The following is a 54,122-nucleotide window of genomic DNA, read 5'->3' as shown; positions in this document are numbered from 1 at the left end:
TTGATGACGCTGCCGATCAGCTCGTCGCGCTCGGAGAGGTGCGTCGTGAAGGAGGCGACGTTGGCGAGCATCGACTCGTAGGCACCGGACTGCCCCTCCGTCAGGCCGATGATGTTGGAGGTCAGCTCGTTGACCTCCTCCGGGTCGAGCGCCTGCATGAGCGGGTCGAACCCGGCGAACAGGTCGTCGAGCTCGAGGGCCGGCTGGGTGCGGTCCTCGGGGATCGTCGCGTTCACCGGGAGCGCCGGCGCGCCGGGCTCCTTGCCGGGGGTGAGGTCGAGGTAGCGGTCGCCGGTGAGGTTGGCGTACCTGACCCGGGCCTGCGTCGACTGGGTGACGGCGAGGTCCTTCGGCACCGTGAACGTGACCAGCACACCGCCCTGCGGGCGGAGGTCGATCGACTTCACGGAGCCGATGGCCACGCCGGAGCCGCGGACGTCGACGTTGTTCTTGAGCCCCGAGGCGTCGCTCAGGACGGCCTTGTAGGTCTTGCTGCTCTCGATCCGGATCTGGGAGAACGTGATCCCGACGAGGGCCACGAGGGTGCCGGTCACGACCACGAAGATCACGACGAGGCTCAAGGTGGAGGTCTTGAAACGCATCAGCTCGTCCCCTCGCTCGAGTCGACCTCTTCGTTGGCGAAGAAGTTCAGCAGCTCGTTGAGACCGGAGTTCCCGAGGAACGAGCGGACCGTGTCCTGGTAGAGCGTGATCGGGTCCTTGCTGATGCCCACCGGGTCGGTGGAGTCGGTGTAGACGTCCTTGGTCCCGTCGTCGAACTGGATGTGCGGCGGGTGGATGAACGTCCGCGTGGCCTGCTGGTAGCACTTGGGGCCGACGCCCGTCACGAGCTTGGGCAGGTTGGACTGGTTGTACGGCTTCATGCCCGGCAGGAAGCCGGCGTCCGCGTCGGCCGCCGGACGCTTGCGACCCAGCGCCTCGCCCAGGATGTTGACGTGGTCGATGAGTCCGTCGAGCGTGCACGGCAGCGCCGGCGAGTACTCCTTCAGGAGCCGCGAGGGTCGCAGCAGGTTCTGGACGGTCGCGTCGAGGGGTTGGTCGAACGACTCGATCAGGCCGCCGACGCTGTCGGCCGCCGGGACGATGTCCTTGAGCAGGTCGTCGAAGTCCTTCTGGGTGTCGGTCACGAGGTCCGTCGTGGTGTTGAGCTGGTCTACGGTGTCGATGGCCTGCGGCAGGACGTCGTTGACGTTGCGTCCCACGTCCTCGGTGAGCTGGAGGTCGTCGCCGAGCTGGTCGAGGTGGGGGTTGAGCGCCTCGAGGTAGTTGTCGGTGTCGGTGACGAGGGAGCCGAGCTTCTCGCCGTTGCCGTCGAGCGCCGTGGCCATGGCGGTGAGCGTCGTGTTGAGCTTCTCCGGGTGCAGCGCGTCGAGGATCGTCATGGCGTGCTCGAAGACGTCGTTGGCCTCGATCGTCGTGTCGGTGGAGCGCACGATCGCGCCGGCCTGGATGACGTCGGTGACCTTGCCGCGGGGCACGTCCAGCTGCACGAACTTGGCACCGAAGACGGTGGTGGCGCGGATGGTCGCCTTGACGCCGGCAGGGATGCTGCCGACCTTGTCCTTGTCGATGGCGACGTCGATGGCCACTCCGTCGCTCTGGACCTCCACGCCGCGGACCTCGCCCACCGGCACGCCGAACGCGCGGACGGACGAGCCCTTGTCGAGCTGGAGCCCGGCCCGGTCCGAGACCACGGTGACGTGGGTGACCGAGACGAAGGCCTTCTGGTACATGCCGATGAGGAGCGCCACGATGAGCGCGATCACGAGCAGGCCGGCGACTCCCTTGACCTGGGTGCCCAGGCGCGATGTCTTCTCTTCCATGCCACTCATCCCGAGATGTTGAGGGTGTCGGTGGAGCCGTAGAGCGCGAAGCTCAACAGCATGTCGGTGAACAGGACCGTCACGAGCGAGAGCCGGACGGCGCTGCCCACGGCGCGGCCCACCCCGGCGGGGCCGCCCTTGGCGTTGAAGCCGTAGTAGCAGGAGATCGACATGATCACGACGGACATGAACAGCACCTTGATGAAGGAGATGATGATGTCCGACGGGATGAGGAAGGTGTCGAAGTAGTGGCCGTATGCGCCGGGCGACTGGCCGAAGCCGAGCGTCACGATCGCTCGCGTCGTGGCGTACGACGCCAGGAGGGCCACCGAGTACAGCGGGATGATGGCCACGAAGCCGGCGATGATGCGCGTGCTCACGAGGTAGGGAACCGTGCGGATCGACATGACCTCGAGGGCGTCGATCTCCTCGCTCACGCGCATCGCGCCGAGCTGGGCCGTGAAGCCCGCCCCGACGGTGGCGGTGAGCGCGATGCCCGCGATGGCCGGGGCCGCCAGACGGGTGTTGATGTAGGCGGAGATGAAGCCGGTGAGGGCCTCGACGCCGATGTTGCCCAGCTGGGAGTAGCCCTGGAGGCCGAGCTCGATGCCGGCGAAGCCGGTGAGGAAGGCCACCACCATGACGGTGCCGCCGATGACGGCCAGCGCGCCGGTGCCGAAGCCGACCGCGGCGATGAGCCGGATCACCTCCCGCTTGTACCGGGTGATGGCCGTCGGGATGCCGGCGAAGGCCTGGACGTAGAAGGCCATCTGCTCGCCCACGGCGAACGTGAACCGGCCGGGGACGCGGGGGATCGACTTGATCGCCGCGATCTGCCGCGCCCGCGCCTCGGCCGCGATCTCGCGGCGTGACTCCTGGAGGGTCGTCATCGCTCAGCCTCCGAGCTGAAGGTAGATGGTGGTGATCGCCGAGTTGATGACGAGCAGGATCATGAGCGTGAAGACGACGGTCTGGTTGACCGCCTCCCCCACGCCCTTGGGTCCGCCCTTCGCGTTGATGCCCAGGTAGCAGGCCACCAGCGCGGCGGCGACGCCGAAGGTGAGGGTCTTGATGAGCGAGGTGATGAACTCGGGCGCGCCCGTGACGAGGGTCAGGTTGGCCACGAAGAGGCCCGGGCTCGCGCCTCCGATGACCACCGAGAACAGGTAGGTGCCCACCAGGCCCACCACGGAGACGACGCCGTAGAGGCCGAGGGCCACGGTGGTGAAGGCCAGGATGCGCGGAGCCACGAGGCGGTGCATGAGGTCCAGCCCCAGCGTCTCCATGGCGTCGAGCTCCTCGCGGATCTTGCGCGAGCCGAGGTCGGCGCACACGGCCGTGGCACCGGCGCCGGCCACCACCAGCACGCTGCAGAAGGGGCCGAGCTCCTGGATCACCGCGAACCCGGCACCGGCGCCCGCGAGGTCGGTGGCGCCGATCTCCTGGAGGAGCTGGTTGATGAAGAACTGCACGACCACCGTGAACGGGATGGTCACGAAGATCGCCGGGAGGATCGAGACGCTCGCGATGAAGACGGTCTGCTCGAGGTACTCCTGCAGCGGGAACGGACGGCGGAACATGGCGCGGAACGAGTCGCCGGCGAGCGACACGAAGCTCCCGACGCGGTTGAGCGCAGGCGTCATAGTGAGCGCCATGGGTTCCCTCCCTTTTTAAGGCTTGCGATCTCATTAACGACGGACAGTGCTTCAGGTGACGCCGATCACAAGAAAAACTTGTGACCGACGCGATCAGCGCACGGGCCTCAGCCCGAACGTGCCGGAGATGATGTCGCGCTGGATCTCGTTGGTGCCGGCATAGATGGTCGGGGCGATGCTGAGCCGGAGGTGTCGCTCCATGTCGAACTCGGTGGAGTAGCCGTAGCCGCCCATCATCTGGACGCCCTCGAGCGCCACCTTCTTGGCCGTCTCGGTGACCTTGACCTTCGCCATCGAGGTCATGCGGACGCGCTCCTCGGGGCTGCCCAGCTCCTGCTCGACCATGTGGACGGTCGCGTAGGTGAGGGCCCGCGCCGACTCGATCTCGATCGCGAGGTCGGCGATGCGGTGGCGCAGGGCCTGGAACGAGCCGATGGGCGAGCCGAACTGCTCGCGCTGCGTCACGTACTCCAGGAGGTCGTCGAAGGTCCGCTGCGCCATGCCGAGGCCCTGGGCGGCGCACACGAGACGCTCGCCGTTGAGGCCGGCCATGACCTGCTTCCAGCCGGCACCCTCCTCCCCCACGATCGCGGACTCCGGCAGGAGGACGTCGGTGAGGAAGAGGTCGTTGACCTCGCTCCCGCCGAGGGTGGAGATGGGACGGATCTCCAGGCCCGGCGCGTCGGCCGGGAGCTCGAACATCGTGAGTCCGGCGTGCGGCTTGTCGCCGCGACCTGTCCGGGCGAGGACGAGGATCGTCGTCGCGAACTGGGCGTCGGAGCACCACGTCTTCTGGCCGTTGAGGCGGAACCCTTCCTCGACCTTCTCGGCCCGGCAGGAGATGGCCGCAGCGTCGGAGCCGGCGCCGGGCTCGGAGATGCTGATGGACATCACGGTCCCCGAGCAGATGGCTCCGAGTGCCGAGCGCTTCTGGTCCTCGGTGGCGAAGCGCTTGTAGATGCCGGCCACGGTGTGGCTCGAGCCCGCTCCGTGCACCGGGACGAGACCGCGCCAGAGCTCCTCGAACAGGATGACCTGCTCGGTCAGTCCGCCGCCGCTCCCGCCGTACTCCTCGGGGATCGAGACACCGAGGTAGCCCGAGGAGGCGAGCTTCTGGAAGAGCCCGTCGTGGTGCTGCTCGGTCCCGTGGTCGGTCAGGGCGTCACGCTGCTCGCGGGTCCCGCACTCCTTGCGCGAGAAGTCCCGAACCGCGACGGCGAAGTCGCGCTGCTCCCCCGTGAAACCCGTTACCGACATCGTCCGCCCTTCCATCTGGACGGCCACAGAGATCCGAACGATCGCTCTGTAACCAGACGACAGATTCGTTACGGTGTCGTGACCATCCTTTTATGAGGTCCTGCGTCTCAATACTAGGTAGGAGTGTGATCTACGTCAACATCCTGGCCGCACTGATCGAGCCCGCCGCTGCAACCGCAGCCATCAGAACGATTCGGACAGCGCCCTTCGCAGGCGAGACGACCGTCTCCTGCGGTGCGGGGGCACCCCGATCCAGGTTTGGAACTCCTTGGTCAGGACCTTTCGCGCGATGTGAACGATCGTTTATCATGAGCCGACATCATCGCCCGTGAAGGAGCCAGCGCATGAGCGCCCAGCACGCCACTGCCGCCCCCCGGGCGGATCGCCCCGTGTTCACCGAGGCCCAGGCCGAGCTGCGGCACCGCGTCCGCACGTTCCTCGAGGAGGAGGTCGTCCCGGCCTATCCCGACTGGCGCGAGGCCGGCCGTCCGTCGCGTGAGTTCTGGGTCAGGGCGGGCGAGCTCGGGATGCTGGGCGTCGGCGTCCCGGCGGAGCTCGGCGGCCGCGAGGGCTCGGACTTCCGGGACAGCGTCGTGGTGACCGAGGAGATCCAGCGACTCGGGCTGGCGGTGGGAGGCCTGCGCGTGCAGACCGACATCTGCATGCCGTACCTGCTGCACCACGCGTCGCCCGAGCAGCGCGAGGCGTGGGTCCCCCGCATGACCCGCGGCGAGGTCGTGGCCGCCCTCGCCATGTCGGAGCCCGGGGCCGGCTCCGACATCAAGTCCATGTCGACACGCGCCGTGCGCGACGGCGACCACTACGTCGTGAACGGAGCCAAGACCTTCATCTCCAACGGCGCAGAGGCCGACCTGCTGATCCTGGCCGTCAAGACCGACCCCGACGCGGGCCGCGAGGGCCTGAGCCTCCTGCTCGTGGACACCACCACGCCCGGCTTCACCCGCGGACGCAAGCTCGACAAGCTCGGGCTCGCGGCCCAGGACCTCGCCGAGCTGGCGTTCACCGACATGCGGGTGCCGGTCGAGAACCTCGTGGGCGAGGAGGGCTCGGGCTTCTCCTACCTCACGTCCAACCTCGCGCAGGAACGCCTCTCCATCGCGGTGAACTCGCAGGCCGCCGCCGCGGCGGCGCTCGCCTGGACGGTCGAGGACCTGGCCGGCACGAGGCCGAGCCAGTCGGTCAAGTTCGCGGTCGCGGCGTGCGCCACCCGCGTGGCTGCCGGGCAGGCGCTGGTCGACGAAGCGCTCGGACGGCTCGTGGCTGACGAGCTCACGGGCGCGCACTCGGCGCTCGTGAAGCTGTACTGCACCGAGCTCCAGAGCGAGGTGGTCTCCCGCCTTCTCGAGCTGGCGCCGCCCTCGGCGTACCGGGCCTCGTCACGCGTCGGGCAGGCCCACCTCGACGGTCGGGTGAGCCGCATCTACGGCGGGTCGAGCGAGATCATGAAGGTCATCGTCGCCCAGGACCTGGGGCTGTGAGTCGGCCGTGACGCGGGACGAGCAGATCCTGGCCGCCGCCGAGGCACTCTTCTTCGAGCGCAGCTTCGACGGCGTGGGCGTCGACGAGATCGGACGCGCCGCCGGGATCAGCGGGTCCGCCATCTACGGCTACTTCGACAGCAAGGCCGAGATCCTCTCCAGCCTGTTCGACAAGATCCTCGACACGCTGCTGCGGCGCATGGGCGAGGTGGACGACGACCCGCGCCGCGAGCTGGAGCGGATCGTGCGCTCCTTCGTGGAGCTCACCGTCGAGAGCGAGGCGCTCGCGGCCATCTGGGTGCGGGAGCAGAGGTCTCTCACCGCCGACGACCGACGGCGGCACGAGCGCCGGCTGCGCCACGTGAGCGAGCGCTGGTCCACGTGCCTCGACCGCTGCTACCCCGGCCACACCGCCGACGAGCTCACCACCGTGGCCCGCGGGCTCCAGCTCATGCTGATGTCGGAGTCGCTGCGACCCTCGACGGGACGGCACGCGAAGGACCCCGAGGAGCTGCTCGTGGCCATGGCGCTCGCGAGCCTCCAGGCGCTGGAAGGACGCTCCTCCGCTCAGACGCCCCTGGCGAACGGCACGAGCGCGGCCTCGAAGGCGTCCGCCGCCTCCAGCATCGGGTAGTGCCCGCAGCCCTCGATCTCCACGAGGGTGCTGTCGACGAGCCGCTCACTGAGCCAACGGGCGCCCTTGGCCGAGTGCACGGGGTCGGCGGAGCCGATCACCTGGAGGACCGGCTGACCCACGCGGAGCAGGTCGTCCATGAGGTCGGTCTCGAGCATCGAGCGGTAGCAGGCCACCGCGGCCCACGACGGCATCTGCAACGAGACGGCGACGAGCCACTCGAGGACCGCGGGGTCGGGCTGGGCCGCGAAGCCCGAGGCGATCGTCTGCACTCGCGAGGCGACGCGCTGCTCGCTCTCCGCCTGCACGAGCGCATCGATCGTGGCCTCGGGAGAACGGCCGAAGGGGAAGGCCTCGCTCCTGCTGGCTCGGAGCCCGTTCGACCCCACGAGCACGAGTCGTGCGACGCGGTCCGGATCGGTGGCTGCGAGACGGAACGCGACCTGGCCACCGAAGGAGTGACCCACCAGGGTCACGTCGCGCAGGTCGAGCGCCTCGAGGACCCGGCGGAGGTCCTCGGCCAGGTCCTCCACGGCGTAGCCGGAGAGGGGCCGGTCGGAGAGCCCGTGGCCGCGCTGGTCGACGCACACCACCCGCAGCCCCGCCTCGACCAGCACCCGGACCTGTCGGTCCCACAGCTGGTGGTCGAGGCCGAACCCCGACACGAGGACCGCCACGGGGCCCTCACCCAGGTCCTGCACGTGCAGTCTCGTTCCGTCGACGTCGACGTGCACCACGGCGGGCTCCTCAGGTCGTCCAGCAGGGGTCATTGATTTTTGATTCCCTTTGTCCCAATAATAGGCAGAGGCGCGCGCCTGCCGCCAGCCCCCGTGCACGACCCAGCCCGAGGACCCGCCGTGACCGAACCCGCCCTGTCCGTGACCCACGAGGCCGGCGTCGCCGAGATCCTGCTGACGCGGCCTGAGGTGCTCAACCGTTTCGACCCACAGCTGCACGTCGAGCTCACGGAGACGCTCCACTCGCTCGCCGCGGACGACTCCGTGCGCTGCATCGTCCTGGGATCGACCGGCAAGGCGTTCTCCGCCGGTGGGGACTTCGCCCTCATGGAGGCCGCCCATGCGGATGCGGCCGTGCGCGAGGAGATCGTCGGCGACGCCCAGCGCCTGCTCGACGCCTTCGTCGACCTGCCGCAGCCCGTCGTCGTCGCGGTGCAGGGGGTCGCCGTCGGGCTGGGTGCGACGGTGGCACTGCTGTGCGACGTGCTCGTGGCTTCTCGCCGGGCCTCGCTCTCCGACACCCACGTGCACGTGGGACTCGTCGCGGGCGACGGCGGCTGCCTGGTCTGGCCGCAGGCCATGGGGCTCGCCCGCGCGCGGCGCCACCTGCTGACGGGCGACCCCCTCGACGCCGAAACGGCCTTCACGATCGGCGTGGTCACCGACCTCGTCGAGACGCCGGAGGAGACCCTGCCGGCTGCGCGCGCCGTGGCCCGTCGGATCGCCGGTCTCGCACCGCTCGGCGTGCAGGGCACCAAGCGCGCCCTCAACGCCGGGGTCCGCGCCAGGGCGGACGAGGTGGTCCCGCTGGGTCTCTCCCTCGAGGCCGAGACCCTCGCCAGCGACGACCTCCTGGAGGGCATCGCCGCCTTCCGCGAGCGTCGCGACCCGCAGTTCGCCGGGCGATGAGCGCCGCCGAGCAGCGCTCTGACGGGCCGCTCGCCTCGCACCCGCTGTGTGCAGGGTGCTCCCCCGCCGCCGGCGCGCCCGACACCGTCTACACGGTCTCGGGCCCGGCGTCGGTGCGCGGCCGCGTGCGGCTCCACGACCGCCACCAGGGCTGGGCCCGCATCGCGCACGGCGGTGTCGTCGCGCTCACGCTCGACGAGGCCGTCGGCACCCTCCTCACCTCGATGGGGCTGCGCGCCGTCACGGCACAGCTCGACGTCTCCTACCTGAGCCCGTGCCCGGTCGGCATGTGGCTCGACGTGGAGGCACGCGTGCTGGAGCACGAGGGGCGGCGGCGCGAAATCGAGGTGGTGCTGCGCCGGCACGACGCCGAGCGGCCCATCGCCACTGCCCGCGCCACCGCGCTGGAGGTCGCCGACGACCACCCCGCCTTCACGGTCCCCGCCGGCTGAGCCTCGGCCTCGACGAGCGTCAGAGACCGAGCGTCGAGGCCATGGCCTCGCGGGCGTCGGAGAACGACGCCGCCACCCGCTGCAGGGCCCGCGCGTCGGCGAAGGCGTGCGCGATGGGGTACTCGCGCATGTAGCCGTAGCCGCCGTGGAGCTGCATGCCCTCGTCGGCCGCCACGAGGCAGGTCTCCACGGCCGCGGTCCGTGCCAGCGCCGCCTGCCCCGACGTGAGCGAGCCGTCGACGGCGGCGGTGAGGGCGGCGTCCACCGCCAGCTGGGCCAGCTCGAGCCGGACGCCCACCGCGGCCAGGGCGTGTCGGGTGTTCTCCAGCTCGGCGAGGGGGCGGCCGAAGACCTTGCGCTCGTGGACGTACGCCACGGTCAGGTCGAGGGAGGCCCGGGCGGAGGCCACGGCGACGACGCCGACCCAGAGGTCGAGGTCACGACGAAGGATCGCGGCGAGGCCGTCCCCCGGGAGCGCCGAGGGCACGGCCGCGACCACGAGGTCGGCCTGACCGGACTCGCGGGCCCCGAGGGCGTCCTCCACGGGCGAGCGCTTCACGGTGACGTCGGCACCCGAGACGACGGCGACACCGTCCTCGCCCGCGCCGACGAGGAAGAGGTCGGCTGCGGAGCCGGAGACCACACCGGCCAGCTCGACGTCGGCGTCGTCCGGCTCGACCGCACGACCCAGGCCGGCCACGGAGGCGACGACCTCGCCGTCGGCGAGCGACGAGACCCAGCCGTCGCGCTGACCGTCGTCGGCGTGGGCCAGGACGAACGGCAGGCAGACCCCGCTGTGGACGGCGATCGAGAGCGCGAGCCCGAGCGCCCCCGCTGCCGCGACCTCCTCGACCAGCACCGCGGTGAACCGAGGGTCCTCGATGCCTCCGCCGCCCAGGTCCTCGGGAGCGACGATCGCGAGGAAGCCCTGCTCGGCGAAGGAGCGCAGAACCTCGTGCGGCAGGACGCCGGCCTCTCGCCACTGCTCGAGGTGAGGCACGACCTCCGCGGCCACGAGCTGCCGCACGCTGCCGCGAAAGTCCTGGTGGTCCTTGTCGAACACCGCCCGCTCGACCACGGTCAGCCCCGCTGGTCGAACCGACGACCGAGGTACTCCGACGCGATCCTCGTGCGCTGGATGGCCGGGGTGCCGCCGGCGATGGCCCATCCGACGGCGTCGCGGTGCAGGCGCTCGATCTCGTACTCGGCGGCGTAGCCGTACCCGCCGTGGAGCTGGATGGCGATGTCGGTGACGCGCTTGACCATCTCGTTGACGTAGCACTTGGCCACGGACGCCTCGAGGGTGTCGGGTGCGCCCGTGCCCGCGTTCGCGGCGGCCCGCCACACGAGCAGGCGTCCCGCCTCCACCTGGACGACCATGTCGGCCAGGCCGGCCTGGACCATCTGGAACTCCACGATGTCCTTGCCGAACTGCTGACGCTCCTGGACGTACTTGGCCGTGCGGTCGAGCGCCGTCTGGGCGATCGCGAGGCACGCCGTGCTGTTGCCGAGGCGCTCCACGGAGAAGGCCGTGAAGAGCTTGTTGAAGCCGCCCTCGGGGATGATGATGTTCTCGACCGGGACGCGGACGTCCTCGAACGTCATGTCCGCCGAGCCCACGCCGCGGTGACCCATGAGCTCCTCCTGCGGCCCGAACGTCAGGCCGGGCGTGTCCTTATCGACCAGGACGGCACCCATGCCGCGGCCGCCGAGGACGTCGCTGAAGCGCACGTACACCAGGTACTGCTCGGCGTGGCCGGCACCGGAGCACCAGCGCTTGCTGCCGTTGATGACGACCTCGTCACCGTCGATCCGCGCCTTGGTCTTGGCGTCGGTCGCGGCCGAGCCCGCGTCGGCCTCGGAGATGCAGATGGCGATCGTGACCTCGCCCGCGGCGACCGGGGGCAGGAAGCGCTGCTTCTGCTCCTCCGTGCCGAACAGGTGGATCACGCGGGCCGGTCCGGCCGACGCCTCGAAGATGGGCCACGCCGACAGCGGGTTGGCCTTGGCGAACTCCTCCTGCACGAGCAGGGCGTCGAGGAGCGGGCGACCGCCTCCGCCGTACTCCTCGGGCAGCGGCAGCGCGAGCAGGCCCTGCTTGGCGAGGTACTTGCGGTCCTCCACCGGCATGGGGGTGCGCTCGGCGTCCCACTGGCGGGCCAGCGGGGCGTACTTGTCCTGGGCGATCTGACGGGCCAGGGCGCGCAGCTCCTGCTGCTCGTCGGTGAGCTCGAACATGGTGGTCTTCTTCCTGGTCGGCTGGACGGGGTCCAGGGTCAGCTGTTGGTCCAGACGGGTGGGCGCTTCTCCACGAAGGCGCGGGCTCCCTCGGCGGCGTCGTCCGAGGCGCGGACGGGGCCCGTGAAGGCTTCCTGCCGCTCGAACGCCTCGTCCAGGGGCCAGTCGGCGGAGTCGATGACGATGCGCTTGGCCGCCTTGAGGGCCAGGGGTGCGTTGGCAGCGATGCTGCGAGCGAGCGCCACGGCCGTGGCCAGTGCCTCGCCGTCCGGTGCGACGCGGTTGACGAGCCCGAGCTCGAGGCCGCGCCGGGCGCTCACGGACTCGCCGGTGAGCACGAGCTCCATCGCGACGGCACGGGGGATGCGGGCCGGGAGGCGCAGCACTCCGCCGGCCGCAGCCACGAGTCCGCGCTTGACCTCGGGCAGACCCAGCTGGGCGCTCTCGCCGGCGACGATGAGGTCGCACGCGAGGGCGATCTCGAGGCCGCCGCCGAGGGCCTTGCCCTCGATGGCGGCGATCATGGGCTTCGCGGCCGGCTTCTCCACGATGCCGAAGCCCCCCCGCACGGCGTGGCGCGGACGCTCGCGGGTCGCGGCGAAGGCCTTGAGGTCCATCCCGGCACAGAACGTCGGACCGTTGCCGGCCAGCACGACCACCGAGACGTCGTCGCGCTCGTCGACCTCGTCGAGGCGGGCCGCCACGAGGTCGGCGGTCGGCTTGTCGATGGCGTTGCGCACGTGGGGTCGGTTCAGCGTCACCACGGCGACGCCGTCCTTCACCTCGAGCAGGACCGCCTCGGACGGCTCGGTCATCGCGGCGCCATCCGGATGGCCCCGTCGAGGCGGATCGTCTCGCCGTTGAGCATCGCGTTCTCGATGATCGCTCCGGCGAGGTGGGCGTACTCCGACGCCTGGCCGAGGCGGCTGGGGTGCGGGACGGTCCTGGCGAGGGAGTCGCGGACGTCCTGGGAGAGACGGGCGAGGATCGGGGTGTCGAACGTGCCGGGCGCGATCGTCATGACGCGGATGGCCTTGCTCGCGAGGTCGCGCGCGGCCACGATCGTCATGCCGTGGATCCCGGCCTTGGCCGAGGCGTACGGCATCTGGCCGATCTGGCCCTCGAACGCAGCGACCGAGGCGGTCAGGATGACGACACCACGGTCGCCGTCGACGGGCTCGTTCTTGGCCATCTCTGTGGCCGCGAGCCGCAGGACGTTGAACGAGCCGAACAGGTTGATCGAGACGACCTCCTTGTAGAGGTCGTAGTCGCCGGCGGTCCCGTCGCGGTTCACGAGGCGCACCGCGCCACCGCGACCTGCGCAGTGCACGACCGCCCGGAGCGGCCCGTGCGACGCCGCCAGGGCGATGGCCTCGGCCACCGGCTCCTCCTCGCGCACGTCGGCGCGGACGAAGGACACCCGGTCGCCCAGCTGCTCGGCCACCTCACCGCCGTTCTCGGCGTAGTCGGCGATGACGACGTGGGCCGCGCCCTCGGCGAGCAGGTGCTCGACGGTCGCGAGGCCGAGGCCGGACGCGCCGCCCGTGACGACGGCGGAGATGCCAGAGATGTTCATGCGTGGTGCTCCTGTGCTGGTGGGGGTGCGAAGCGGTCCTGGAAGGAGGTCAGAGCCGCTCGATGATCGTGGCGTTGGCCATGCCGCCGGCCTCGCACATGGTCTGGAGGCCGTACCGACCGCCGGTGGCCTCGAGGGCGTTGAGCATGGTGGTCATGAGCCGGACGCCCGAGGCGCCCAGCGGGTGGCCCAGGGCGATGGCTCCGCCGCGCGGGTTCAGGCGCTTGGGGTCGGCGTCGAAGTGCTTGGCCCAGGCCAGCGGCACCGACGCGAACGCCTCGTTGACCTCGTAGTGGTCGATCTCGTCGATCGTGAGGCCGGAGCGGGCGAGCACCTTCTCGGTGGCCGGGATCGGACCCGTCAGCATCGTGAGCGGGTCGTCGCCGGCGAGGCCGAAGGCGTGGAAGCGGGCGCGGGGCGTCAGCCCCAGCTCGGCGGCCTTCTCCTCGCTCATGATGAGCATCGCGGCGGCGCCGTCGGTGAGCTGCGAGGAGTTGCCGGGCGTGATGTTCCAGGTCGCGATCTCGGGGAACCGGGCCACGTACTCGTCGGTCTGGAAGACGGCACGGAGCTTCGCCAGGCCGTCCTGCGTGGTGCCGGCGCGCGGGGTCTCGTCGAGGGAGACCACGTCACCCTCCGGCGTCGTGATGGGGACGATCTCGCCGGAGAAGTCGGTGGCGAGCGCGTTGTCGTGGGAGGCGGCCGAGAAGGCGTCGAGGGCGTCGCGGTCGAACCCGAAGCGCGTCGCGATCAGCTCGGCGGAGACGCCCTGCGGGATGAGGCCGGGGGCGTAGCGCTCGGCCACGGACGGGCCGTACGGGTCCTGCCCGATGCGCGAGGTCAGCATGGGGATGCGGCTCATCGACTCGACGCCCGAGGCGATGGCGATGTCGTACGCACCGGCGATGACGCCCTGCGCGGCGAAGTCGGCGGCCTGCTGGCTCGAGCCGCACGCGCGGTTCATGGCCACCGACGGGACGGACTCGGGCAGGCCGGCGGCGAGCCAGGCCCAGCGGCCCACCGGACCGGCCTGCTCACCGACCTGGCTCACGCAGCCGGTGAGGACGTCGTCGACCGTGGCCGGGTCGAGGTCGTTGCGCTCGACGAGCTGGCGCAGGGTCTGTCCGAGCAGCTCGACCGGGTGGACGCCCGAGAGCGCGCCGCCGGGGCGGCCGTCCTTGGGCGCCTTGCCCTTCGCCATGGGGGAACGGACGGCGTCGACGATGACGGCGGTGCGGGTCATGACTTCTCCTCGGGGTCGTGCGGGGCGGGTGCGGGCTGGGTCGCGACGAGTGCGGCGGTGTCCCAGTAGTAGGCGCGGATGGTGCGGACCTTGTCGCCGTCGAAGCACCAGCGCTCCAGCGCGCCGGAGGGGACGGGCGGTCCGCCGGAGGGCGAGACATAGGTGAAGACGAGCTCGGCCACGACGCCGGAGTCGTCGGCCGTCACGCTGCGGACCCGCAGCGCGGTGGGTCCGACGGGAGACTCCGCGGCGGCCATCCCCGCGAAGATCTTGCGGAGGATCCGGGCGCCCTCCACCCGGCCGCCGTAGGGCAGCGAGACGGGCCACTCGATCGACGCGTCGGCGACGAAGTGGTCATCGACGATCGCGGTGAGGGCGTCGGCGTCACGCCCGCTGACGGCAGCGTAGAAACGCTCCACCACTGCAGCGTGAGCCGCTGCCGAGGACTGTTCGGAGCCCATGTCCACTCCCAGCACACCAGGCGGTTCTTTTTGAACCGCAGTGTCTCACAACTTACTGCGTGCCTTCCGCGGCGTCAACGCGGTTCGTCGCGAAGCAGTGCCGGGAGCAGGAAGTACTCCATCTTGGCGGCCAGCTCGGCCTGCTCGGAGGCCACGCGATACCGCACGGACGCGGCCACCAGCTGGACCCACTCGGCGATGGCCCGGGTCCCCAGGCCGTCGCGCAGGACGCCCTGCTCCCGGGCCTCCTCGAGCAGCGGCTCGAGGATGTCGACCACGACGTCGGTGAGGGCCGACGGTCCCGACATGAAGAGGAAGGCGCGCTGCTCGGGCATCGCCTGGGCGAGGTTCTCGGCCTCGGGGTCGGAGGCGGCGAGCTGCACCATCGTCATGAGGACCTGCATGACCTGTCCGCGCAGCGGGAGCGAGCGGTCGACGGGGGTGGCCTTCACGACCTCGCCCAGCTCCCGCACCCGGGCAGCCATGGCGAGCTCGACGATCTCGTTGCGGCTCGAGACCCAGTCGTAGACGGTCTGCCGTACGACGCCGGCACCCTCGGCGATGTCGCTCATCCTCGTGCTGCGCACGCCGCGCTCGAGGAACAGTCGGCGCGCGGACTCCAGGATCCGCTCCGGCGTGGCGGTGTCGCCCTCGCGCTCGGTCACGGACTCCATGGATCGCACCCTAGGCAGCACGACAGACTGCGTCAATTGTCGTGCTGCGTGTCGGGGCGCTCCATGACGGCCACCATCGTGGCCCGGGCTGACGCACAGCGCCGACCCTGCGCGTCCTCGAGGGCCGCCTCCAGGAACTGGAGCCTGCTGCCGCCCGGGAGCGACGAGGCCCGCACGGTGACCTCGCCGTGCAGCGGCCGGTGGAACTCCAGCTGCAGGTTCGCCGTCGCCGGGACGAACCGCGCCGACGCCCTCATGGCCAGCACGCCGAAGGCCTGGTCGGCCATGGCGGCGAGGATGCCGCCGTTCACCGCGCCGTTGGGGTTCAGCGGGAACGGGCCGGGCCCTCCACGCAGGAGCGCACCCCGCTCGGTCAGCTCGAGGCACGTGAGCTCGAGCGCAGCGACCGAGCGCCACGCGGTGGCCCAGGCCACCCACTCGCCGCCAGGGGCGTCGGGCAGGGGCCAGAGGGACTCGGAGGGCACGGTCACGGGATTCTCCTGCGTCATGAGTGATCGTTCGCGATCTCGGCCAGCCAGCACCGGATTGACTGTTGCCAAGGGGATGCCTCGTGGTGCAGTCTTGAGAACGATCGTTTACATTGAGGTCGAGGACCACTATCCTCGACCGCATCCGACGGAGCAAGACCCTGGCCCGGCCAGGCCCGCTCCAGGCCATCATCAGGAGGACCCGATGAGCTACAACCTGCCGACCGAGAACTCGCTGCGCGGGCCCTTCCAGCCCATGCGGTTCGAGGCCACCGTGGACGAGTGCATCGTCACCCACGGCGAGATCCCCAAGGACCTGGCCGGCGGCTTCTACCGCACCGGTCCCACCTGGAAGCGCCCCACGAAGCAGGGACCCAACGCCCTCCTCAGCATGGACGGCATGGTCCAGGGCCTCACGTTCGAGGACGGCGAGGCGTACTTCAAGAACCGCTGGATCCAGACGCCCAAGTACGTCCTCGAGGCCAAGCACAAGCAGGGCATGTTCGAGTGGACCGACAACGGTTTCGGCGACTGGCGCGACACCGCCTACGGCGAGGTCATCCGCGACGCCGGCAACCGTGGCGTCTCGCGCGGCGTGGCCAACATCAACATCTTCCCGTTCGGCGACGAGATGCTCGCCTCGAGCGAGCAGGGCGGCCCGCCCATCGCGATCGACCCCATGACGCTGGAGACCAAGGGCATCGTCCCGTGGTCGCCGCGGCTCAGCAGCGGCCTCCACACGCCCGCCGCCTACGGTGACGCCACGTTCTCGGCGCACCCGAAGTGGGACCACGACACCGGCATGCTCTACGGCTGGGCCTACAGCGACGAGGCCCCCTACGTGACGATGCACTACGTCTCGCCCGACGGCGAGGTGGAGTCGCGCGAGCTGTGGGACGCCCCCTACAACACGGTGGCGCACGACGTCTGGCTCACGCCCGAGTGGGTCGTCATGCCGTTCCAGCCGTTCCTGGTGGACAAGAAGCGCATCGAGAAGAACCTCAACGTGTGGGAGTGGAACGAGGAGCTCCCCATCGTCATCGCGCTCATCCCCCGCCACGACCTGCAGGGCGAGATCCGCTGGATCAAGACCGACCTGCCGCCGCAGTACGTCATGCACACGATGTCGGCCAACGTCGTCGACAACGTCCTGCAGCTCGACGGCCCCATCTTCAACCGGCCCCCGTTCCCGTTCGAGCAGGACTTCGCCGAGGGCGACGACATCGCGCTCTTCTTCTCCATCGCGAAGAGCTTCCTCGGCCGCTGGAACATCGACCTCGCCACGGGCAAGGCCACGTCGGAGCAGCTGTCGGACCGTCCGTCCGAGCTGCCCAAGGTCGACGAGCGCTACTACGGCAAGGGCTACGAGTTCGGCTACCAGGTCGGCGGCATCATGAAGGGCTCGGGCATGAAGATGAACAGCCTCGTGGTCACCAACATGAAGACCATGGCCGAGCAGGTCCACGTGATCCGCACCGACGAGCCGGCCGCCGTGCTGGAGGCGACGTTCGCGCCACGCTCCCCCGACGCGCCCGAGGGCGACGGCTACATCATCGTGCCGGTCTCCTGGTGGGCCCAGAAGCGCGGCGAGTACCAGATCTTCGACACGCACGACATCACGCAGGGCCCCATCTGCAACATCGAGCTGCCCTTCCAGATGGGCTGGACGCCCCACGGTCACTGGAAGGACTTCCGGTGACCGGATGACCCGCACGGGCGCTCCGGACCACCGAGACGCGCGATGCTCCTGCGACGGAAGGTGCCCGTGAAGCACACCGTGAGAACCGGGATCGCGGTGGCGGCGATGATCACGGGCGCGGCTGTCGTGCTGGGCTCAGTGGCAGGACTCATCGCCATCGTGCCCGAGACGGGGCGCGACCTCGGGGCCAGTCAGTCCCAGGTGCAGCTCGTCATCGACGTCACCGCGGTCGCCCTGGGGGCGCTCGTCCTGCCGTTCGGTGCGATGCTCGACCGGTACGGCCGCCGCCGCGGAGCGCTGTGGGGCTTCTCGGGCCTCGCGCTCGCGCTGCTGGCCAGCTCGGTCGCGGACACCGTCCCGGAGATGTTGCTGGCCCGCACGGCCACCGGGATCTTTGCCGCGATCGGCTTCCCCGCGACGCTGGCGACCCTCACCTCGATCGTGAGCGAGGACAAGCGCCCCCGGGCCGTGGCCGCGTGGTCGGCGGCCACCATGGCCGGCGGCACCGCGGCGCTCCTGATCGCCGGGGCGGCCGCCGAGGTGGGCCACTGGAGGGCGTTCTTCGTCGTGATGGCCGGCCTGTCCGTGCTCGTCGCGCTCGGGACGCTCATCGCGGTGCCGGAGACTCGTGATCCGGAGGGATCGCACGTCGACGTGGTCGGGTCGCTCCTGTCCATCGTCGGGATCGGTGCGGTCATCGTGGCGATCATCGAGATGCCGGTCCATGGCATCACGTCCGCCAGGGTCGCTGGGACCCTCACCGTCGGCGTGCTCTTCATGACGCTGTTCGTGACGTGGTGCCTCCGGGCGTCCCAGCCGCTGATCGACCTCCGGCTCCTGAGGAACCGCAGGTTCTCCGCCGCCGTGTTCTCGGTCCTGCTGCTCTACCTGTGCGCGTACGGATGGTTCTTCCTCTCCTTCCAGTACGGCTCGTACGTCTTGGGCTACGGCCCTCTCGCTGCCGCAGGCCTCCTCCTCACCAACGCCGTCGCGACCGTCCCGGCGAGCTTCTTCGGACCAGCGGCAGTGCGCCGGTGGGGATTCCGAGCAGCCATGACCGCCGCGCTGCTCGCCGCAGCGGCGGGACTGGCGATCATGGCTGCCACGGGCAGTGCCCGCGACCCCGTCCTCCTGGCGATCGGGTTCTGCGCCTTCGGCCTCGGCCTCGGCCTGGGCATGACGCCGGCCACCGAGGAGATCATCAGCTCGCTGCCGGGCTCGCGCCAAGGTGCAGCGTCGGCCATCAACGACGTCGTCAGGGAGCTGGGCGCCGCCTCGGGCATCGCGGTGTTCGGTGCCATCTTCAACGCGTACTACCGCTCCAGCATCGACGGGGCGGGACTCGCACCCACGGTCGTCGGTCCCGTGCGCGACAGCCCCGCGATCGGCACAGCCGTAGCAGCAGATCGGCCCGGTGTCCTGGCGGCCATCGAGACGGCTGTGGTCTCCGGGTGGAACGCGACCTTCGTCGTCGGCACCGCGGTCCTTCTCGTCGCGGCCGTCTGGGTCTGTGCGCGATCAGGCTCTGCGGCGGCGAGCCCGTCCGCGACGGCGCCTACCTCCTGGGAAGACACCCCCGGGCCGAGGCGCTCCACCGCCATGTAGGTGGTCCTTCGTGATCACCAGCGTCGTCAAGGCGTTGGGAGCCGGCACCGAGACCGGGCAGCACACCGTGCTCGTCGTCCGCCTGGGCCCGGCCTCGAACAGGTCGACCGACTCTGCCTGGAGCCGGTCAGCGCCGGCGGGCTGCCGACAGTCCCAGCAGCGCGGCAGCTGCTGCCGTCAGGAGACCGATCGCGGCCACCCTCGGCGAGAGCGCGCCTCGGCGGGTCTCGTCGGTGACCGTGACGAGGTCGAGCACGTCGACGGCCAGGTTGACCCCGGTCCACAGCGGGCGGGCCGTGGGCCGAGCGAGGAGCAGGCCGAGCCCGAGTCCGAGGTTGCGCGAGGCCATGAGCCGGGTGAGCACCGCGCCCGAGGGATGGGCTCGGAAGTCGAGCCCGTAGAGACGTCCGGCGGCGCGAGGTGCCGTCACGGCCACGGTCCCGAGGGCGAGCCGGTGCACGACCAGCGCGGTGTGGGGATCGATCTTCATCGTTCTTCTCCTTCTCACGAGACGACGAGCGGGGCGCGGTGCACGCTGCCGTCGACGCCGCGGAACTCGCGGCCGGGCGGCGGCAGCACCCGTTGCAGGACGATGAGGGCGCCGGCCAGGGCGAACACCAGAAGGCTCCCCACGAGGAACCAACCCTGGCGGAACGGCTCACCCGCGGGCTCGCTGCCGATCACGCCGACCGTGAGGGCGACGAAGAAGACGCCGACCGCAAGGTACGTCCAGGTGAGCAGCGGGTCCAGACCGGACGAGTCCCCACGTCGCGCCAGGGCCTGGATGGTGGCTGGGGCGCACATGGCGTAGGTGACGAGGAACGTCATGAGGTAGATCGGGTCGTCGAGGTAGGTCTTGGTCACCGACCAGAACACCATCCCGACCGCGAGAGCCGCCAGGACGTACCCGAGCCACTGCCGCTGGCTGAGGCGCGGCGCGTACTCGTTCCGTCCGTACCGGATGGTCTGACCGAGGAAGACGAGCTCGAAGCCGAACGTGACGATCAGCCCGCACCAGAAGAGCGGCAGCATCCAGGCCCCCGCGACACCCTCGTAGTCGGTGAACCAGTGCCGGGCATGGATCAGGAAGCTGCCGTCGTGCGCGATGAAGATCGTCGTGGCCCACAGGGCCATGGGCGAGCACTGGTCGCGGCGGGCCGCCCGTGCGCAGGCGTAGAAGTACGTCCAGTTGGCGAGGAAGGCGAGCGCCCCGAAGGCGCAGGCCAGCACCGCCTTGTCGTCGATGACCTGAAGGACCGCGATCTCGTCGTACACCTGGCCTCCTCAGACCTTGGCCGGGGCGCGGGAGACGCCCTCGGTGTCTCGAGGGGACTCGCCGTCGGGAAGGACCCGGAGCAGCCACACGTTGGCCACGCCCCAGCAGACCGCTGTGACCGTGAAGGCCATGAACGGCACCGAGCGGAAGACCTCGTCGAGCGGCCACAGCGCAGCCTGGAAGGCCACGACGATGAACACCACGAAGACCTCCTGCCGCGGGGACTGCCCGAGGCCGCTCCCCCGTCGCAGGGCGAGTGCCGTGCTGAAGGGCAGCGCCCAGAACGCCGTGACGGGGAAGGACACGAGGTAGAGCTCGTCCCCCAGGACTGACTTCGTGACCGCCCAGACCGCCCCGATCCCGAGCATCATCGCGATGCTCAGCAGCGCGAACGTGCGGTGCGAGACCTGCGGGAGCAGCTCGCTCCACCCGTACCGGATGAAGATCGCGACGAAGACGAGCTCGATCACCGAGGTGGCGATGAGCGCGAACCACCAGGCCTTGACCCACCAGTGGTCGTAGGTGTTGAACCAGTCGTCGTACTGCAGCACGAAGCCCAGGTCGTGCATCGCGAACCAGCCGACGGCGGCGAGGGGTGCGGTGTAGACGTGGTGACGGGCCACGAGCCTGAACGACTCGATGAAGTACGAGAACGTGAACACTGCGGCCACCGCGAAGCAGGCCAGCACCCAGTTCCGGTGGTCGTCGATGGACCCGAGCACCGCCACGGGGTCGTAGGACCCGGGCGACGTCACGCCGAGGCCTTCTCCGATGCGGGCTGCAGGACGTACTCGGCCGGGTCGAGATGCTTCATGCGGTTCCACCAGTCGAGGTAGGTCCACGGACCGCTCACGACGACGCGCCCCGCCTCGTTCCGGTAGTACGTCGTCATGCCCTCGTGCGACCAGATGGCCTGGCTCAGGGCCTCGTCGAGCTCCTCGTTGTAGGACTCGAAGACCTCGCGCCGCACCTCGATCGTCGAGACGTCGCCCGAGGCGAGGTGCTCCAGGGCCTGCATGACGTAGCGGACCTGGAACTCGTCGGCGATGATCGCGCTGCCGCCGTGGCCCGCGTTGGTGTTGGGGCCGTTCAGGATGAAGAAGTTCGGGAAGTCCGGCACCGTCACGCCGAGGTAGGCCCGCGCGTCGTGGAAGCCCCACTGCTCGGCGAGCGTCTGTCCCGACGCGCCGCGGATCTCCATGGGCCACAGGAACTGCAGCGTCTTGAAGCCGGTGGCGAGCACCAGGACGTCGACGTCGAAGACCTCGCCGCCGACCGTCTCGACCTTGTGGCCCTCCACACGCTTCACGCCGTCGGTCACGAGCTCGACGTCGTCGCGCTGGATGGTCTCGAACCACCGGTTGTCGAGCAGCGGGCGCTTGCCGTAGGGCGGGTAGTCCGGGATGCAGGCGTCCCAGAGGTCGGGGCGGTCCGCGAGCTGCTCCTTGATGTACTTCGTGAGGAAGACGCGGTGACGCTCGTTCTGGGCGTTGATGGAGCGCTCGGGGTGCGGCCACGTGGGGTCCACCTGGAGCGAGGCGTGCAGACGGTCGCTGAAGTTCCAGAAGGACCGGAGTCGGTACCAGCGGATGTAGGTGGGCACGCGGCGCATGAGGTAGCGGACCGCCTCGGGCACGTCGCGGTGGTAGTTCGGGTGCGGGATGGCCCACTGCTTCGAGCGCTGGAAGACCACGACCTTCTCGGCCTCGCCGGCGATGGACGGGACGAGCTGCATGGCGCTGGCTCCCGTGCCGATGACGCCGACGACCTTGCCCTCGATCTGGACCGAGGGGTCCCACTCCGCGGTGTGCATCGAGGGGCCGTCGAAAGCGTCGATGCCCTCGATGGGCGGGACGGACGGCCGGTTGACCATGCCCACGGCGCTGACGAGGACGGGCGACTCGATGACCTCGACCTCGCCGGAGGCGTGCCGGGCGCGGACGGTCCAGGTGCGCGAGGCGGTGTCGTACGCGGCGCTCTCCACCTCGACGCCGAACTCGATGCCGTCGCGGACGCCGTGCTCCGCCGTGAGTCGCTCGAGGTAGCTGAAGACCTCGGGGCGCTTGGCGAAGAAGCGCGACCACTCGGTGTTGGGCGCGAAGGAGAACGAGTAGAGGTGGCTCGGGGTGTCGACGCCGCAGCCGGGGTAGATGTTCTCCAGCCAGGTGCCGCCGATCTCGGGGTTCTTCTCCAGGATGCGGTAGCGGATCCCGGCGGCCTCGAGCTTGAAGGCGAGGCTCAGCCCGGAGAGGCCGGCGCCGATGATGACCACGGAGAGGTCGTCCTTGGCGGGACCGGTGATCTCCACGTCGCGCGAGACCACGCCCAGCTCCTCCGCGAGGAGCGGGCCGTACTCGGCGGGGACGTCCTCGACGAGCGCGACGCCCAGCATGGTCGCGACCTGCTCGGCCGAGATCTCGGGGAACGTCCGCCCCGACTTCTCCGACCGCAGGATCGCGTCGTGGGCCGCGTCGCGGATCTCGCGCTGCACGTCCTTGGGGAGGCTGCCGCTGTCGTTGTCGTCGAGCACCTTGCCGGGCCTCGGACGGTACGGGTCCTGGAGCCAGCGGTCGTCGCCGGTGAGGTGGGCCAGGACGAGCACGAGGGTGGGGATGTTGGCCTCGTCGAGAGCCTCACGCAGCGCAGGGTCACGGACGTCGGGCGTGGGGTGGGACACGAGAGGCCTCCGGCGGTTCGTCGAACGGAGCCGAGCCTCGACATCCGTCCGGGTGAGAGTGCGCGACCGAATATTGAATGTCGCAGTCTCAATATATCCCCAGAGAGGGTGGCCACGTCAACGACTTCTGGGGCACTGAGTCCAAAAAATGGGGTCAGGGCTGCCGAAGGAGCGTTCTCGGCCGTCCAGGCACGCAGGAGGACTGCCCTTCATCGGACGGACGACCGGGACCTCAGCGGGCGACGCCGGCGAGACCGTGCACCGTGAACCGCGTCAGCTGGTCCACGAGCAGGTCGCGCTCGGGAAGGGTGCCACCGGCGAAGAGCCAGTCGCGATGGATCGTGACCGACAGCGCCATGCCCACGATGAGCCGCACCGCGATGCGCGGCTCGAGGGTCCAGCTCCTCAGGTCGGACTCGACGGCGAGGATCTCGGCCAGCGCGTCGAGCATGGGGGCGAAGGTGAGGTCGAGGTCGGGGAAGTCGCCCTCGTGGTCCTCGTAGGCCAGCGCGGCCAGCAGTGCGAGCAGGAGGCTGCGCTCCTGGTCGATCACCACGAGCAGGTTGTCGTAGAACTCGCGGACCTCGACCTCGCTCTCGCGGGAGCCCCGCGGCCGGTCGTTCCACCCGGCGCTGAAGGCCCGCACGAACTCGTCGACGGGACCGATGACGGCCTCGCGGAACAGCACGGCCTTGGACGGCACGTGCCGGAAGAGGGTCCGCTCGGTGATGCCCGCCGCCGCGGCGATGTCGCGCGTGGTGGTGCCCCGGTAGCCCCGCTGGGCGAACAGCCCGGTGGCGGCGTCGAGCAGCTTCTGCCGGTTCCGGGCGCCGATGAGCCGGCGACCGTCCGCTGCAGCACCCGCGCTCATGTCCGACACCCTACGGACGGACCGCCCCGCCACCGGGACCGGCTCAGACCGCGCCGACGAGCGACCCGCGGCGTGACTCCTCGGTGGCGTAGCAGAGCTTCTCGGCCCGGATGACCCGGTAGAACACGACCCACGTGATGATCAGGAACGGCACGTACGCGCCGACGGGGAGGTAGAACCCGATCGCCCCGTTCCAGGCGAACGGCCCGGACGTGAAGAAGAGGCACAGCATGCCGGTGGAGCCGACGATGGCCATCCAGAGGTTGAGGTAGAGGAACCAGCGCGGGAAGACCTGCGGACCGCGACGCTGGGTCAGACCGGCCATCGCAAGGCAGAAGAGCTGCATGCTGAAGGCGGGGAAGAAGAGCAGGAACTCGAGCCACGTCATGTCGCTGATGAGCTGCACGAGCTCCGGCGAGCGATCGGCGCGGTAGTAGGCGCCGGCCCAGAAGATGAAGGGCAGGATGAACGCGACGGCGTTCACCGCTCCGGCGATGAACGAGGTGATCGACCACATCGGGAAGCGGCGGCCCTCCTCCATCCGCGCGATCTGCATCGAGACCATCGCCGACCACGGGATGAGCAGCGTAGCGCCGAGCAGGCCCGTGAGGATGCCGAGCTTCACCATGTTGAGGTTGTCGTACTTGGCCAGCAGCTGCTCGCCGGTGAGCTCGGGCGACGGCGGCGGGATGAAGCCCGAGAAGACGGCCAGTCCCACGAAGAAGAGCACGCCGAAGCCGATGCCGCAGGCCCACAGGCCCAGCTGGAGCTTCTCGTGGGCGTACTGCGACGGCGTCAGGGGCTCGGACTGCAAGGTCGTCATGGATCGGCTCCGTGCTCGGGGCAGGTCCTCGGTGAGACCCGCGTCACAGGCACAATAGCGTCAGTGTTCACTGACATCAATACCGCCTCCGCATTTCTGAGTCACCCCGTCTCAGGCAAGATCTCGTCTGCGGATCGGCCTGACCGTAGAGTTCTCGCGTGAGTCGAGAGCAGAAGATCCTCCAGGCGGCCGAGCGCCTCTTCTCCGAGCGGAGCTTCGACGGCGTGGGCATCGACGCCATCGGCAAGGAGGCCGGCATCGTCGGGTCCGGCGTCTACCGCCACTTCAGCAGCAAGCAGGAGATCCTCGCGACCCTCATGGACGAGGTCATCGACGCCATGCTGCTCCAGGTCCCCGAGACCACCGACGACCCCCGCGCCGACCTTCGGGCGCTCGTGGCGGTGCACGTCAGGTTCTGCCTCGGCCGCGCCCAGCTGGCCGACATCTGGCAGCGCGAGAACCACCTGCTCACCGACGACCACCTGCGCCGGTTCACCCGTCGCCAGCACCAGTACATCGAGCACTGGGTCGGTCTCCTGGACGCCTGCTACCCCGGCCACCCGCGCGAGGACCTCGTCGCGACCATCCGCGGCGTCCACGCGCTCATGTCCTCGGACACGACGCGACGCGCGGGCAGCCGGCCACCCGCGGACCTCGAGTCGCTGCTCGTCCGGCTCGCCATGGCAGCCATGGACGGGCTCCGCACCGAGGACTGACGTCAGGCGTCCGGAGGCGAGGACCGGAGCAGGTGCTTCTGCACCTTGCCCGCCGGGTTCCGCGGCACCGGCCCGTACCGCAGGACGCGAGGCACCTTGTAGTCCGCCACGAGCCCGAGGCAGTGCGCCCGCAGCTCCTCGATCGTGAGGGCGCGGCCGGGCTCGAGCGTCACGACCACGACGACCGTCTCGCCCCAGACCTCGTCGGCCTCACCCACCACGGCGCAGTCCGCGACGGCAGGGTGCCGGACCACGGCCTGCTCCACCTCGGCCGAGTAGACGTTGCGCCCGCCCGTGATGATGACGTCCTTCATGCGGTCGACGAGCTTCATCGACCCGTCGGGCCGCACGTGGAGCAGGTCGCCGGTGTGGAGCCAGCCGTCCCGGACCGCCTCGGCCGTGGCGTCGGGGTCGTTCCAGTAGCCCTTCATGACGGCCTCGCTCCTGAAGCACAGCTCGCCCACCTCGTCCGGGCCGACCGGCTCGCCGTCGGGCCGCACCACCATGGCCTCGACGAACGGCTGCGCCTGGTGCCCGGACGAGTCGGGGCACGACCGGACCTGGTCCATCGTGGAGAACAGGCCGGTCGGGCCCGCCTCGGTCTGTCCGCACTGCTGCGTGAAGGACACGGTCGGGAACGTCTCGAGCAGCTGTCCGATCGCCTTCTCGGGCATGGGCGCCGCGCCGAACACACCGATGCGCCAGCTCGACGTGTCACGCGTGCGCGCCGACGGCTCGCGCAGCAGCAGCTGGAACATCGTCGGCACCCCCAGCAGCGCCGTGATGTGCTCAGTCTCGATGACCTCGAGCACGGCCGCAGGCTCGAAGACCGGGACAAGGACGTTCGTCCCGCCCAGCAGCGCCATCGCGTCGAGGTAGACCACGCCGCCGGAGTGGTAGAGCGGGGGCAGGTGCAGGTACCGCTCTCCGTCCGTCATCCCGAGCGACGTCACCTGCGCCAGCGCGGCCCAGATCGCGCTGTGGTGGCTGTGGAGCACGCCCTTGGGTCGGCCGGTGGTGCCGGAGGTGTAGACGATGAGCGCGTCGGAGGCCTCCGTGGCCCGGTCCTCGACCACCGGCGCGACCGAGTCGTCGGCCAGCGAGGTCAGGGCCCGGACCTCCACCCCTGGCACGTCGGCGAGGGCGCTCCCGACGGTCGCCTCCTCGGGAGCCCCGACCAGGACGACCCGGCTGCCCGAGTCCTCGACCACGTGGCGCAGCTCGGGCGGCGCCAGGCGCGTGTTGACCGGCACCACGATCGCGGCGAGCCGCAACGTGGCGAAGTAGGCCACGACGTTCTCCGGGGTGTTGGACGCCACGATCGCGACCCGGTCGCCGGGTCGCACGCCCGCGGCGGCCAGCGTGCCGGCAGCGCGAGACACCTCTGCATCGAGCCGGCGCCAGGTCCATCGCCGCTCGCCGGCCACGAGCGCCTCGCGCTGCGGCACCCGAGCGGCCTGCTGCGCGACGAGTCCTCCGAGCGTGGGCACACGAGCCTCCTGTGATCGATCGTTCTCCTTCGAAGGCGAAGATACGGCCTGGTGCGGAGGATTGATAGCGTCGTGACGTGAGCGATCTGCGACTCAGAGCCGAGCCCAAGCTGCACGGCGACGACCTGGCGGTCGGGGACTGGATCGAGCTGGGTCCACGCACTGTCCCCCTCGAGGAGATCCTGGAGTTCGGCCGTCGCTGGGACCCGCTGCCCATCCACACCGACCTCGTTGCCGCAGCCGCCTCGGTCTTCGGCGAGGTGGTGGCGAGCGGCATCCACACCCTGGCGCTCTACTCCGTGATGGCGTCGCAGGACTTCATGCAGAGGCTCGCCCTCGTGGCGGGCAAGGGCATCGACCGGATGCGCCTCCCGAGCCCCGTCCGCCCCGGCGCCACGCTGTCGCTGCGGATCGAGGTGACCGGCCTCCGGGACCACGGGTCCACCGCCGACGTCGCCACGCACGGGGTCATGACGGACGACGACGGCCGGGTCGTGCTCGATCTCGCGAGCATCCTCGTGGTGCGCATGCATCCTTGACTTTAGAGACAGCCTGCATCAATAATCGGGCATCCATCCGACGTCTCCTGCCCGAGGACGCCCGTGACCGCCGCACCTCCGCACTGGACGACGATCGACTGGTCCGCGCACACACACTCCGCGGTCGTCTCCGGGCGCACCGTCAGCTACGTGGACTACGGCGCCGGGGACACCGTCGTGCTCGTCCACGGCCTCGGCGGCTCCTGGCAGTCCTGGCTCGAGAACATCCCTGCGCTCGGCGCCCGGTACCGCGTCATCGCGCTCGACCTTGCAGGCTTCGGGCTCTCCGACCCTCTCCCCCACGAGAGTGACATGACCGCCCACGTGGAGACGGTGACCGGCCTGCTCGACTCCCTCGCGCTCGACGACGCCATGGTCGTGGGGCACTCGCTCGGCGGGCTGGTCACGCTCTGCGTCGCGATGTGGCGACCCGACCGGGTCCGAGCGGTGGCGCTCGTCTCGGGCGGAGGCATCCCGCTGAGCGCGGCCCGCCTCGCCCTGATCCTTCAGGGCTTCCGCCTCTTCAGCCTCCTCATCCACCTCCCGGGCGTGGCCTCGCGGGTCGCCCGACACGCCGTCCTCCGGCGCGTCCTGCTCGGTCCGGCCCTGGGTGACTGGCGCTCGATGTCTCCGGAGCTGGCCCGGATCGCGATCCCCCTCATGGCCGCGCCGGGGTTCGTCAGCACCGCGCGGATAGGAGCCGCGGCTCTTGCGGCCGTGGACCCCCGGCTCGTGCGCGCCCAGACCCTCATGATCTGGGGAGAGAACGACCGGATCCTCCCGGTCCACTCCGCCCGCGCCATGGTGCGCCAGATGCCCGACGCCCAGCTCGTGGAGCTGCCCGGCATCGGCCACTGCGCCATGTTCGAGGTCCCGGACGAGGTCAACCGGCTGCTCCTGGAGTTCCTCGACCAGCACGCCCATGAGTCCGTCGACGAGAGGCACCGCGATGAGCGAACCGGATGACCTGACCCGCCAGGCCCACGAGGAGCTCCGGAGCTGGGGCTCGGAGGGTGCGCTCAACGCCCTCGACAGCCTCATGTGGCGCACCGAGCGTCCCCCGAGCGACTCGTGGACCGGCGTCGTGCTCGACGTCCTCGGCACCAGCCCCTCGTGGGAGCACATGCAGGCCGCCCACCGCTGGGCCCTCCGCCTCGTGCCGCGCTTCGGCGAGAAGGTGGTCGACCCGGCCCTGCCCACCGGTCCGCCCCGCTGGACCCCCGACCCGGACTTCGACCTCGACCACCACCTCCAGCACGTCACGCTGGACGCCCCCGGCACCATGAAGCAGGTCCTCGAGCTCGCCGAACAGCTCGGCGTCAGGCCCCTCGACCGTGGGCGACCCCCGTGGCGTGCCGTCTTCGTCGACGGCCTCGAGGGCGGACGTTCGGCCTACCTCCTGCAGGCCCACCACGTCGTCATGGACGGCGCTGCGGCCACCCAGCTCTTCTCTCGCATCCTCGACCGCGCCCAGGACGCGGAGTCCGTCGCCGTCGAGGAGCCGGCGCCCCGGCCGGCGGTCAACCGGCTCCAGGCCACCGGGCGAGGACTTGCCTGGCAGGGGTCGGCCGTCCCGGGGTTCGTGTCCAAGGTGGCCGACGCCGCGGGCAAGGCCGTCGCCGATCCCCTCACCGCCTGGAACGGGGCCGCTGCGTACGCCCGCTCGGTGGCCAGGGTCGCGCGACCGACGCCCTCGGCCGAGTCCGGGCTGCTCCAGCCCGGTCCACGGACCACGTGGCGCTTCGGCGTCCTGGAGTGCGACCTCGCCGACATCAAGAAGGCCGGCAAGTCCGCCGGCGGCACGGTGAACGACGCCTTCGTGTCGGCGATCCTCGGCGGCCTGCGCCACTACCACGCCGAGCACGACGCCGAGCTGGGCGACGTCCCCATCTCCATGCCCGTCTCCGTGCGTCGCGACGACGACCCCATGGGCGGCAACCGGTTCACCGGCGCCTTCTTCGCCGCCCCGTCGGGAGTAGCGGACCCGGCCGACCGGATCCGCGCCATGCGCGAGCGGGTGGCCCAGGTGCGCGCCGAGCCTGCGCTCGACTTCCTCAACACCGTCATCCCCTTCATGAACCTCGCGCCGACGCCCGTGGTCTCGACCGCGATCACCGCCCTGGCGACGAGCGCCACCCTCACCACGAGCTGCTGGCCCGGCGTCCCGTTCCCCACCTACTTCGCCGGGGCGCCCTTCGAGCGGATGTTCGTGTTCGGACCGCTTCCCGGCACGTCGATGTGCGCGGCCCTCTGCACGCACGTGGACACGTGCTGCATCGGCATCAACGTCGACGGCGACGTCTTCCCCGACACCGACGTGCTGTGGGCGAGCCTCCAGAAGGGTCTCGACGACGTACTCGCTCTGGCCTGACCTTCGGCGCCCTACTCGGGCGCGGGCCGGTGCGCGACGCCGTGGAGCAGCAGCTGCGTGAGCTCCTCGACCTGACGGTCCCGGCCGGGCCGCCGCTCGCCCTGCACGAAGACCCAGTCGTCGAGCACGACGAGCGACAGCACCGAGCCGACGGCCACCGCGACGGTCACGGGCGGGTCGATGCCGGCCCAGTGACGGGCCCCGCCGTGGTCGAGCAGGAGGCCGCGCATCGTGGAGAGGTTCACCGCGAACTGGTCGACCACGCGGCCGGCCACCTCGGCCAGGGCCTCGTCGCCGCCCTGGACCCGGGCCGCGAAGAGGGTCCGGAGCAGCTCGCGGTGCTTGAGGACCAGGTCGTAGAAGCCCTTCACGAAGGTCCGGGTGATCTCGAAGGGGTCGGCCGACGCCAGCGGCTCGGTCCGCCACGACGCTGCCCAGTCGGTCACGAAGTCGGAGAACGGCGCGAGGATCGACTCCTCGAAGATCTCGGCCTTGGACCCGAAGTTCCGGAAGATCACCGGCTCGGCCACCTTGGCCCGCTCGGCGATCTCGCGAGTTTTGGTGCCGTGGTAGCCCTGCTCCGCGAACAGGTCGTGTGCTGCTCGGAGCACCAGGGCGCGGACCTCGGCCGGTCCTCGACGCACCTGGCGCCGGGGCGATCCGTCCACGTCTGCCATGCCCTCAGCCTACGCATCGAAGTATTTCGAGCAATGTTGTTTCATAAATGCTCTTCATCCTTTAAGTTAGTGCCACTCACTTAAAGTGACCTGGGCAACACGACGCCCGGTCCCGGACCACGGAGCACCAGACATGGCACTGAAGACAGAGATCGACTCCGGCCTCATGAAGGCGGCCGTATGGTCGGGCATCGTCCTGATCGTCGCGATGGTGATCGCCCAGGGATTCCTGATGCACTTCATCCCGCCGCCGTCGCCCGACCTCTCCGCGGACGAGCTCGCGCAGAAGTTCATCGACCGCAAGAACGAGATCCGCCTCGGCTGCCTCATCCAGTGCATGGCCTGGGGCTTCTGGGCCACCTGGTCCATGGCGATCACGATCATCATGCGCAAGATGGAGCGCGGCTACCCGATCCTCACGTACTGCTCGATCGCCCTCAACGGCGGCGGCTACGTCTTCTTCATCCTCATCCCCATGACGTGGGCCGTCATCGCCTTCCGCCCGGAGACGCTCGACCCGGAGATCATGCAGATCATGAACGACTGGGTCTGGTTCGACTTCCTGTTCACGTGGCCCCCGTTCGCCGTGTTCATGGCGCTCATCGGCGTCGCGATCCTCAAGGACCACAACGTCCCGACCCTCTACCCGCGCTGGGTGGCCTACCTCAACTTCTGGTGCGCCATCCTCATCTTCCCCGCCGGTCTCATCGCTTTCTTCCACACCGGGCTCTTCGCCTACGACGGCATCGGCGCCTTCTGGATGCCGTTCGCGGTGTTCTTCGGCTGGATGATCACGATGAGCGTCACCACGTTCCAGGCCATCAACCGCATCAAGGCGACCCAGGTCGCCGCGCTGTCGGACGACGAGCCTGCGCTCGTCTGACCTGAGCCCCAACCATGCATCAGCAAGCAGCCTCCACGCGGCGGCGAGCCATCGAGCTCGCCGCCGTGTGGTCGGGCGCGGCCTTCCTCGCGCTCTACCTCGTCGCCTTCATGGGCATCGCGCGGTTCGTCCCGCCGCCCTCCCCCTCGCTCTCGATCGACGAGGTCTCCACCCTTTTCTCCGAGCACCGCTTCTCGATCCGGCTGGGCATGGTGCTGAGCCTCGTGTTCAGCACGCTGCTCTTCCCCTTCTTCTCGGTCATCTCCTCGCACATCGCACGGATCGAGGGACCGGGCGGCGTGATGGCCCGCATCCAGTTCGGCGGCGCCACGCTCCTCATCGTCTTCTTCCAGCTCTGCAGCATGATCTGGCTGACCGCGACCTACCGTCCCGACCTCGCCGACGGCACGCTGCGCATGCTCAACGACCTGGGCTGGCTCACGTTCGTGATGGTCTTCCCGGCCTACGTCTTCCAGCTGGGCTGCATCGCGGTGGCCTCGTTCCTCGATCGGTCCGAGAACCCCGTGTGGCCACGGTGGGCCGGCTACCTCAACCTCTGGATCGCACTGTCGGGCGCCGGAGGCGGGATCGCCGTGTTCTTCACGTCCGGCCCGTTCGCCTGGAACGGGGCCATCGGCTTCTACCTCCCCGTCATCGCCTTCGTCACCTGGATCGTCACGATGACCGCCCTCATGCACCGCCACGCCACCCGTCCCGAAGGAGCCGTCTCATGACGCAGACCGCCACGCCCGCCGCGGCGACACCGCCCCACACCGGCTCGATGGAGGCCCGCGTCCAGCGCGTCCTCATCCTGAGCGGTCCGCTCATGATGGTGATGTGGATCGGCGCGTTCCTGGCGATCGCCGGCTTCATCCCGCCGTCCGACCCCAGCGCCTCCGCCGACACCATCGCGCGGATGTACACCGACAGCTCCACCTCCATCAAGGTCGGCATGGTCATCGCGATGGCCGGCTGCGCCTTCCTGGTGCCGTTCGGCATCGCCATCTCGGGCCAGCTCAAGCGGATCCGCGGCGCCAAGGCCCTGGCCGACGTGCAGATGGTCTCGTGCGCGCTGCTGTCGCTGGAGTTCATCACGCCCATCGCCGTGTGGATGGCCACGAGCTACCGCGCCGAGGGCCGCTCCGCCGAGGTCACCCAGGCCATGCACGACCTGGGCTGGATCCTCTTCATGACCGTCATCTGGTCGCTGTGGGTGCAGCTCATCGCCGTCGGCGTGGCCATCCTGCTCGACCGCAGCGAGCGGCCGGCCCTCCCCCGCTGGTTGGCCTACCTCAGCCTCTGGGAGGCGCTGCTCATCCTGCCGGCCGGCACCGTGCTGTTCTTCAAGGACGGACCGTTCGCGTGGAACGGCGCCGTCGGCCTCTACGTCCCGCTCGTCACGTACTCCGTCTGGATCCTCAGCACCACGTGGTGCATCCACCGGGCGCTCGGCGAGCAGGTCGCCGAGGGCACCGAGCCCGGCTGATTGAATGGCCCGGTGGCGACGACGAGGCGGTACCCGCACCCGCGCGGCGACGCCCGTGCCGCCATCGCGGCCGCAGCGCGTCGGCTCTTCGCCGAGAAGGGCTACCTCGGGACGAGCCTCAAGGACCTGGCGGCCGAGTCAGACGCGTCCATCACCCTCATCTACCGCTACTTCGGGTCCAAGGCCGGACTGTTCGACGCGGCGCTGATCGAGCCCGGACGTGAGTTCGTCGACGAGTTCGTCCGCAGCTGGGACGCCGAGGACGCCCGCGGCTCGCACGAGGCGCTCGTGGGCGACCTCGTCCGACGCCTGTTCGCCTTCGTCTCAGACAACCGCGGACTGATCCTCGCCTGGTCGGAGGCCACGCGATCGAGCTCCGACGACGTCATAGGCGGCGGCCAGCACGGTCAGGGGCTCCGCGCGCTCTCCTCCGCGCTCCTGGGTCGGGGCGGCGAACCGACGCTGGACGCCACGGCCGCGGAGACGGTCGTCGCCTGCACCGCGAGCCTCGTCGTGTCCGCCGTCCTCATGGAGGACGTGCTGTTCCCCCCGGCCACCGCCCTCGCCGACGTCGAGACGCGCATCGCCGCCATCACCCGCTTCGCCCAGGCCGGCGCCCGCGCCGAGCTCGAGCGATCCTCCGCCACGCACGGCTGACGGGCCCTTCCCGACGAGCTCAGTCGCTCGGGCGAAGGGGTGGCCTCAGATGCCGAGGGCCTCGAACGAGTCGTTCTCGTGGATGGCGTGCGACATCCTGTGCAGGATGGCGCGGCACACGGGCACGGTCTGCATCTGCGGCTGGTACCAGGCGCGGCCGATCGTGAACGCCCACGCGGAGTACGGGTAGAAGAGCGAGCGACGGTAGGCCAGCTTGGCCTCCTCGAACGTCGGTGCCTGACCGCCGGCGGCCTCGAGCTTCTCGAGGTAGTCCTTCAGCAGGTCGTCCTCCCAGGCCCGTCGGTCCTCGGGCTCGCACGCCGAGCTCACGAAGTACGCGAAGTCGTAGGTCCAGCTGCCGCGCAGCGTCGCCTGCCAGTCGGTGATCCCCATCCTGCCGTCGTCGGTCACGTACATCTGTCCCACGTGGCTGTCGCCGTGCAGCAGCGTGGGCGTGGCGTCGGTCAGGAGCTGCAGGCTCTTCTCCGTCCCCTCCCACAGGCGCGCGGCTTGGCCCAGCAGCTCGGGCGGGTGCACGTCCTCGCTCCGCGTCATCCCCACCGCACAGCGACCGCCCATGTCGATCATGTCGGCCACGTTGTGGAAGTGGTCGTTGGCCGTCTTGAGCTTGGCCAGGGCCGGGGAGTCCCACCAGGCACCGTGGTAGACGGCCATGTTGGCCAGCACGTCCTCCACCTGCGCGCGCGTGAGGGGCTCCGTCGCGTCGATGAACCGGGCGCCCTTCGACACGGCGATGTCATCCATGATCACGAGGCTGCGACCGGTCCGACGGTCTGCTCCGCCCCAGTATCCGGACGGCGCCTCCATCTTCAGGTCGGGTCGGTAGTCCATGTAGAAGTGCGTCTCGCCGTGCAGCACGTCCGCACCACCGAGGAGCAGCCGCTGGCTGAAGGAGCTGGTGCTCTTCGTGTAGAGGATGGTGGGCAGTCCTGCTGCCTGGCCGGCCGCGTTGTACTCGACGCGGAGCGCGGCGCGCTCGGACGTGCCGCTGGACCCTCCGGGACTGGTCCACGAGGTCACCTCGGCACCGGGCACGTCCGCGCACAGGACGGCCGTGAGCCACTCCCTGTTGAGGGAGACACCGTTCGCCGGGATGTCGGAAGCCGTCCGCGGGGTCGGCGGGCTGACCCGGTCACGGAGCGTCGCCGCTCCCACGGTGAGGGCACTTCCGGCCAGCTTCAGCTTCGCGTTCATCGTCATCCTCGTCCGTGATGTTGAATGTCATTCAACATTGTGGGAGACGACGCTACTCCCGCGGTGTGGCCCGCGTCACACGCCCCCGTCGACCCGCGACCACTGTGCGTCCCGCTCGTCGGCGCGGAGGTGGTGCTCGAGGAGCGCGAGGTACGTGATCGAGAGGGTGACGAGCGAGGCCACGAGGAACCAGTAGCGGGCGTCGTCGAAGAGCTCGGGCGACAGGGCCGGGAAGAGCCCCAGGGCCAGCCCGCCGGGACCGATCACGGTGGCCCACGCGAAGGCACGCGACTGGCCCAGAGCGTTGCCGCGGTTGAGGATCCAGGGGACGAGAAAGACGACGGCGACGACCTGGGTCCCGGCGAGGCTCACCAGGTAGAGCGGGTCGTCGAGCACCGACTGGAGCCACCAGACGCCCGCGAACGCGAAGACCTGGAGCAGCACGTAGGTGCCGACGAAGACCCACCGAGGCAGGTGCGGTGCCACGAGCGGCTGGCCCAGGACCAGGAACTGGCGCACCATGGCCAGCTCGATGACCACGGAGATCACCATGCCCACCCAGAACAGCGTGAAGTACCAGGTCCCGACGTCGTTGACCCAGTAGTCGTAGCGGAGCGCGAACGAGCCGTCGTGGGCCAGGAGGAACGCCGTCATGCCGATGGGCGCCGCAGGGACGCCGTCGCGAAGGCCACCCCGGAAACCCTGCACGATCTGCACGAACCCGGCGATCCAGGCGACGGCCGTGAAGACGAGCAGCGGGACGTACGGCTCGTTGATGCGCGCGATGACGTCGGCCGGGTCGTACACGGCGTCACCGCCCCCGCAGGGCGGTCTGCGCCGCGAGGCGTCCCGGCCAGCCGCTCACGCCGCCGCCGGGGTGGGAGCCCGCGCCCGCGTGCAGGTAGCCCTCGATGGGGCCGGCGTATCCTCCGAGCCCGGGCGCCGGACGGTTGCCGAGCAGGCGCAGCGGCGTCATGTCCACGTGGAAGTACGAGCCGTTGGGGACGTTCCAGAGCTCCATGAGGTCGCCCGGGCTCGTCTCCACCCGGCCGATCTCGGTCTCCAGTCCGTCGAGGTGCTGCGTGACGCTCGACATCACGGCCTTGGAGAGCGCGGGCTTGGCCAGGTCCCACCCGCCGGCCGGCTGGGCCGGCACGTTGGAGGCGAGGTAGACCACCTCCTGCCCCGGCGGGGCGAGCGAGTCGTCGGACGCCGACAGCACCGCCATGTAGACCGGCGGGGAGGGCAGGGACTCACCGCGCCGGACGAGGGCCAGCTGCTGGAGCTGCTCGTCGAACGTGCCGGTCATGAGCGAGGTGCGCCGGACGTCGAAGCCGTCAGGACGGTCGGCCTTGGCGAACCGCGCCCGGCCCGAGAGGGCGAGGTCGATCTTGAACGTGGCCATGTTGTTGCCGCTCGCGGGCATGGTGGCCACCTTGGCCCGGGTCGCCGAGTCGACGACGCCCTCCTCGAGGAGGCCTCCGTACATGAGCTGGGGCGCCACCGCGGCGAGCACGCCGCGTCGAGCGCTGATCGCGGTGCCGTCGGCCAGGCGCACGCCGGTGGCCCGGTTGCCCGAGACCACGACGTTCACGACGTCGGCGTCCACCCGGACGTCGGCGCCGTGGGAGCGTGCCTTGGAGGCGAGCGCACCCATGATCGTGCCCATCCCGCCCCGGGGGCGCTGGACGCCCGGCGCCTGGTGGACCGCGGCCAGGCCCACGCAGTAGAACCCTCCCCCGTCGGCGTCGATGGGGCCGATCATGCTTCCCCAGTAGGTGGCGAGCGAGCGCATCTGGTCGGACTCGAAGACGTCGGCCATGAGGTCGACGAGGTTGCTCGACATGATCTGCCCGAGCCGACGACGGACAGCCTTGCTGGGCGCCAGGCGCAGCAGCAGCTTCCCGATCTCCCCCTTGGGCAGGTCCGAGAGCTGGCGCGGCATGACCGTCCGCAGGGCGTCGAAGATCCAGGCCAGGGCGGGCTGCAGCTCGGCGTAGGCCCGGGCGTCGGCCGGCGAGAACCGGCGCACCTCATCGAGCGTGCGGCCCAGGTCGGAGAAGAGCAGGAGGGTCTCGCCCTCGGGGCCGAGCCAGCCGTAGGGCGCCTCGACGGGGCTGGTCCGCAGACCGTGGGCCCGCAGGTCGAGGTCGTCGATGATCGACGTGCACGACATGAACATGTCGTCCATGGCCCCCAGGCTCAGGACGTGCTCGGGCGCCTCGGGGAGGTAGGCGTGGCTCGCCGAGAGCCCTCCGACGATGGGCCGACGCTCCAGCACCACCACGGAGGATCCAGCCTCCGCGAGCGTGCACGCGGCCGACAATCCGTTGTGCCCACCACCGACCACCACGTAGTCGTACGTGGCGGAGGCAGCGGGCGTGCGTGCGGCGGGGCTCATGGACGTCCTTCCGGATACGACAATGCGACAGTGTTTGTACATCTGTCGCCTGTTCGCTAGTGTGACCCAGCACACGGCGCCCTGTCCAGTCCGGCGCCGACCTCGAGGAAGGCCCGTCATGGAAGCCCGCGTCAACCGCTACCTCATCTGGACCGGGCCCGCGATGGTCCTCATCTGGTTCGCGACGTTCATCTTCGTGATGGGCTGGTTCCCGCCGTCGGCCCCGAGCGCCAGCGCCGAGGAGATCCGCGACCTCTACGCCGGCGACACCACCGCCATCCGCATCGGGCTCGTCATCGTCATGGCGGCCTCGGCGCTCCTCGTCACGTGGGCCGGCGCCATCGCCCACGTGCTCTGGCACATCGACGGGGCCAAGGTGCTCGCCGCCGTGCAGCTCGTCTCGTGCGGACTGCTCTCGCTCGAGTTCATCACGCCGATCGGCGTCTGGATGGCGGCCGCCTTCCGTTTCGACGACCGGTCGGCAGAGGTCACCGAGGCGCTCCACGACGTCGGCTGGATCCTGTTCGTGACGGTCATCTGGTCGCTCATCGTGCAGATGGTCTGCATCGTCGTCGCGATCTTCATCGACCGTCGCCCGGAGCCGGCCCTGCCCCGCTGGCTCGGCTACCTCACCGCGTGGGCCGCCGTGCTGATCCTCCCCGCCGGCATGGTCCTGTTCTTCAAGGAGGGCGCCTTCGCCTGGAACGGCGTCATCGGCATCTACGTCCCGCTCGCGGCGTTCGCGATCTGGATGGGCACGCTCAGCTACCAGGTGCACCTCAGCCTCACGCGCCAGATCGAGAGCGAGGGGCGTGCTGCCTGACGTGCTCGCGGGCGCTCGGCACTACCCTGCTGGCATGGACGAGGCCACCGCGACGCTCGTGCGCGCGGCACGGCAGGCGTTCGCGCAGCACGGTGTCGAGCGCACCACGATGACCGACGTCGCGCGGGCGGCTGGCGTGGTCCGGCAGACGGTCTACAACACCGTCTCGGGACGCGAGCAGCTCATCGAGCTGGCGATGATCCAGTGCTGCGAGGACCTTCAGGAGCAGATCGACGCCTTCGAGCTCGACGCAGACGACCCGTCGGAGGCGCTCGTGGAGTTCTTGGCGCGCGCGGTGGAGATCGCCGGCAACGACCCGGAGCTGTCACGGCTCTCGGCCGCGCTGACTCCCGAGCAGGTCCAGGCCGTCTTCGGCGGCTCCTACCCCGTGCAGGCGCTCATCACCCAGAGCCTGCACCCGCTCCTCGAGCGGGGCGTGCGGGCGGGACTCCTGCGCGACGGCGTGAGCGTCGACGAGGCGGGCCGCTGGCTCCAGGGCGTGCTCACCTTCTCGCTGCGCGACGCCGACGACCCCACCACGCTGCGCCGCGAGCTACGGACCTTCGCCCTCCCCTCGGTCTTCCGGGTCTAGCGGATCCGGCCGATCAGCAGCCTGTCGACTCGCGGCTCATGGCGTGCTGCGCGGCCAGTCGTCCGGGCCAGCCGGTGACCCCGCCGCTGGGGTGGGCGGCCGCGCCGGCGAGGTACAGACCCTCGACGGGCGTCTCGTAACCGCCGAAGCCCTTGGCCGGGCGGAGCTTCCCCAACCGGTTGACCAGCATGTCGACGTGGAAGAACGCACCCGAGGGAGCGGCGTACCGGGCCTCGAAGTCGGCCGGCGTGGTGACCACGCGGCCCACCTCTCCCTCCACGTCGAGGAACCTCTGGGCCGAGGCGAAGACCTGCTTGTCGTAGGCGGCCTTGGCCGTGTCCCAGCCTCCGTCAGGGCGCAGCGGCACGTTGGAGTGCAGGTACAGGACGTCCCCGCCCTCGGGCGCGATCGACGGGTCGGCGGCGGAGAGCACGGCCATGTAGACCGGCGGGTCCTCCACGTTGAGACCCACCCGCAGGGCGTTCATCTGCGCCACGTGGTCCTCGAGCGTGCCGGTCATCAGCGTGGCCTTGCGGACGTCGGCGTCGTCACGCAGCGCCCGGCGGCGCTCGGCGGCGGGGAACCCCACCCGACCGGAGGCCGCGAGGTCGATCTTGAACGCGGCCACGTTGATCGAGCTGGAGGGCACCATCGCCACCCGGTTGCGCTCGGTCCGGGTGAGGGCCTCGGGCGGCACGAGCGATCCGAAGGTGGTCTGCGGAGCCAGGTTGGACAGCACGCCGTGGCGGGCGGAGACGGTGGACCCGTCGGCCAGCCGCACGGCGACCGCGCGCCCGTCCTCGACGACGATCCGCTCCACCGGCGCGTCCAGGCGGAGCTCACCGCCGTTCGTCTCGAGGACCCCGCGCATCGCTCCGACGAGGTTGCTCATCCCGCCACGCGGACGCAGCACGCCGGGGCCGCGGTGGACACCGGCGAACCCCAGCACGTAGGCGCCGCTGCCGATCGCGTCGGACGGCCCGATCATGCTCGTCCAGTACGCCCACAGTCCGCGCATCGCGTCGGACTCGAAGGTCTCGGAGATCCACTCGAAGGCGTTGTCCGTGGCCAGGCTGCCGAGGAACCGCCGCGTCGCCCTGTCGGGGCGGTGCTTGAGGAGGTACTTCACGAAGTCCTTGGGCCCCCAGGCCGAGGGGTGCTGGACGAACAGCACGTCGACGAGGTCCATGACCCAGTTCATGGGTCCCTGCAGCTCCTCGTAGACGCGGGCGTCGTGCCGCGAGAAGTGCTGGATCTCGCGGACGGCCCTGCGGACGTCGTGCCAGAGCAGGAGGGTCTCGCCCTCCTCGTCCACCCAGCCGTACGGATGGTCGAGCGGGATGGTGTCGTACCCGTGCCGGGCCAGCCCCATCTCACGGGCGAGCGGGGTCTGCGCCATGAACATGTCGTCCATCGCGCCGAGGCTCAGGAGGTGCGCGGGCGCCTCGGGGAGGTACGCGTGGCTGGCGGAGAGTCCACCCGGGATCTCGAGCCGCTCCAGCACGCACACCGATCGCCCCGCCTGGGCGAGCGTGGCGCCGGCGGCGAGCCCGTTGTGCCCGCCGCCCGCCACCACGTAGTCGAAGACCTCGTTCATGACCGCACCGCTGCCGGCACGCGTTCGAGGTCAGGCTCCGGTGGAGGTCCGGCCGCGCGGAGCCGGTGGATCCAGACCGAGAGCCCGGTGAGCGTGCCGAACGCGACCACGCCGGACGCCAGGTACTGCCACGTCCTGAAGCCCTCGCCGTAGGCGCCCATCGTGACCGCCCACCAGAGGATGACCATCCCGGCGAAGCAGGCGTAGATGACAGGTGACTGCGCCACGGCCGAGCGCCGACGCAGGACGAGCGGAACCACGGCGAGCGGGATGACGTACATCGTCGTCGACGCCAAGGCCTGGTGGAGCGGGTCGTCCCAGACCGTCGTCTGGTACTCCCAGCAGAGCACGAAGAGTGCAGCACCGCCCCACAGGAGCGCGTTCCACTGGGCCTGCGAGCCGTTGGGCAGGTACTCCTTGCGGCCCACCCGCATGGCCTGCGTCATGAAGACGAGCTCGAGCAGGAACGCGCTCAGGAGACCCAGCCAGAAGAGCTTGAGGAACCAGTGGTCGTAGGTGTTGAACCACGTGTCGAACCGCGCCACCACGCTCAGGTCGTGGGCGAGCCACAGGAACGTGCACGGCAGGGGGATGGAGATCCACCCCTCCCGCCGCGTCATCACGACGGCAGTCACCATCGCGACGTTCTGCAGCACCATGGCCAGGCCGAAGCCCAGCAGGATCGGGACAGGGTGGTCGTCGATCGCGCTCAGGATCGTCTGCGGGTCATACATGGCTCGACGTCAGAGGACCGAGATGGTCGAGGGCTCGAGCTCGGGCTCGGTGCCGTCGAGCTTGGCCTGGGCCTGCCCACGCAGCGCGCGGAAGATGAGCCAGCTCTGGATGGAGATCCAGACCCCGAACAGCGAGAGCGGCGACCAGAAGACGAGGAGTCCGTCCCAGGCGAGCGGGCCCGTGCGCGGGATGAAGGCGAACGCGCCGGCCTCGAACATGAGGGTGATCCAGAGCGAGAGGTAGCCCCACCAGCGCGGGAACGGGTTGTTGGGCACGAGGGCCGTCGCGGAGCGGAAGCACAGCACGGAGATGCCGATCCAGAGGAAGATGTAGTACTGGTCCGTCGTCACGAGGGTCAGCGTGCCGAGCTCGTGCATCACGGTCGTGACCTCGGGGTCCACGCGGTCCTGCGTGTAGGCGGCCGTGCCCCAGAAGATGGGCGGCAGCATGAGCCAGATCGACATGAGCGCACCGCTCACGAGCGACAGGGCGCTCCAGATCTTGGCGCCGCCGGTCTCGACGCGGGCCATCTGGATGGCCACGACAGCGAGGATCGGCATCATGAAGGCGCCGGTCCAGCCGGAGATGACCGCGCCCCACTTGATCTTGTCGTTGTTCTCGGAGTACCAGTCCGCCACCTGCTGGGCGCTCCACTCCGGGTTCTTCGTGGGGACCTGCTGCAGCAGGAAGATCAGAGCGAGCGCGTAGATGACCGCGAGGCCGATGCCCCACCAGAGGATCGCTCGCTGGCTCGTCTCGGAGAAACGACTGACGGTCGCGCTCATGGCGACTCCTTTGTGAGAACTCGTGGCAGGAAAACCTTGCCGTGGATGTGACCTGGGCCATAAAGTATCAGACTGAACGCTCGGTTTTAATACTTGTGAGAGAGAAGGTCTGAAAAATGGCGTCCCTGGGAACCGCACCACCGCCCGACGACACGGAGGCACCCAAGAAGGTCAAGCGGATCCCCGGCGAGGAGGGGACCTGGATCTTCATCTTCGGAGACATGACGGTCTTCGCCGTCTTCTTCTCCGTGTTCCTGCAGTCGCGGATCGGCGACCCGGACGGCTTCGCGAGGGACCAGGCCGAGCTCAACCAGAACTTCGGTGCGATCAACACCGCCCTGCTGCTCGTGAGCTCGCTCTTCGTGGTGCTGGCCATGCGCGCCGTGCAGTCGACGACGCAGCGTCACCTCGCGCCCCGGCTCATCGCCGCGGCCTGGCTCTGCGGCGCGGGCTTCCTGGCCATCAAGATCCTCGAGTACACCGAGAAGATCCAGCACGACATCACGCCGCAGACGAGCGACTTCTTCATGTACTACTTCGTGCTCACCGGCCTGCACGCGTTCCACCTGGTCATCGGCCTGGTCGTCCTCGTGGTGCTCTACAAGCTGAGCCAGAAGCCCGAGATGACCAAGAACCAGTACTCCTTCTTCGAGGGCGGCGCGTGCTTCTGGCACATGGTCGACCTGCTCTGGATCGTCCTGTTCCCCCTGATCTTCCTGGTGAGGTGACCATGTCCGTGCACACCGTCTCGGCCGACCGTCCGGCCGACCTGCTCAAGTCCTCGTCCACCGTCGTGTGGCTCTTCCTCATCGTGGCCACCGTGGTCTCCTGGGCCCTCGGCACCGACCACGGCGGCATCGAGAACCACACCGCTGCGAGCCTCATCATCCTGGCCGTCGCGTTCGTCAAGATCCGCTTCATCGGGCTCTACTTCATGGAGCTCAAGGACGCTCCGCTGGTGCTGCGGGCCATCATCGAGGCCTACTGCCTCGTGGTCTTCTGCGTCGTCACCGGGTTCTACCTGGCAGGCTGAGCGCGTGACCTCACGCTCACGGCCTCGTCCCCAGCAGCTGCGCGCCGCGGCGACCGAGGAGAAGATCCTCGACGCCGCGGCGTCGCTGTTCGCCCAGCACGGCTTCGAGGCCGTGACCACCAAGCAGCTGGCCATCGCGAGCGGCGTGGCCACGGGTGCGCTGTACCACCACTTCGCCGGCAAGGACGAGCTCTACCAGGTGGTGCTGCAGCGCGTCCTCGCCCGCCGAGCGGCACTGCCCGACGGCCTGCTCGACGGCTCGCTCTCGGCACGGGACCGCCTGACGGGCGTGATCGAGTGGTGGGTCGACAACCTCGTGAACGACGAGACCTTCCGCCTGTTGCTCAACCGTGAGCTCCTGAGCCCGCACTCCGACGAGCCGCAAAGCCTCTTCCACACCGTCTTCCACGACGCGATCGGGGTCTTCAGCACGGCCATCGCCGACGCCCTTCCCGACGCCGACGTCAACGCCGCGGCCGCCACGGTGTTCTCTCTGTCCTACGGACTGGCCAACTTCCGCGGCATCTACGAGATCTTCCCGGTCCCCGGGGCACCCGTGGCGGGCTCGCGCCAGATCGCCGAGCACGTCACCCAGGTCCTGCTCCACGGCCTCACCGTCGAGCCCTGATACGTCGGTCAGGGGGTGACCTGGCGTCCGTTTCGACCCCGCTTGCAGGCCTGAACGGACGCTAACTCACCGCGCAACTTGTCAGCGGGCGGGAAGGGCCTCGACCAGGCGGCGCAGCTCGGCCACCTCGGAGCGCAGGTCCTCGTCGAGGGCGAACGGCTCCTCGCCGTCCTGGTCCACCGCGCGCAGGAGGCACACGAAGTTGGGGAAGAACCACACCAGGAACGCGGTCACGGGGAGCCACCACACGAACGCACCGTTCCAGGCGAGCGGGCCGGTCTTGAAGAAGACCAGGAAGCTCGCGGGCGTGAACATGAGCGAGAGCCACAGGTTCAGGTAGCCGAGCCAGCGCGGGAAGATCGGCTCGGTGCGGGCGTCGATGAGCACGGCCACGCCGAAGATCGCGAGCTGGAGCACGAACGTGCTGATGACGCCGAGGAAGAAGAACCAGCTGATGTCGAACAGGGCCTGCGTCACGGCCGGGTCCTGCCCGACGCGGAACGTGGACACGAGCATGAAGACGTAGGGGATCACGAACTCGATCGTGGCGAGGGCTCCGAGCGCCAGCTGCGTGTAGGCCAGGATCGGCCGCGACCTCTCGATGCGCAGCATCTGGATGGTGAACGCGGTGAAGAACGGCATGAGCAGCGTGCACGACGCGAGACAGATGACGATGCCGATGCGGATCGCCGTGCGGTCCGCGTCGATCATCGCCGCCACCTCGGCGGGGCTCTGGTCCGGCGACGGCGGCGGGAAGAACCCAGCCACGACGAACCCGAGGACGAAGAGCGCGCCCATCACCGGGCCGGCCCAGATGCAGGCCTTCTGGACGATGCGGGACGTGCGGGTGCGCGAGCGCAGGCGGGTCGTCGCGACCGGCACGGGAGTCTCTGCGGTGAGCGTCATGTCAGACCCGCCCCGCCACGGCAGGCTCGGTCGCGCGGCCGGCGTCGGGCCCCGCCTCCGGCACGTACTCCGGCATGCGCCACGTCAGCCACGTCATGGCGAGGGCCATCGCCAGGGAGGCGCCGCCCACGAGGTAGTAGGTCGTGGACTGGAAGTCGGGTCCGAAGAGGAACGACGACGCACCGAAGTAGAAGACGGTCATCATGAGGAAGCCGCCGCACATCGTCATGGACATGCCGCGACGCGTCCGGCGGCGCAGGAGCGTCATGATCGCCACGCCGGGGTAGCTCAGGACCGTCAGGGCGAAGATGTCGAGGTAGATCGGGTCGTCCATGGACTGCTTGAGCCAGGCCCACGCGACGAACATCGCCGCGCAACCGCCCAGGAGTCCGAGCCGCCACTGCCACTCGGTGACCCGGGGGGCCAGCTCCTCCTTGCCGTACTTCACCGTCTGCGCTATGAAGATGATCTCGGAGACGACGGTGAGCGTGATGAGGGCCCAGAAGAGCTTGGGGAACCAGTGGTCGTAGGTGTTGAACCACGTGTCGAACTTCAGCACGAAGGAAGAGTCGTGCGCGAACCAGAAGAAGAGCAGGAAGACCGGGATGGGGTAGGTCCGGTCGCGCTTGGCGGTCCGGTACGCCGAGATGAACCAGATGTAGTTGCCGATCATCGCCACGGTGCACAGCACCATGACCGGGACGGTGTGCTCGTCGAGCGCGTCGAAGACCGCTCCGGGGCTCGAAACGTCGGACAGCATGCTGGCTCCTCGCATGTAGAGAGTGTTCACTCTCTAGGCAGAGTAGCCTGGGTCACACCTTTTGGGAAGAGTCTTCTCACAAAGTCCGGTCGGGCCGGTGCAGCGTTGCGCCGACCAGCATGCGCGTGAGCTCGTCGAGCATGCGCTGGCCCCGCTGCTCCTCGGGGAACACCGACCCCTCCACGAGCGTCGTGGCCGTGACCGCCACCATCGCGATGCGCACGGCTACCGGGACGTCGAACACCAGGTCGTGCGTCTCGGCGATCGCGTCGCCCACCTGCTCCAGCCGACCGAGTGCCCGCTGCAGTCCTGCCCCGAGCTGGTCCGTGCCCGCCACCGCGGCGAAGAGCGCCCGGTTCTCACCCACGAGCCGGTGCAGCTCGGACACGAACTGGGCCAGCACGTCGGCCGGCTCGCCGCCGGGGAGCGGCGCCGCCAGCCAGCGCTCCGTGAACGCCTCGATGAAGACGTCGAACGGGGCGAGGACCGCGGCCTCGAAGATCCGCTCCTTGCTGCCGTAGATGCGGAACATGGTGGGCTCTCCGACCCCCGCGCGCTCGGCGATCTCCCGGGTGGTGGCTCCCGCCAGGCCCTTCTCTGCGAACACGTCGACCGCCGCCGCCAGCACGAGGGCGCGCACCTGCGCCGACGAACGGCGAGGACGTCGGGGCGGGGAGGTGGTCATCGCCGCAGTCTAGGCACCTGGCCGCGCCTCAGTAGGAACGCGGGAGCCCAAGGCTCCGCTCGGCCACGAAGTTCAGGATCATCTCCTTGGAGACCGGCCCCATGTTGAGCATCCGCACGATCCAGAAGTACGTGGCGAGGTGGAAGTCGACGGCCACTCCGTTGCCACCGTGCACCGAGATCGCGGCGTCGAGGGCCCGCAGGCCGGACTCCGCGCCGAGGTACTTGGCGATGTTGGCCCGCTCCCCCACCTCGAGCCCCTGGTCGTAGCGGGCACACGCGACGTCGATCATGTGCACCGCGGCCTCGAGGTGGATGTGGGCCGCGGCGAGCGGGTGTGCCACCGCCTGGTGGGACCCGATGGGCACCCCCCAGACCTCCCGCTCCCGTACGTACTGCGTGGCCCGGTCCAGCGCGTAGCGTCCGATGCCGGTGCAGATGGAGCCCGCCAGGATGCGCTCGGTGTTCAGCCCGGTGAACGCCACGGCCAGGCCCTGACCCTCGTCCCCGACCCGGTCCTCCACGGGCACCCGGACGTCGTCGAAGAAGAGCTGCCAGCTCTGCTCGGGCTGGTTCATGACCGTCCGGATGCGGGTGCGAGTCAGGCCGGGAGCGTCGGCGTCGACGACCAGCACGGACAACCGGCCCCGGCCGGTCTGCTCGTCCTGGCCGGTTCGCGCCACGACCATGATCTTCGAGGCGCTCTCGACGCCGGTGATGTAGTGCTTCTCGCCGTTCAGCACGTAGTGGTCGCCGTCGCGCTCGGCGGTCGTGGCGATGCGGTGGGCGTTGGAGCCCGCATCGGGCTCGGTGATCGCAAAGGACCATCGTTCGCGGCCCGTGGCCAGGCCGGGCATCCAGCGCGCCTTCTGCTCCGCCGTGGCGCTGCGGTCGATGATCGTGCCGCCGACGCCGGGAGAGAACAGGATCGAGAGTGCGGGGACGCCGGCTCGTGCCGTCTCCTCGACGACCATCGCGATCTCGGTGAGGCCGTAGCCTCCTCCGCCGTGCTCCTCGGGGAGGTGGACGCCGAGGAAGCCTCCTGCCGCCAGAGCGTCCCAGAGCTCCTGGGCGTTGCCGCCGGTGTCCACCTGCTCCTGGAAGTACGCGGGCCCGAAGCCGCTCGCGATGGAGCGCACGGCCGAGCGCAGCGCCTGCTGCTCCTCCGGCGTGGTGAGCGGGCTGGGGGCGGGGCTCGTCGTGGTCATGCGTGCTCGTCCTTCGATGGGGAGGTGTCGTCTCGGGGCACCACGAGCTGGCGCTCGAGCCGCGCAAGGTCCTCGGCGCCGACGCCGTGGCGCAGCAGGTACTCCCGCGCGCTGCCGGCCATGTCGCGCACGGCGGCCAGGGACGCGAGCATGGCCGACGCATCCGCCCCGTGCAGCGCCGTGACGTCGGCCTGCCCGTCGGGCACGTGCGTCGAGAGGTCGATCGTCGCGAAGAACTCCGGCGTCAGGAGATCCTGGGTGACGGCGTAGTCGGCGGCGACGAGCTCGTCGCTCACGCCCAGGGCACTCAGGACGAGGGCCACGACGAGACCGGTCCGGTCCTTGCCGGCCGTGCAGTGCACGAGGGCGGGCAGCGCGTCCGGACCGGCGAGGGCGGAGACCGCCCGGCCGATCTCGGGCCCGAGCCGCCGGAGCGCGGCCTCGTACAGCACGGGCAACGAGACCCGCAGCGCCGGCTCCTCGATCACCAGCAGCCCGACTCCCACGTGCCCGTGGACAGCCGTCACACCCGGGAGCGATGCGGCGACCGACGGACGCTTCTCGCGCTCGCCGTCCGAGCGCAGGTCCACGATGGTCCGCAGCCCCAGCGCCGTGAGCTCGCCGAGCCGGTCGGACGCCGGGCCGGGCAGGTCCGAGCGGAACAGCCGGCCCCGAGCGACCACGGCGTCGCCACCGACGGGGTAGCCGCCGACGTCACGCAGGTTGAAGGTGCTCTCGACGGGGATGCGCCGACCTGTCCCGCGCGGCGTGGAAGCACTCACGCACCGACTATAACCATTAGTGGACAGTCGATCTCATAAATTATGGGCGGAGGCCGCCCACCACCCGTTCGGGACCGGCGTAGACGTTAAAGGACGATCCACGCGAGAAGCCGACGACGGTCACGCCAAGGGCCTCGGCCAGGTCGACGGCCAGCGAGGAGGGCGCGCTGACAGCCGCGATGACCGGGATGCCTGCCATGGCGGCCTTCTGGACGAGCTCGAAGGAGACCCGGCCCGACACCTGCAGGACGTGGCGCGTGAGCGGCACCCGCCCGTCGCGCAGCGCCCACCCCACGACCTTGTCGACCGCGTTGTGGCGCCCCACGTCCTCGCGGACCGCCAGCACGGAGCCGTCGGCGCCGAAGAGGCCGGCCGCGTGCACGCCGCCCGTCTCGTCGAAGAGCTCCTGCCCGGAGCGGAGCAGGTCCGGAAGGCTCGCCAGCACCTGCGCCGACACCGTGACGGTGTCGGCGACGGGGCTGAAGTGCGAGGTGGTGGCGACGGCATCGATGGAGGCCAGCCCACACACCCCGCACGAGCTGGAGGTGTAGACGTGGCGCTGGCGGTCCATCGCGACGAGCGCTCCCGGTCCGGAGACCTCGGCGTCCACGACGTCGCCCTCCGCGTCCTCCGGTCGCAGCACGGCGCCGAGGTCGGCAGCGCCGCGCAGGACCCCTTCGGAGAGCAAGAACCCGGCCGTGAGGTCGAGGTCGTCTCCGGGGGTCCGCATCGTGACCGCATACCCGCGCCCGTTGACACGGATCTCGAGCGGGGCCTCCACCGCCAGCACGTCGGCGCGCGCGGCGGATCCGTCGGCGCTGACACGGAGCGGGGTGGCCGGGCTCGATCCCGTCAGGCGCACGGGACGAGCCGGACGATGACGGACTTGGAGGTGGGCGTGTTGCTGCCCACCGCCACCGAGTCGAGCGGCACGAGCGGGTTGGTCTCGGGGTAGTAGGCCGCCGCCGATCCCCGCGGGGTTTCGTAGGCGACGACGCGGAACCGCGGCGCCACACGCTCGCGGTCGTCGTCCCACACGGCGTGGAGATCGACGTGGTCGCCGTCCTCCAGGCCCAGCGCGAAGATGTCGTCACGGTGCACGAACACGACCCGGCGCCCGCCCTCGATCCCGCGGTAACGGTCGGAGAACCCGTAGATGGTGGTGTTGTACTGGTCGTGGCTCCGCAGGGTCTGCAGCACGAGGTGGCCCTCAGGGACGTGCAGCACGTCCATGGGCGACACCGCGATCTCGGCCTTCCCGCTCGCCGTCCGGAACGTCCGTGAGTCGCGCGGAGGGTGCGGCAGGACGAACCCGCCGGGCCGGTCGGCCCGCGCGCTGAAGTCGCCGAAGCCATGGACGACCCGGGAGGCGTGGTCGCGGACGACGTCGTAGTCCACCGCCATGTCGTCCCACCCGATGCCGTGACGGTCGGTGCCGTCGGACTCGCGTAGCGCGGCGCGGGCCAGGCCGGCCACGATGGCCACCTCGCTGCGCAGGTGCTCCGAAGCCGGGTCCAGCACGCCCCGCGACGAGTGGACCGACGACATGGAGTCCTCGACCGTGACGAACTGCTCGCCGGCCTCGGTCACGTCCTTCTCGGTGCGTCCCATGGTGGGCAGGATGAGCGCCGTCCCACCCGTGACGAGGTGCGAGCGGTTGATCTTGGTGGAGATCTGGACGGTCAGGGACGTGCCGCGCAACGCCTCGGCCGTGACGGCGGTGTCGGGCGCAGCGTGCAGGAAGTTGCCGCCGAGACCCACGAAGACCTTGACCTTGCCGTCGCGCATGGCGCGGATGGAGTCGACGACGTCGAGTCCGTGCCTGCGCGGGGGCTCGAAGCCGAACTCGGCCTGCAGGGCGTCGAGCAGCTCCTCGTCGGGCTTCTCGTAGATGCCCATGGTGCGGTCGCCCTGGACGTTGGAGTGCCCGCGCACGGGACAGACCCCGGCGCCGCGCTTGCCGATGTCGCCGCGCACGAGCGCGAGGTTCACGACCTCCTTGACCGTGGCCACGGAGTTGCGGTGCTGCGTGAGACCCATGGCCCAGCAGTAGATGGTGGCCTTGGAGTCCCGGATCATCTCCGCGGCCTCGACCACCTGCGCGCGGCTCAGCCCGGTGGCCCGCTCCACGACGTCCCAGTCGACGGCGCGCACGTGCTCCGCCCAGGCCTCGAAGCCCTGCGTGTGCTCGGCGATGAAGTCGTGGTCGAGCGCGTCCCACTCCACGAGGAGCGAGCCGAGCGCCTGGAACAGGGCCAGGTCGCCGTTGACCTTGATGGGCAGGAACAGGTCGGCGAGATCGGTGCCGCCGCCCACCACACCTCGCGGCTTCTGCGGGTTGCGGAAGTTCACCAGGCCGGCCTCGCGCAGCGGGTTGATCGAGATGATCTTCGCCCCGCGCCGCTTGGCCGTCTCCAGCGCGGACAGCATGCGCGGGTGGTTGGTGCCTGGGTTCTGCCCGGCGATCACGATGAGCTCGGCGTCGTAGAGGTCGCGCAGGCTCACGCTGCCCTTGCCGATGCCGATGGACTCCCCCAGCGCCACGCTCGTGGACTCGTGGCACATGTTGGAGCAGTCCGGCAGGTTGTTGGTGCCGAGGGCCCGGACGAACAGCTGGTAGACGAAGGCAGCCTCGTTGGAGGCCCGGCCGGAGGTGTAGAAGACGGCCTCGTCGGGCGAGTCGAGCGCATCGAGCTCCTGGGCCACGAGCGTGAACGCGTCGTCCCACTCGATCGGCTCGTAGTGCGTGGCCCCGGGCCGCTTCACCATGGGGTGAGTGATCCGCCCGGCCTGTCCCAGCCAGTGCTCGTCGTGGGAGTCGAGGTCGGCCACGGAGTGACGGGCGAAGAACTCGGGCGTGGCACGGGCCTTGGTGCCCTCCTCCGCCACGGCCTTCGCGCCGTTCTCGCAGAACTCGGCGGAGTGCCGGTGGTCGGGGTCGGGGTCGGGCCAGGCGCAGCTCATGCAGTCGAAGCCGTCGGCCTGGTTGAGCTTCAGCAGCGCCTGGGCCGAGCGGGCCGCGCCCATGTGGCCGACGGTCCGCTGCATGGCCACCCGGACGGCCGTCACGCCGGCGGCCGCCTCCTTGGGCCCGTGCACCTCGAGCGTGCTCTCGTCGGCCGTGCCGAAGCCCGGGGCCTCGACCCGGTCGTCCGTAGGACGCGTGGAACGATCCGTCATGCGAGCCTCCTGGGGGCCGTGGGGACGCCGCCGATCCAACCCTACGTCGCGGAGCCGCCGAGCGTGATCGCAGTCACGAGCGCCCCGCGCTCAGGCCCGGTCGTGGAGCGTCACGTGGTACCCGTCGGGGTCGGCGAAGGTGAAGGTCCGCCCGAAGGGCCCGTCCACCGGCTCGGCCACGATCGTGTGCCCGTCGGCGAGGAGCGCGTCATGGATCTCCTGGACGCCGGTGGCGTGGAACCACAGCGCGGCACCGATGCCGGGCTGGGACACGGACGAGAGGTCGGTGCCGGGCACGAGGTCCCGCAGGGCGAAGGCGATGGGCTCGGTCTGGAACACCACCGCGTGGGGCGGCCCGGCCGGCGAGCGGACCAGGCCGAGGTACTGCTCGTAGAACGCCTGCGAGGCGCCGAGGTCGCGCGCCTGGAGGGAGATGAAGTCGGGACCGGTGACCGGCATGGGTATGGCTCCTTCGCCTTGATGTCAGTTATCTGACATCGCTGAATGTATGTCAGACTACTGACATGAGTCAAGGCGGCATCGACCTGGACACATCGCTGGGGTACCTGCTGAAGCAGGCCTCGAGCGCGCTGCGCGCCGCGATGGAGGACGTCCTGCGGCCGCTCGGGATGACCATCACGCACTACTCGTGCCTCGAGCTGCTGTCACAGCGACCCGGCCTCTCGGGCTCCGAGCTGGCGCGGGGCGCGTTCGTCACCCGCCAGTCGATGAACGTGCTCCTCCAGGCCCTCGAGCGCGACGGCTTCGTCACCCGCCCGGCCGAGGCGGCCGTCGGCAGGGTCCTCCCGACGCAGCTCACGCCGAGCGGCCGACGCAGCCTCGCGCAGGCGACCGAGGCGGTCCGGTCCGTCGAGCTCAGGATGGTGGGCGGCCTGACAGCGGACGAGCGGGCCGGCGCGTCGAGGATCCTGGGGAGCATGCTCCGGTCCCTGCAGGAGGCGCCCTCGTGATCCACCTGGTCCCGCTCGTCGACTGGTCCCGCGACCCGTCCCAGCCCTACGCGCCGGCCAGCCTCGCCGAGGAGGGGTTCGTGCACTGCGCCGGTGACGAGTCCGTCGCCCTGGCCGTCGCCAACGCGTTCTATCGCGGCGCACCCCGCCCCCTGCTCGCGCTCGTGATCGACGCGGACGCCCTCCGGTCCGACGTGGTCCTCGAGGCGGCGCACCCGGCACCGCCCGAGGGCGTCTCCACCGACGTGCTGTTCCCACACGTCTTCGGCCCCGTCGACCGCGACGCCGTCACGTCGGTCCTGCGCGTGGTCTGGGACGAGGACGACCGTGCGGTCTCCCTGGAGCCGCACGAGGCCTGAGCGGACGCCGGGTTGCGCCCGGCACCCGCGGCAGGTGCGATGAGGGCATGGCCGACGATCCCCACGACGACGAGCGCTGGCTCGTCGTCGACGGACGACGCTGGCGGCGCACCGACCCGAGCCTCCCGGACGACGTCGTCGAGGCGCTGAAGGCGCACCTCGGCCGCGGGCGCTCGGGCGTCAGGACCGCGAAGCGGTCCGGCGACGACGCCGCAGTCTCCCGGGCGCGTGAGCGGGTGGGGCTGGCCAAGCGCGGACTCGGGGAGCGCGGCGAGCGGTGGTGGGACCGCAGCGAGCAGGAGCGCCTCGACCAGGCGCGTTCCGCCCTGGCGGAGCTGGAGGCGCTCGACGAAGGAGTCTCGGACTAGCGCTCGCCCACTGCGAAGAGCTGCGTCCGCGCGACGCTGGCGTCACGCTGCGGGGCGAGCGCGAGCCGTCGTGGGTCCGCCATGAAGCCGTCGAGGGCTGCGCGGTCGGGGAACCGGAACAGCTGCACCTCGTCGGGCGTCCCACTCCCGTCCTCGTCGGTCGACAGCACCCGCTGCAGCACGGTTCCTCCGTGCTCCGGCACGAGCGCGAGGACAGCGTCCTCGTAGTCGGCCATGGCCTGTCGGCGACCCGGCAATGCCCAGAGCAGGCAGCACAGCCGCAGCTCGGCGGCACCGTCCTGACCGTCGGCCACGGTCAGGCCTCGTTCAGGGCGGCGGCGGCCTTCACGACCGCGACGAAGTCGTCCGCACGCAGGTCGTCAGGGCCGAAGAGGTCGACCGCGCGACGGGTCCCGGCGTCGAGGCTCGCGTTGAAGACCGACGTCGGGTCGGGCACCGAGGCCCCCTTGGCGAAGGTCACCTTCACCTTGTCCTTGTACGTCTCGACGGTGCAGATGAGGCCGGACCTGGAGAAGGTCGGCACGCCGTCGGGGTTGGAGGCCTTCTTCCACTTGGCCTCCTCGTCCACGCCCGGCACGGCCTCGTGGACGAGGTCGCGCACGGTCCGGACCAGGTCGTCACGCCAGTCGTCGCTCATGGGCCGGAGCCTACTCAGCGCGGGCGCCCACGAGCCACCAGTCGGGCACGAGCGCGTCGTAGAGAGCCTCGAAGCTCGCGACGTCGGGCTCGCCTGCCCGTTCCAGCCAGGCCTGGATGACCCCGACGGTGCCGGAGGCCACGAAGCGTGCGGCCGCGTCGGCCGTCACGCCGTCCGGCTCACCCTCGAGGTGGAGCGGCACCCGGAGCCGGCCGGACCGCAGCACCTGACGCGACGACTCCAGGAAGTGCTCCGACAACATCCCGTGGAGCGCCGCCGAGCCGGCGTCCGACGCGAGGCCGCGGCGGTAGATCGGTGCGTGCGTGCGCACGTGCTCGAGGACGCCCCTCGTCACCTGGTGCACTGCAGCGGCCGAGGGGTCGGCGAGCAGGTCGGCGCGGAGCGCGTCGAGCTCGGACAGGAGGGCCGCCTGCAGGAGGTCGGTGGTCGAGTCGGCGTGCTCGTAGAACGTGGAGCGGTGGACTCCGGCCGCCCTCGCCACCTGCGTGACCGTGAGCTCCGAGACGGGCGACGTGCGGGCGAGCTCGAGCACAGCACGATGCAGCCGGTCACGGCTGCGCCTGCGTCGGACGTCCACGGTGCACCACCTCGTTGATCGGGGGAATGGCGTCAGGCTATCCGACGTTTGTAGTATTAGAACTCCGACACCTGTCGGACAACGACGAAGGAGAACATCATGGCGACCTATGACGTGGCAGACCGGTCCGCGATCGTGACCGGAGCAGGATCAGGGATCGGGCGCGGCGTGGCCCTGCTGCTGGCCCAGAACGGTGCGGCCGTGCTCGTGCACGACCTCGACCCGTCCGCGGCCGAGGCCGTGACCCAGGAGATCCTGACCGCCGGCGGCACCGCCGCGGCCTTCGTCGGCGACGCGTCCGACCCCGAGGTGGCCCGCGCAGCCGTCGCGGCCGCCGAGGAGCTCGCGCCGCTGCGCATCGCCGTGAACAACGCCGGAGTGGGCGGACCTCCCGCCCCGGTGG

62 protein-coding genes (2 of these 62 only partly in view) are annotated in these 54,122 nt (G+C 70.1%); 23 read left to right on the top strand and 39 right to left on the bottom strand.

Annotated features, from left to right (window positions below):
* The 5 genes from ASD11_RS00805 to ASD11_RS00785 form a co-directional block, all read right to left on the bottom strand.
* Positions 1 to 602 carry the 5' portion of an MCE family protein gene (locus tag ASD11_RS00805; protein ID WP_056281965.1) on the bottom strand. The gene continues 454 nt to the left of window position 1, outside the view, so 602 of the gene's 1,056 nt are visible here — the first part of the coding sequence; it begins with the start codon at positions 600 to 602; its stop codon lies off the left edge, out of view.
* Positions 602 to 1,843, bottom strand: a complete 1,242-nt coding sequence (locus ASD11_RS00800) for an MCE family protein (RefSeq protein ID WP_056281961.1) — start codon at positions 1,841 to 1,843, stop codon at positions 602 to 604. Before ASD11_RS00800 ends, ASD11_RS00805 begins: the two co-directional genes overlap by 1 nt.
* A 5-nt stretch (positions 1,844 to 1,848) precedes the next feature.
* Positions 1,849 to 2,733, bottom strand: a complete 885-nt coding sequence (locus ASD11_RS00795) for an MlaE family ABC transporter permease (RefSeq protein WP_082554077.1) — start codon at positions 2,731 to 2,733, stop codon at positions 1,849 to 1,851.
* A gap of 3 nt (positions 2,734 to 2,736) precedes the next feature.
* Complete coding sequence (locus ASD11_RS00790; RefSeq protein WP_056281958.1) at positions 2,737 to 3,498, bottom strand: MlaE family ABC transporter permease; 762 nt, start codon at positions 3,496 to 3,498, stop codon at positions 2,737 to 2,739.
* Between the two features lie 93 nt (positions 3,499 to 3,591).
* On the bottom strand, positions 3,592 to 4,755 hold the full coding sequence (locus ASD11_RS00785; RefSeq protein ID WP_056281956.1) for an acyl-CoA dehydrogenase family protein: 1,164 nt from the start codon (positions 4,753 to 4,755) through the stop codon (positions 3,592 to 3,594).
* Between the two features lie 344 nt (positions 4,756 to 5,099).
* On the opposite strand from ASD11_RS00785, the gene ASD11_RS00780 reads away from it, so the two are divergent.
* Entirely contained in the window at positions 5,100 to 6,254 is a 1,155-nt protein-coding gene (locus ASD11_RS00780; RefSeq protein WP_082554076.1) for an acyl-CoA dehydrogenase family protein, read from the top strand.
* Positions 6,255 to 6,261: 7 nt separating this feature from the next.
* Entirely contained in the window at positions 6,262 to 6,888 is a 627-nt protein-coding gene (locus ASD11_RS00775) for a TetR/AcrR family transcriptional regulator (RefSeq protein ID WP_082554075.1), read from the top strand.
* Here ASD11_RS00775 and ASD11_RS00770 read toward each other — a convergent pair.
* The gene (locus ASD11_RS00770; protein WP_200940025.1) at positions 6,822 to 7,625 is read right to left on the bottom strand and encodes an alpha/beta fold hydrolase; all 804 of its coding nucleotides are present in this window, start codon (positions 7,623 to 7,625) and stop codon (positions 6,822 to 6,824) included. The two genes, ASD11_RS00775 and ASD11_RS00770, sit on opposite strands and share 67 nt — an antisense overlap.
* Positions 7,626 to 7,745: 120 nt before the next feature.
* Between ASD11_RS00770 and ASD11_RS00765 the strand changes: the two genes are divergently transcribed.
* Together ASD11_RS00765 and ASD11_RS00760 are read left to right on the top strand one after the other, a co-directional pair.
* Positions 7,746 to 8,534, top strand: coding sequence for an enoyl-CoA hydratase/isomerase family protein (locus ASD11_RS00765; RefSeq protein WP_056281944.1), 789 nt, complete (start codon positions 7,746 to 7,748; stop codon positions 8,532 to 8,534).
* Positions 8,531 to 8,986, top strand: a complete 456-nt coding sequence (locus ASD11_RS00760; protein WP_056281939.1) for a PaaI family thioesterase — start codon at positions 8,531 to 8,533, stop codon at positions 8,984 to 8,986. The genes ASD11_RS00765 and ASD11_RS00760 overlap by 4 nt, the downstream gene beginning before the upstream one ends.
* 19 nt (positions 8,987 to 9,005) lie before the next feature.
* Here the strand turns inward: ASD11_RS00760 and ASD11_RS00755 are convergent, their stop codons facing one another.
* The 8 genes from ASD11_RS00755 to ASD11_RS00720 form a co-directional block, all read right to left on the bottom strand.
* Positions 9,006 to 10,064: an acyl-CoA dehydrogenase family protein gene (locus tag ASD11_RS00755; protein WP_056281937.1), complete on the bottom strand. Its 1,059-nt coding sequence runs from the start codon at positions 10,062 to 10,064 to the stop codon at positions 9,006 to 9,008.
* Between the two features lie 2 nt (positions 10,065 to 10,066).
* Positions 10,067 to 11,224, bottom strand: a complete 1,158-nt coding sequence (locus ASD11_RS00750; RefSeq protein WP_056281934.1) for an acyl-CoA dehydrogenase family protein — start codon at positions 11,222 to 11,224, stop codon at positions 10,067 to 10,069.
* Positions 11,225 to 11,262: 38 nt separating this feature from the next.
* Positions 11,263 to 12,039, bottom strand: coding sequence for a crotonase/enoyl-CoA hydratase family protein (locus tag ASD11_RS00745; RefSeq protein WP_056281933.1), 777 nt, complete (start codon positions 12,037 to 12,039; stop codon positions 11,263 to 11,265).
* Positions 12,036 to 12,800, bottom strand: a complete 765-nt coding sequence (locus ASD11_RS00740) for an SDR family NAD(P)-dependent oxidoreductase (protein ID WP_056281930.1) — start codon at positions 12,798 to 12,800, stop codon at positions 12,036 to 12,038. Before ASD11_RS00740 ends, ASD11_RS00745 begins: the two co-directional genes overlap by 4 nt.
* A 49-nt stretch (positions 12,801 to 12,849) precedes the next feature.
* Positions 12,850 to 14,043 (bottom strand): thiolase family protein, encoded by a 1,194-nt coding sequence (locus ASD11_RS00735; protein ID WP_056281925.1) that lies wholly within the window; start codon positions 14,041 to 14,043, stop codon positions 12,850 to 12,852.
* The gene (locus ASD11_RS00730; protein WP_162246448.1) at positions 14,040 to 14,462 is read right to left on the bottom strand and encodes a nuclear transport factor 2 family protein; all 423 of its coding nucleotides are present in this window, start codon (positions 14,460 to 14,462) and stop codon (positions 14,040 to 14,042) included. Before ASD11_RS00730 ends, ASD11_RS00735 begins: the two co-directional genes overlap by 4 nt.
* Positions 14,463 to 14,578: 116 nt before the next feature.
* Positions 14,579 to 15,178 (bottom strand): TetR/AcrR family transcriptional regulator, encoded by a 600-nt coding sequence (locus ASD11_RS00725; protein ID WP_056281917.1) that lies wholly within the window; start codon positions 15,176 to 15,178, stop codon positions 14,579 to 14,581.
* A gap of 32 nt (positions 15,179 to 15,210) precedes the next feature.
* Positions 15,211 to 15,669 (bottom strand): PaaI family thioesterase, encoded by a 459-nt coding sequence (locus ASD11_RS00720; RefSeq protein ID WP_162246447.1) that lies wholly within the window; start codon positions 15,667 to 15,669, stop codon positions 15,211 to 15,213.
* A gap of 202 nt (positions 15,670 to 15,871) precedes the next feature.
* On the opposite strand from ASD11_RS00720, the gene ASD11_RS00715 reads away from it, so the two are divergent.
* Positions 15,872 to 17,365 carry a carotenoid oxygenase family protein gene (locus ASD11_RS00715; protein WP_056281908.1) on the top strand — a complete coding sequence of 498 codons (1,494 nt, stop codon included), beginning with the start codon at positions 15,872 to 15,874 and terminating at the stop codon, positions 17,363 to 17,365.
* A 66-nt stretch (positions 17,366 to 17,431) separates the two neighbouring features.
* Positions 17,432 to 18,970, top strand: coding sequence for an MFS transporter (locus ASD11_RS00710; protein WP_162246446.1), 1,539 nt, complete (start codon positions 17,432 to 17,434; stop codon positions 18,968 to 18,970).
* A gap of 127 nt (positions 18,971 to 19,097) precedes the next feature.
* Here ASD11_RS00710 and ASD11_RS00705 read toward each other — a convergent pair whose 3' ends face one another.
* From ASD11_RS00705 to ASD11_RS00680, 6 genes are all read right to left on the bottom strand, one after another.
* Positions 19,098 to 19,460 carry a hypothetical protein gene (locus ASD11_RS00705; protein WP_056281903.1) on the bottom strand — a complete coding sequence of 121 codons (363 nt, stop codon included), beginning with the start codon at positions 19,458 to 19,460 and terminating at the stop codon, positions 19,098 to 19,100.
* Between the two features lie 14 nt (positions 19,461 to 19,474).
* Positions 19,475 to 20,245 (bottom strand): hypothetical protein, encoded by a 771-nt coding sequence (locus ASD11_RS00700; protein ID WP_056281900.1) that lies wholly within the window; start codon positions 20,243 to 20,245, stop codon positions 19,475 to 19,477.
* Positions 20,246 to 20,254: 9 nt separating this feature from the next.
* Positions 20,255 to 21,001 carry a hypothetical protein gene (locus tag ASD11_RS18330; protein WP_056281897.1) on the bottom strand — a complete coding sequence of 249 codons (747 nt, stop codon included), beginning with the start codon at positions 20,999 to 21,001 and terminating at the stop codon, positions 20,255 to 20,257.
* On the bottom strand, positions 20,998 to 22,923 hold the full coding sequence (locus tag ASD11_RS00690) for a flavin-containing monooxygenase (RefSeq protein ID WP_056281894.1): 1,926 nt from the start codon (positions 22,921 to 22,923) through the stop codon (positions 20,998 to 21,000). Before ASD11_RS00690 ends, ASD11_RS18330 begins: the two co-directional genes overlap by 4 nt.
* Positions 22,924 to 23,155: 232 nt before the next feature.
* On the bottom strand, positions 23,156 to 23,794 hold the full coding sequence (locus tag ASD11_RS00685) for a TetR/AcrR family transcriptional regulator (protein ID WP_056281891.1): 639 nt from the start codon (positions 23,792 to 23,794) through the stop codon (positions 23,156 to 23,158).
* A gap of 43 nt (positions 23,795 to 23,837) precedes the next feature.
* Positions 23,838 to 24,617, bottom strand: a complete 780-nt coding sequence (locus tag ASD11_RS00680) for a hypothetical protein (RefSeq protein WP_056281889.1) — start codon at positions 24,615 to 24,617, stop codon at positions 23,838 to 23,840.
* A gap of 158 nt (positions 24,618 to 24,775) precedes the next feature.
* Here ASD11_RS00680 and ASD11_RS00675 point away from each other — a divergent pair, with 158 nt between their 5' ends.
* The gene (locus ASD11_RS00675; protein WP_056281884.1) at positions 24,776 to 25,333 is read left to right on the top strand and encodes a TetR/AcrR family transcriptional regulator; all 558 of its coding nucleotides are present in this window, start codon (positions 24,776 to 24,778) and stop codon (positions 25,331 to 25,333) included.
* A gap of 2 nt (positions 25,334 to 25,335) precedes the next feature.
* Here the strand turns inward: ASD11_RS00675 and ASD11_RS00670 are convergent, their stop codons facing one another.
* On the bottom strand, positions 25,336 to 26,823 hold the full coding sequence (locus ASD11_RS00670) for a class I adenylate-forming enzyme family protein (RefSeq protein WP_056281881.1): 1,488 nt from the start codon (positions 26,821 to 26,823) through the stop codon (positions 25,336 to 25,338).
* A 77-nt stretch (positions 26,824 to 26,900) separates the two neighbouring features.
* Between ASD11_RS00670 and ASD11_RS00665 the strand changes: the two genes are divergently transcribed.
* The 3 genes from ASD11_RS00665 (at position 26,901) to ASD11_RS00655 (ending at position 29,733) form a co-directional block, all read left to right on the top strand.
* Positions 26,901 to 27,362: a MaoC/PaaZ C-terminal domain-containing protein gene (locus ASD11_RS00665; RefSeq protein WP_056281878.1), complete on the top strand. Its 462-nt coding sequence runs from the start codon at positions 26,901 to 26,903 to the stop codon at positions 27,360 to 27,362.
* Positions 27,363 to 27,425: 63 nt separating this feature from the next.
* The gene (locus ASD11_RS00660) at positions 27,426 to 28,328 is read left to right on the top strand and encodes an alpha/beta fold hydrolase (protein WP_056281875.1); all 903 of its coding nucleotides are present in this window, start codon (positions 27,426 to 27,428) and stop codon (positions 28,326 to 28,328) included.
* Complete coding sequence (locus ASD11_RS00655) at positions 28,312 to 29,733, top strand: wax ester/triacylglycerol synthase domain-containing protein (RefSeq protein ID WP_056281873.1); 1,422 nt, start codon at positions 28,312 to 28,314, stop codon at positions 29,731 to 29,733. The genes ASD11_RS00660 and ASD11_RS00655 overlap by 17 nt, the downstream gene beginning before the upstream one ends.
* Before the next feature lie 11 nt (positions 29,734 to 29,744).
* On the opposite strand, the gene ASD11_RS00650 is transcribed toward ASD11_RS00655, so the two are convergent.
* Positions 29,745 to 30,410 (bottom strand): TetR/AcrR family transcriptional regulator, encoded by a 666-nt coding sequence (locus ASD11_RS00650; protein ID WP_056281870.1) that lies wholly within the window; start codon positions 30,408 to 30,410, stop codon positions 29,745 to 29,747.
* A 133-nt stretch (positions 30,411 to 30,543) separates the two neighbouring features.
* On the opposite strand from ASD11_RS00650, the gene ASD11_RS00645 reads away from it, so the two are divergent.
* Genes ASD11_RS00645 through ASD11_RS00630 form a run of 4 tightly spaced genes read left to right on the top strand, consistent with a single transcriptional unit; the run spans position 30,544 to position 33,436 of the window.
* The gene (locus ASD11_RS00645; RefSeq protein ID WP_056281869.1) at positions 30,544 to 31,293 is read left to right on the top strand and encodes a hypothetical protein; all 750 of its coding nucleotides are present in this window, start codon (positions 30,544 to 30,546) and stop codon (positions 31,291 to 31,293) included.
* A 14-nt stretch (positions 31,294 to 31,307) separates the two neighbouring features.
* On the top strand, positions 31,308 to 32,027 hold the full coding sequence (locus ASD11_RS00640) for a hypothetical protein (protein WP_056281866.1): 720 nt from the start codon (positions 31,308 to 31,310) through the stop codon (positions 32,025 to 32,027).
* Positions 32,024 to 32,779 (top strand): hypothetical protein, encoded by a 756-nt coding sequence (locus tag ASD11_RS00635; RefSeq protein WP_056281863.1) that lies wholly within the window; start codon positions 32,024 to 32,026, stop codon positions 32,777 to 32,779. Before ASD11_RS00640 ends, ASD11_RS00635 begins: the two co-directional genes overlap by 4 nt.
* A 12-nt stretch (positions 32,780 to 32,791) precedes the next feature.
* A complete protein-coding gene (locus ASD11_RS00630) occupies positions 32,792 to 33,436 on the top strand; it encodes a TetR/AcrR family transcriptional regulator (protein WP_056281860.1) in 645 nt (214 codons plus the stop codon).
* 45 nt (positions 33,437 to 33,481) lie between these two features.
* On the opposite strand, the gene ASD11_RS00625 is transcribed toward ASD11_RS00630, so the two are convergent.
* The 3 genes from ASD11_RS00625 to ASD11_RS18780 form a co-directional block, all read right to left on the bottom strand.
* Complete coding sequence (locus ASD11_RS00625; RefSeq protein WP_056281859.1) at positions 33,482 to 34,651, bottom strand: phosphotransferase; 1,170 nt, start codon at positions 34,649 to 34,651, stop codon at positions 33,482 to 33,484.
* A gap of 75 nt (positions 34,652 to 34,726) precedes the next feature.
* Entirely contained in the window at positions 34,727 to 35,458 is a 732-nt protein-coding gene (locus tag ASD11_RS00620; protein ID WP_056281856.1) for a hypothetical protein, read from the bottom strand.
* Between the two features lie 4 nt (positions 35,459 to 35,462).
* On the bottom strand, positions 35,463 to 37,052 hold the full coding sequence (locus ASD11_RS18780; RefSeq protein ID WP_056281855.1) for a phytoene desaturase family protein: 1,590 nt from the start codon (positions 37,050 to 37,052) through the stop codon (positions 35,463 to 35,465).
* Between the two features lie 118 nt (positions 37,053 to 37,170).
* Here ASD11_RS18780 and ASD11_RS00610 point away from each other — a divergent pair, with 118 nt between their 5' ends.
* Both ASD11_RS00610 and ASD11_RS00605 read left to right on the top strand, forming a co-directional pair.
* Positions 37,171 to 37,875: a hypothetical protein gene (locus ASD11_RS00610; RefSeq protein ID WP_056281850.1), complete on the top strand. Its 705-nt coding sequence runs from the start codon at positions 37,171 to 37,173 to the stop codon at positions 37,873 to 37,875.
* A gap of 34 nt (positions 37,876 to 37,909) precedes the next feature.
* On the top strand, positions 37,910 to 38,467 hold the full coding sequence (locus ASD11_RS00605; RefSeq protein WP_156464514.1) for a TetR/AcrR family transcriptional regulator: 558 nt from the start codon (positions 37,910 to 37,912) through the stop codon (positions 38,465 to 38,467).
* A gap of 13 nt (positions 38,468 to 38,480) precedes the next feature.
* Here ASD11_RS00605 and ASD11_RS00600 read toward each other — a convergent pair whose 3' ends face one another.
* The 3 genes from ASD11_RS00600 to ASD11_RS00590 are packed head-to-tail and all read right to left on the bottom strand — an operon-like array spanning position 38,481 to position 41,584.
* Positions 38,481 to 40,064, bottom strand: coding sequence for a phytoene desaturase family protein (locus ASD11_RS00600; protein ID WP_056281846.1), 1,584 nt, complete (start codon positions 40,062 to 40,064; stop codon positions 38,481 to 38,483).
* Entirely contained in the window at positions 40,061 to 40,798 is a 738-nt protein-coding gene (locus ASD11_RS00595; RefSeq protein WP_056281843.1) for a hypothetical protein, read from the bottom strand. Before ASD11_RS00595 ends, ASD11_RS00600 begins: the two co-directional genes overlap by 4 nt.
* A gap of 9 nt (positions 40,799 to 40,807) precedes the next feature.
* Complete coding sequence (locus tag ASD11_RS00590; RefSeq protein ID WP_056281840.1) at positions 40,808 to 41,584, bottom strand: hypothetical protein; 777 nt, start codon at positions 41,582 to 41,584, stop codon at positions 40,808 to 40,810.
* A 116-nt stretch (positions 41,585 to 41,700) separates the two neighbouring features.
* On the opposite strand from ASD11_RS00590, the gene ASD11_RS00585 reads away from it, so the two are divergent.
* From ASD11_RS00585 to ASD11_RS00575, 3 genes are read left to right on the top strand one after another with little or no spacing between them, the layout of a single operon-like run.
* Positions 41,701 to 42,312: a cytochrome c oxidase subunit 3 gene (locus ASD11_RS00585; RefSeq protein ID WP_056281837.1), complete on the top strand. Its 612-nt coding sequence runs from the start codon at positions 41,701 to 41,703 to the stop codon at positions 42,310 to 42,312.
* 2 nt (positions 42,313 to 42,314) lie between these two features.
* On the top strand, positions 42,315 to 42,617 hold the full coding sequence (locus ASD11_RS00580; RefSeq protein ID WP_056281836.1) for a cytochrome C oxidase subunit IV family protein: 303 nt from the start codon (positions 42,315 to 42,317) through the stop codon (positions 42,615 to 42,617).
* 4 nt (positions 42,618 to 42,621) lie between these two features.
* On the top strand, positions 42,622 to 43,245 hold the full coding sequence (locus ASD11_RS00575; RefSeq protein WP_056281832.1) for a TetR/AcrR family transcriptional regulator: 624 nt from the start codon (positions 42,622 to 42,624) through the stop codon (positions 43,243 to 43,245).
* 81 nt (positions 43,246 to 43,326) lie between these two features.
* Here the strand turns inward: ASD11_RS00575 and ASD11_RS00570 are convergent, their stop codons facing one another.
* The 8 genes from ASD11_RS00570 to ASD11_RS00535 form a co-directional block, all read right to left on the bottom strand.
* Complete coding sequence (locus tag ASD11_RS00570; RefSeq protein WP_056281831.1) at positions 43,327 to 44,151, bottom strand: hypothetical protein; 825 nt, start codon at positions 44,149 to 44,151, stop codon at positions 43,327 to 43,329.
* A 1-nt stretch (position 44,152) separates the two neighbouring features.
* A complete protein-coding gene (locus ASD11_RS00565; protein ID WP_056281828.1) occupies positions 44,153 to 44,911 on the bottom strand; it encodes a transmembrane-type terpene cyclase in 759 nt (252 codons plus the stop codon).
* A gap of 76 nt (positions 44,912 to 44,987) precedes the next feature.
* Positions 44,988 to 45,596: a TetR/AcrR family transcriptional regulator gene (locus tag ASD11_RS00560; protein WP_056281824.1), complete on the bottom strand. Its 609-nt coding sequence runs from the start codon at positions 45,594 to 45,596 to the stop codon at positions 44,988 to 44,990.
* A 28-nt stretch (positions 45,597 to 45,624) separates the two neighbouring features.
* Positions 45,625 to 46,803 (bottom strand): acyl-CoA dehydrogenase family protein, encoded by a 1,179-nt coding sequence (locus ASD11_RS00555; RefSeq protein ID WP_056281821.1) that lies wholly within the window; start codon positions 46,801 to 46,803, stop codon positions 45,625 to 45,627.
* Entirely contained in the window at positions 46,800 to 47,585 is a 786-nt protein-coding gene (locus ASD11_RS00550) for a tyrosine-protein phosphatase (protein ID WP_056281817.1), read from the bottom strand. The genes ASD11_RS00555 and ASD11_RS00550 overlap by 4 nt, the downstream gene beginning before the upstream one ends.
* Before the next feature lie 40 nt (positions 47,586 to 47,625).
* Positions 47,626 to 48,447: a formate dehydrogenase accessory sulfurtransferase FdhD gene (gene fdhD / locus ASD11_RS00545; protein WP_082554068.1), complete on the bottom strand. Its 822-nt coding sequence runs from the start codon at positions 48,445 to 48,447 to the stop codon at positions 47,626 to 47,628.
* Complete coding sequence (locus ASD11_RS00540) at positions 48,438 to 50,765, bottom strand: FdhF/YdeP family oxidoreductase (protein WP_082554067.1); 2,328 nt, start codon at positions 50,763 to 50,765, stop codon at positions 48,438 to 48,440. Before ASD11_RS00540 ends, fdhD begins: the two co-directional genes overlap by 10 nt.
* A gap of 90 nt (positions 50,766 to 50,855) precedes the next feature.
* The gene (locus ASD11_RS00535) at positions 50,856 to 51,224 is read right to left on the bottom strand and encodes a VOC family protein (RefSeq protein WP_056281814.1); all 369 of its coding nucleotides are present in this window, start codon (positions 51,222 to 51,224) and stop codon (positions 50,856 to 50,858) included.
* A gap of 65 nt (positions 51,225 to 51,289) precedes the next feature.
* Between ASD11_RS00535 and ASD11_RS00530 the strand changes: the two genes are divergently transcribed.
* The 3 genes from ASD11_RS00530 to ASD11_RS00520 are packed head-to-tail and all read left to right on the top strand — an operon-like array spanning position 51,290 to position 52,463.
* Positions 51,290 to 51,736: a MarR family winged helix-turn-helix transcriptional regulator gene (locus tag ASD11_RS00530; RefSeq protein WP_056281811.1), complete on the top strand. Its 447-nt coding sequence runs from the start codon at positions 51,290 to 51,292 to the stop codon at positions 51,734 to 51,736.
* Positions 51,733 to 52,095: a DUF952 domain-containing protein gene (locus tag ASD11_RS00525; protein WP_056281808.1), complete on the top strand. Its 363-nt coding sequence runs from the start codon at positions 51,733 to 51,735 to the stop codon at positions 52,093 to 52,095. Before ASD11_RS00530 ends, ASD11_RS00525 begins: the two co-directional genes overlap by 4 nt.
* Before the next feature lie 47 nt (positions 52,096 to 52,142).
* Positions 52,143 to 52,463 carry a hypothetical protein gene (locus tag ASD11_RS00520; RefSeq protein ID WP_056281805.1) on the top strand — a complete coding sequence of 107 codons (321 nt, stop codon included), beginning with the start codon at positions 52,143 to 52,145 and terminating at the stop codon, positions 52,461 to 52,463.
* Here the strand turns inward: ASD11_RS00520 and ASD11_RS00515 are convergent.
* The 3 genes from ASD11_RS00515 to ASD11_RS00505 are packed head-to-tail and all read right to left on the bottom strand — an operon-like array spanning position 52,460 to position 53,719.
* Positions 52,460 to 52,777, bottom strand: a complete 318-nt coding sequence (locus ASD11_RS00515) for a DUF1330 domain-containing protein (RefSeq protein WP_056281802.1) — start codon at positions 52,775 to 52,777, stop codon at positions 52,460 to 52,462. The genes ASD11_RS00520 and ASD11_RS00515 overlap by 4 nt on opposite strands.
* 2 nt (positions 52,778 to 52,779) lie before the next feature.
* A complete protein-coding gene (locus ASD11_RS00510) occupies positions 52,780 to 53,121 on the bottom strand; it encodes a DUF1801 domain-containing protein (RefSeq protein ID WP_056281799.1) in 342 nt (113 codons plus the stop codon).
* Positions 53,122 to 53,131: 10 nt separating this feature from the next.
* Complete coding sequence (locus ASD11_RS00505; RefSeq protein WP_082554066.1) at positions 53,132 to 53,719, bottom strand: TetR/AcrR family transcriptional regulator; 588 nt, start codon at positions 53,717 to 53,719, stop codon at positions 53,132 to 53,134.
* A 99-nt stretch (positions 53,720 to 53,818) separates the two neighbouring features.
* On the opposite strand from ASD11_RS00505, the gene ASD11_RS00500 reads away from it, so the two are divergent.
* Positions 53,819 to 54,122: the 5' portion of an SDR family NAD(P)-dependent oxidoreductase gene (locus ASD11_RS00500; protein WP_056281795.1), read on the top strand. Its footprint extends 452 nt past the window's final position; only the first 304 of its 756 coding nucleotides appear in the window; its start codon is at positions 53,819 to 53,821; the stop codon falls past the right edge of the window.

Source organism: Aeromicrobium sp. Root495 (assembly GCF_001426755.1).
Lineage (GTDB): Bacteria > Actinomycetota > Actinomycetes > Propionibacteriales > Nocardioidaceae > Aeromicrobium.
This window is presented reverse-complemented; position numbering and strand designations above follow the sequence as displayed.

What these genes read in the sequence shown, in the direction of transcription:
- ASD11_RS00685 (WP_056281891.1), bottom strand. Translation starts at nt 23,794, where the DNA reads ATGAGCGCGGGTGCTGCAGCGGACGGTCGCCGGCTCATCGGCGCCCGG.
- ASD11_RS00600 (WP_056281846.1), bottom strand. Translation starts at nt 40,064, where the DNA reads ATGAACGAGGTCTTCGACTACGTGGTGGCGGGCGGCGGGCACAACGGG.
- ASD11_RS00780 (WP_082554076.1), top strand. Translation starts at nt 5,100, where the DNA reads ATGAGCGCCCAGCACGCCACTGCCGCCCCCCGGGCGGATCGCCCCGTG.
- ASD11_RS00640 (WP_056281866.1), top strand. Translation starts at nt 31,308, where the DNA reads ATGCATCAGCAAGCAGCCTCCACGCGGCGGCGAGCCATCGAGCTCGCC.
- ASD11_RS00680 (WP_056281889.1), bottom strand. Translation starts at nt 24,617, where the DNA reads ATGACGACCTTGCAGTCCGAGCCCCTGACGCCGTCGCAGTACGCCCAC.
- ASD11_RS00555 (WP_056281821.1), bottom strand. Translation starts at nt 46,803, where the DNA reads ATGACCACGACGAGCCCCGCCCCCAGCCCGCTCACCACGCCGGAGGAG.
- ASD11_RS00605 (WP_156464514.1), top strand. Translation starts at nt 37,910, where the DNA reads ATGGACGAGGCCACCGCGACGCTCGTGCGCGCGGCACGGCAGGCGTTC.
- ASD11_RS00740 (WP_056281930.1), bottom strand. Translation starts at nt 12,800, where the DNA reads ATGAACATCTCTGGCATCTCCGCCGTCGTCACGGGCGGCGCGTCCGGC.
- ASD11_RS00520 (WP_056281805.1), top strand. Translation starts at nt 52,143, where the DNA reads ATGGCCGACGATCCCCACGACGACGAGCGCTGGCTCGTCGTCGACGGA.
- ASD11_RS00795 (WP_082554077.1), bottom strand. Translation starts at nt 2,733, where the DNA reads ATGACGACCCTCCAGGAGTCACGCCGCGAGATCGCGGCCGAGGCGCGG.
- ASD11_RS00705 (WP_056281903.1), bottom strand. Translation starts at nt 19,460, where the DNA reads ATGAAGATCGATCCCCACACCGCGCTGGTCGTGCACCGGCTCGCCCTC.
- ASD11_RS00530 (WP_056281811.1), top strand. Translation starts at nt 51,290, where the DNA reads ATGAGTCAAGGCGGCATCGACCTGGACACATCGCTGGGGTACCTGCTG.
- ASD11_RS00560 (WP_056281824.1), bottom strand. Translation starts at nt 45,596, where the DNA reads ATGACCACCTCCCCGCCCCGACGTCCTCGCCGTTCGTCGGCGCAGGTG.
- ASD11_RS00750 (WP_056281934.1), bottom strand. Translation starts at nt 11,224, where the DNA reads ATGTTCGAGCTCACCGACGAGCAGCAGGAGCTGCGCGCCCTGGCCCGT.
- ASD11_RS00510 (WP_056281799.1), bottom strand. Translation starts at nt 53,121, where the DNA reads ATGAGCGACGACTGGCGTGACGACCTGGTCCGGACCGTGCGCGACCTC.
- ASD11_RS00760 (WP_056281939.1), top strand. Translation starts at nt 8,531, where the DNA reads ATGAGCGCCGCCGAGCAGCGCTCTGACGGGCCGCTCGCCTCGCACCCG.
- ASD11_RS00590 (WP_056281840.1), bottom strand. Translation starts at nt 41,584, where the DNA reads ATGAGCGCGACCGTCAGTCGTTTCTCCGAGACGAGCCAGCGAGCGATC.
- ASD11_RS00645 (WP_056281869.1), top strand. Translation starts at nt 30,544, where the DNA reads ATGGCACTGAAGACAGAGATCGACTCCGGCCTCATGAAGGCGGCCGTA.
- ASD11_RS00790 (WP_056281958.1), bottom strand. Translation starts at nt 3,498, where the DNA reads ATGGCGCTCACTATGACGCCTGCGCTCAACCGCGTCGGGAGCTTCGTG.
- ASD11_RS00625 (WP_056281859.1), bottom strand. Translation starts at nt 34,651, where the DNA reads ATGAACGCGAAGCTGAAGCTGGCCGGAAGTGCCCTCACCGTGGGAGCG.
- ASD11_RS00715 (WP_056281908.1), top strand. Translation starts at nt 15,872, where the DNA reads ATGAGCTACAACCTGCCGACCGAGAACTCGCTGCGCGGGCCCTTCCAG.
- ASD11_RS00745 (WP_056281933.1), bottom strand. Translation starts at nt 12,039, where the DNA reads ATGACCGAGCCGTCCGAGGCGGTCCTGCTCGAGGTGAAGGACGGCGTC.
- ASD11_RS00635 (WP_056281863.1), top strand. Translation starts at nt 32,024, where the DNA reads ATGACGCAGACCGCCACGCCCGCCGCGGCGACACCGCCCCACACCGGC.
- ASD11_RS00650 (WP_056281870.1), bottom strand. Translation starts at nt 30,410, where the DNA reads ATGGCAGACGTGGACGGATCGCCCCGGCGCCAGGTGCGTCGAGGACCG.
- ASD11_RS00735 (WP_056281925.1), bottom strand. Translation starts at nt 14,043, where the DNA reads ATGACCCGCACCGCCGTCATCGTCGACGCCGTCCGTTCCCCCATGGCG.
- ASD11_RS00785 (WP_056281956.1), bottom strand. Translation starts at nt 4,755, where the DNA reads ATGTCGGTAACGGGTTTCACGGGGGAGCAGCGCGACTTCGCCGTCGCG.
- ASD11_RS18780 (WP_056281855.1), bottom strand. Translation starts at nt 37,052, where the DNA reads ATGAGCCCCGCCGCACGCACGCCCGCTGCCTCCGCCACGTACGACTAC.
- ASD11_RS00535 (WP_056281814.1), bottom strand. Translation starts at nt 51,224, where the DNA reads ATGCCGGTCACCGGTCCCGACTTCATCTCCCTCCAGGCGCGCGACCTC.
- ASD11_RS00580 (WP_056281836.1), top strand. Translation starts at nt 42,315, where the DNA reads ATGTCCGTGCACACCGTCTCGGCCGACCGTCCGGCCGACCTGCTCAAG.
- ASD11_RS00800 (WP_056281961.1), bottom strand. Translation starts at nt 1,843, where the DNA reads ATGGAAGAGAAGACATCGCGCCTGGGCACCCAGGTCAAGGGAGTCGCC.
- ASD11_RS00725 (WP_056281917.1), bottom strand. Translation starts at nt 15,178, where the DNA reads ATGGAGTCCGTGACCGAGCGCGAGGGCGACACCGCCACGCCGGAGCGG.
- ASD11_RS00610 (WP_056281850.1), top strand. Translation starts at nt 37,171, where the DNA reads ATGGAAGCCCGCGTCAACCGCTACCTCATCTGGACCGGGCCCGCGATG.
- ASD11_RS00595 (WP_056281843.1), bottom strand. Translation starts at nt 40,798, where the DNA reads ATGTATGACCCGCAGACGATCCTGAGCGCGATCGACGACCACCCTGTC.
- ASD11_RS00570 (WP_056281831.1), bottom strand. Translation starts at nt 44,151, where the DNA reads ATGACGCTCACCGCAGAGACTCCCGTGCCGGTCGCGACGACCCGCCTG.
- ASD11_RS00585 (WP_056281837.1), top strand. Translation starts at nt 41,701, where the DNA reads ATGGCGTCCCTGGGAACCGCACCACCGCCCGACGACACGGAGGCACCC.
- ASD11_RS00565 (WP_056281828.1), bottom strand. Translation starts at nt 44,911, where the DNA reads ATGCTGTCCGACGTTTCGAGCCCCGGAGCGGTCTTCGACGCGCTCGAC.
- ASD11_RS00655 (WP_056281873.1), top strand. Translation starts at nt 28,312, where the DNA reads ATGAGCGAACCGGATGACCTGACCCGCCAGGCCCACGAGGAGCTCCGG.
- ASD11_RS00540 (WP_082554067.1), bottom strand. Translation starts at nt 50,765, where the DNA reads ATGACGGATCGTTCCACGCGTCCTACGGACGACCGGGTCGAGGCCCCG.